The following is a 56,587-nucleotide window of genomic DNA, read 5'->3' as shown; positions in this document are numbered from 1 at the left end:
CTTGTTCGATTCAGGAGGGATTTTTATGCCTGTAAAAGGCCAGAAATTTACGAGTTACACAACCGAATTCAAGCTGAAAGCGGTAAACATGTACTTGGAAGAAGGAATGGGCTACAACCGGGTGACGAAAGAGCTGAATTTAATCAGTAGCTCTTATATCAGAAGATGGGTCAAAAATTACCGGGAGCATGGGATCGAGGGGCTCACAGAGCGCAGAGGAAAAGCAGCAAGGCTCTCCAATGAAAAACCTCACCCCGAAAGAAAGGGATGAGGTCTGGTTAAAGCCGATGGCGAAGAAGGGATTCTTCGCTTTTTTCTTGCCTAATTACACGCTGATATCAATCTGTTTCCCAAGTGTAGGGTGGGGAGCCTGTGTCGTTGCTTGGGCATTGGTAAAATCCTGGAGCATTACCATCGCGCCTGCTGCCTGGGTAGCTTGCGCCATTTTCAGCATGCTCAGGCCTACGGTTTGCTGGAGCTGGCTTACTTGCGCGCCCATAATGGAACTGATATCCATATCGAATTTCCTCCTCTCCTGCCATGTCCATTCTTTACATTTATCGGCAGAGCGAACCTCTGCTATAATAATGGAATTCAAATCAACCGATACACCAATAGAAAACCTCAACCCGCTTTACCAGGAAAGAACGTTAGGAAGGTGACACCATTGTCCACAAAACGCCGCTCACTCGCCTTGATCGGAGCCGTCGTCCTCATTTTCATACACGCCGTTTACATGAACGGCAACCTCGCCGATCTGCTGAACGTGACCGCCATCGAGCTGGTCGCGCTCGCTGTAGTGGTTTCCTACGCGATCAAGCGCAAGCACCTCGACCTGAAAAAAATGATCCGCCTGCTGATTCACGGGCGGGACAGCAACGTCGAGGAGACGATCAAGCGCTTCTACTACTACGCGCTCGTCCAGAAAGAACAGGGATATATCGCGCTTGAGCGCGAACTGCAGCAGGAGCGTGACTCATTCGTGCAGCGCGGCAGCCTGCTGGCGATCGAGGGCGTGCCTGAAGCCGAGCTGCGAATGATCCTGGAGAACGAGCTGAAAGGCGAGCAGTATCGCTACCAACAGGCAGCAGGCTTCTTTCGGCTCATCAGCTTGCTTGCGCCAGGGATGGGGCTGGTCGGGACGCTGCTCGGGATGACAGGGGTGCTCAAATCGCTGGAAGACATGGCACTCACAGGGCACAGCCTGAGCGCAGCCGTTGTCGCCACGCTCTACGGTGCGCTCCTTGCCAACTTGTTCGCGCTGCCCTGCTACTACCGGATGATGGATTTGTACGACCGGGAAATGTTTGAAAAACGGCTGTATATCGAGGGCTGCGTCGGTTTGCAGCGGATGGAGACGCCGCGCCTGCTGTTTGAAAAGCTCAACTCGTTTTTGCCAGGCGACCAGAAGCTGGTGCTCGTCAAAGAGCCTGGTAGCATGAAGGGCACGATTGAAAGGCAGGATCGCTATGCATGACGATCGGTTGTACGATGAGAAAGAGCTGGAGAAAAGCTGGCTCATCAGCTACAGCGACTTGATTACGCTGCTGTTCGTCATCGTCATTATCATCGCGGCGACGCAAATGACGAAGATTCAGACCCAGCGCGAAGCCGCCAAAAAGGAGCAAGCTGAACAGCAGGCCAATCTGAAGCAGGTGCATGAGAGCCTCGATCTGTTGAATTTGCAAAAGCTGGAGCTGGAACGCGAGATTCATCAACTGGAGGGGCAAAAAAAGGCGCTCACAGGCACCATGGATGAAAAAGGCACACAGGAGCAAGAGCAGGCGCAAAAGAGCGTGCCAAAGCCGCCTGTCGGCATGCCGGACACGGGTGAGCGCGATATGGAGACGGTGCACAACCAGCTCTCGTCCGCTTTGGCCGAGCTGAATCTGGACTACGAGGAGACCGAAGAGGGATTGCGCATCCGCCTTCCGGAGAAAATTTTGTTCGCCAGTGGCTCTGCTGATCTCCAGGAGCAGGGGAAAGAGGTCGTAGGCACTGTAGCACGTGTGTTGCAGCGCTACGAGTACAAAGTGAGGATCGAAGGCTACACAGACGACGTGCCGATCTCGCGCAGCGCATACAAGTCCAACTGGGAGCTGTCCTCTGCCCGCGCTATTGCGGTGATGCGGGAAATGGTTGATGCATATTCCTTGCCGGCGTCGCGCTTTACGGTGGCAGGATTGGGAGAATACAGGCCACTCGTGGACAATTCGAACGAAGAGAACCGCGCGCGCAACCGCCGGGTAGAGGTTATTATTTTGGCGGAAAAAGAATAATTCGTATTTTTCAGATAAATAGATCGTTTTCAGGCAGGATTTTTATATACAGGATAGAAGTATATCCGGTGTATACGAATCCTGCCTTTTTGCTGCTAATTCCAGTTCTATACCAAAACTCGACTCCGTAACCATAGTACCAGAGCCGCAGAACGCGCAGGAAAATAGTTATACACAGCTTGTGCACAACGTCATGTGGATAATGTGGATAACTTTGTGGAGAACGCAAAAAACACATGATTTCCATGTGGACAGTGCTGGGGAAAAGTAAGCATACACAGAGAGAAACAAGGGGGATTTTTAATGCGTATCGGGAAAAAGTGGTTCAAGTCTCTTGTGCTGGTCGTAGGCGTGGGGCTTTTGGTCTCAGCCTGTGGATCGGGTGGCCAGCAAAGCTCGGGAAGCGGAACTGGCGCGAGCGGCTCAGGGTCAGGCTCCGGCTCGGGTGAAAAAGTGTACGTGGTAGGAACAGATGCAGCTTATCCGCCGTTCCAGATGCTGGAGGCCGACAAAATCAGCGGCCATGACATTGACGTGATGAATGCGATCGCAGAAGCGGGAGGATTCAAGATCGAGTGGAAAAACACAGGCTGGGACCCGCTGTTCGACGGGCTGGACAAAGGGACGGTGGACATCGGGATTTCGTCGATCACGATCACGGACAAGCGGAAGGAAAAATACGACTTCTCGGAACCGTACTTTGAAGCCAATCAGCTCATTCTCGTAGCAGAAGACTCTCCAGTGACCAAGCTGGCCGATCTGAAAGGCATGAAGATCGGGGTACAGGCTGCAACCACAGGGGAAGAAGTGGTCAAAAAGGCGTTTGGCGACACGTATCAAGGCTTGATGGGCTATGACGACATGCCTTCGTCCGTGGACGATTTCTTCAACGGCCGTGTCGATGCCGTTGTTGGCGATAATGGCGTACTGCAATATTACGTGAAAAAAATCCAAGACAAGAAGTTCAAGCTGATTAAGGACGACTCGTTTGAAAAAGAATACTACGGCATCATGGTGAAAAAAGGCAACACAGACGCGTTGAACAAAGTCAACGAAGGCTTGAAGAAAATCAAGGAAAACGGCAAGCTCCAGGAAATTTACAACCAGTACTTTGGCACCAACTAGTCAATAGCCGGGTGCGTCGCGGGACGTACCCGGTGTTTATTACTCCAGTGCTGACATACACGAAGGGAGGACTTGCCATTGGACTGGAGCGTCATCTATGAATATCGCGAGCTGTTTATCCGAGGCATTATCAATACCATTTTACTAACGGCGGTTGCTACCGTTTGCGGGACCTTTTTGGGGTTGTTTATCAGTTTGGGCAAAATGTCGTCGAACCGCTTTTGGCGGTGGACATGCTCGATCTACGTGGAGCTTTTTCGGGGGACGCCGATGCTGGTGCAAATTTTGCTGATTCACTTCGCCGTCATCCCGTCTATCTGGGGACTGTTTTTTTCGGGAGAGAGCAGTCCGGAAGCGATCTACTCCGGATTCGTGGCGCTGTCGCTCAACGCAGCGGCCTACATCGCCGAGATTTTTCGCGCAGGGATTCAATCGATCGATCCGGGACAGATGGAAGCGGCACGCTCGCTCGGGATGACGAAGGGGCTGGCGATGCGGCTGATTATTTTGCCGCAGGCGTTTACCCGGATGCTTCCTGCCATCGGGAACGAATTTATCGCCCTTTTAAAAGACTCCTCCCTCTGCGCCGTTATTGCGACACCGGAGTTGAATTACGCCGCCATGAACGTGGCGAAGAGCACGTTTGAGCGCTACCCGCCGTATTTGACAGAGGCGGCTGTGTACCTGGTGCTCACGTTGTTCCTGTCGCGGGTAGTCGTAAGAGGATTGGAGAAAAAATATTCAACGAGATAGAAGAATGCAGCTTCTGATTTTGGAGAAACTAGAGGTGTACACACAAAGATTTGTAATCCAAATTTTTACAAGAGAAAGGGTTGTGCTGTTTCATGCAAGGCAAAGTAAAATGGTTTAACGCAGAAAAAGGTTTTGGTTTTATCGAGCGAGAAGGTGGCGACGACGTATTTGTCCACTTTTCCGCGATTCAGTCGGATGGTTTTCGGACATTGGAAGAAGGACAAGCTGTAGAATTTGATATTGTGGAAGGCGACCGCGGGCCGCAAGCAGCCAATGTCGTCAAACTGTAAATCATATCGCTGACAGCAAATCCCCCTGGCCAACATCAGGCTCGGGGGGATTTTTACGTCTAGCTAATCATTCGGGTGATGGTAAGCGCGCGATGCTCGCGCAAATCCAAAAACTCGTCTCCTCGGCGAACGAGTGGACGCATCGGTTCATCGGTATGAATCATAATGATTTCGACGTGGTCTCCATTGCTGAGCAACGCCTGAGAGCCGACGTAGAGCAAAATAATGTACTGGATAAAACGCGAAACGATCAAAGGGTTCAGTTGGCCTTGGCATGCCAGCTCCCACAATACGTTGGCAGCGTGAAAGGGAGAGGTACCGCGGCGGTAGACGCGGTCTGTGCAGATAGCGTCGAACACGTCAGCAACGCTGATGATCTGGCACTCCAGAGGGATGTCTTCCTTTTGGCAGCCATGAGGATAGCCGCTGCCATCCAGGCGCTCGTGATGCATGAGAGCGCACCTGGCGATCCACTCGTCAGCGTCCTCCATCGACAGGAGCAGCTCGCTGCCGTAGAGGGTGTGCAGCTTCATGATCTCGTACTCTTCATCGCTCAAGCGATCGGGTTTGGACAAAATCTCGTCGGGAATCATCATCTTCCCTACGTCATGCAAGAGACCGGCTTGTCCCAAGCGGTAGATTTCGTCCTGGGGTCGTCCTGCGATTTTACCGATCAGGGCAGCTACGATTCCGACATTGAGAGAATGGCGATAGGTGTAATTTTCCGTGCCTTCCTTGATGTAGAGGAACCGGAGGAAGCCCATTCGCTGGAGCACTTGGTCCAGCAGAGGATAAAATGTGCTGTTGAACTGATGCAGGGGAGGAACAGAACCTGTAGCGATCTGTTTGAAAAGGTGCTCGGTTTCTCTGACTGCTGCAATGTACTCGCGGGCAGCTTCTGCCTCGTTCCAATGCAGAATGGGCAAAGGCTGCTCGGGAGCTTCCGACGCAGAAGTGACGTGCACAGCTTGAATGTGGTGTGCCTCCAAAAGTCGAATGTCACTCAGGTGAAGGACTGCCCCGGCGGGCAAAAGAAGCAGGCCGTACTCATTGTAGACGTCTTGCGCGAGCGTAGTACCAATAATGGAATGAGAAGGTTTCACCTCTGCCATGAGGATTCCTCCAGTGCGATGACGACCGCGATATAGGATTGAGTGACTACCCTCTCTATTATAACATAGGGAAACTAGCGAGTATTGGTAAAATTCTGTCGATTATTGCCGGATTGTAAAAATTTCACTAAGATTTTTTTTAGCTTGGAGCAGGATTAATTACAGGGGTGCCGAATACCTATATATAGACGGAAGGAGGTTGGAACCATGAAATTTAATATTCGTGGAGAAAACATTCAAGTCACCGCAGCACTGAAAGAGTATGTGGAAAAGAAAGTCGGCCGTCTCGAAAAATATTTCGAAACTACACCTGCAGATGTACAAGTTACCATGCATGTACATCGTGGAGAAGGCACAATCGAGGTAACAATCCCGCTTGCCGGGGTGATTATCCGAGCAGAAGAAACACACGAGGATATGTATGCCGCTATTGACCTGGTGGCAGAAAAGCTGGAGCGTCAAGTTCGCAAGCATAAAACGAAACTGATGCGCAAGCTGCGGGTTGATTCCGCTGCGAAAGTCGGACAGCGCGATAGTCAGCCAGTAGCTGTGATGATACCAGATGTCGATGAGGAAGATGTTGACATTGATATTGTCAGAACGAAGCGTTTTGACCTGAAACCGATGGATGCGCAGGAAGCCGTCATGCAGATGGATATGCTGGGACACAGCTTCTTCGTTTTCCAAAACAGCGATACCAACGACGTCAGCGTGGTGTACCGCCGCAACGATGGACGCTATGGTTTGATTGAACCGAAATAACGAAACTTTACATTTCTTTACTCGTATAAGACTAGGGAGTTGCTTTTGGCAACTCCCTTTACTTGTGTATATGAGCTTCTATTTGTTAAAATAGCTTTTTAGAAAGTATTATTTTCGTAGAATCGGTATCCTTTTTTCTGGCGCGCCAGGTGGTGCGATATTTTTGTCCGGAAGCATATGGAAGGGGTGTCCTCATGTTAGGACTCGTTAAAAAGATATTTGGCGACAGCAATGAACGTGAAGTGAAAAAGATGTTTAAGCGCGTGGAAGCGATCAACGCGCTCGAACCAAGCATAGCAGCGCTTTCCGACGAGCAACTGCGGGAGAAGACCGCAGAGTTCAAAGCCCGGCTGGCCCAAGGGGAGCAGTTGGACAAAATTTTGAACGAAGCATTTGCCGTTGTGCGCGAAGCATCGAAGCGGGTTTTGGGCATGCGCCACTTCGATGTCCAGTTGATTGGCGGTATGGTGTTGCAGGAAGGCCGCATTGCCGAGATGAAAACCGGTGAGGGGAAAACCTTGGTGGCTACCTTGGCGACCTACCTCAACGCTCTACTTGGCAAAGGCGTTCACGTCGTAACAGTGAACGAATACTTGGCAGAGCGCGACTCGCGGATCATGGGCCAACTGTACAACTTCCTCGGTCTGACAGTCGGCCTGAACAAAAACGGACTGAGCCCGGAAGAAAAGCGGGCCGCTTATGCTTGTGACATTACGTATGGTACGAACAACGAGTTCGGCTTTGACTATTTGCGCGACAACATGGTTCTGTACAAGGAACAGATGGTGCAGCGCCCGCTCTTTTTCGCCATCATCGACGAGGTGGACAGCATCCTGATCGACGAGGCGCGGACGCCGCTGATTATTTCCGGATCGGCAAACAAATCGACAGAGCTCTACTACATCTGCTCGCACTTTGTGAAGCGGCTGGAGCCGGAAAAAGACTTTACGATTGACGAAAAGCTGAAGATCGTCAACCTGACAGACGAAGGTGTGGGCAAGGTCGAGAAAGCTTTCAACATCGACAACCTGTACGATACGGCACACATCACCTTGAACCACCACATTACAGCGGCATTGAAAGCCCAGGTCCTGTTCAAGCGCGACGTAGACTACGTGGTGCAAGAGGGCGAGGTTGTGATCGTCGACGAGTTCACGGGCCGTCTGATGGTGGGACGCCGGTACAGCGACGGTTTGCATCAGGCGATTGAAGCCAAGGAAGGTCTGCGCGTGCAGAGCGAGAGCATGACGCTCGCTACGATCACCTTGCAAAACTACTTCCGTATGTATGAAAAGCTTGCCGGTATGACCGGGACGGCGAAAACAGAGGAAGAAGAGTTCAAAAAGATTTACGGTCTGGACGTTGTCGTCATTCCAACGAACAAGCCGGTCATTCGCCAAGACTTGCCGGACCTGGTTTTCAAAACCGAAGCTGCCAAGTACCGTGCGGTTGTGAACGACATCGTCGAACGTCATAAAAAAGGCCAGCCGATTCTCGTCGGTACGATTTCCATTGAAAACTCGGAGCGGCTGTCGCACATGCTGAAGCAAAAAGGCGTTCCGCACAGCGTGTTGAATGCGAAGCATCACGAGCGCGAGGCGGAAATCGTCGCGCGCGCAGGTCAATACGGTGCGGTGACGATTGCTACCAACATGGCCGGTCGCGGTACGGACATCCAGTTGGGCGAAGGCGTAGCGGAATTGGGCGGCCTGCACATTATCGGTACAGAGCGTCACGAGAGCCGCCGGATCGACAACCAGTTGCGCGGTCGTGCCGGGCGTCAAGGGGACCCGGGTTCCTCCCAGTTCTTCCTGTCGATGCAGGATGAGCTGATGCGCCGCTTTGGTGCCGACAATATCATGAACATGATGGATCGTCTGGGCATGGAAGAAGACATGCCGATCGAGAGCCGTCTGGTTACCCGTGCGGTAGAATCTGCGCAAAAACGTGTCGAAGGAGCCAACTTCGATGCACGGAAAGGCGTACTCCAGTACGACGACGTGATGAACCAGCAGCGCCTCGTCGTTTACAAACAGCGCAAAGACATCCTGGAGCAAGAAAACCTCAGCGATGTTGCGCTCAACATGATTTACAGCGTGCTGGAGCGTGCTGTCGAGCAGCATTGCCCAAAAGAAGAGGTACCGGAGGATTGGGACCTGCAAGCATTGGCCGATGCGGCGAACAACGGCTTCCTGCACGATGAAACCATTACCGTCTCCATGCTGAAAGGCAAGGAAGCAGAGGAAATCGTCGAGTTGCTGAAAGCCGAAGTCGTCAAACAGTACAAAGAGCGCGAAGCTCAAATCGGCGAGATGATGCGCGAGTTCGAAAAAGTGGTCATTCTGCGCGCTGTCGACAGCAAATGGATGGATCACATCGACGCGATGGATCAACTGCGCCAAGGGATTCACCTGCGTGCTTACGCGCAAAACGATCCGCTGCGCGAGTACCAGTTCGAAGGCTACGAGATGTATCAAGCGATGCTGGCTTCCGTACAGGAAGAGGTGGCCATGTACATCATGAAGGCCGAAGTGAGCCAAAACCTGGAGCGCCAGGATGTCATCCGCGGCCAGGGCATCGACCCGAACCAACTGCAGACGTCAGGCCCATCCGACCGTCCGGACCCTGAGACGTCTGGCGATGCCGACCCGAAAAACCGCGCGCAGCGCCGTGCCCAGGAGCAGGAGCGCCGTCGCCAAAACAAAAAACAGTAAGGCATAGCCTACATTAGCCAGCAATCAAAGCATTCCTCTGCACAGCGGCCATTTCGCTGCGGGAGGGATGCTTTTTCTTTTCCAATCGACAGCAGATGCTCCGTTGCAGCGCGGTTGCGCCGTTTGTGTAGACCTGCCCAAGAGATTTTCTTACTGTTTCCTGACGCCTAGACAGTATTCGTCCCGATCTGTTCTTCCTCGTCTGTTATGGTCGGTCTATTTGTCTAACACTGGTAAAAGTCATCGAACGATTCAGGTGGAAATGTTCGGAAAAATCCATAGAATCATAAGTACAACACTTTTTACCAAATACACGGGGACGGGGGAATGAACAATGAAAGCGTCAGTCAACGTGATGGGCATACAAACCAAAAACATGATGGAGAGAATCGGGAAGACATTGAAAGCTGTACTGAAAGCGGCAGCGGAGCATAAAAAAGTAAAATGGATTACCAAAGAAGAAAGAGGGGAGGAGCCTAAAGTATTCACAGCCGAAGACCCTGTCTTCTATGAAGAACGACTGAAAACGGAGATACCGGAGCCGAACTGGACGCCAGGCGTGCTGATCTCGCCGAAAGGCATGCTGGATCAGCCGCAGCAAAGTCCGGCGGCTGCAGGGGAGCGGAGGCTCAGGCAAGCGCGAATGAAGCAAAACATCCGCAAGCGTGAGGCGCGGATTCGCCAGTCGCATCTGTCCGTGGTTGCGGCGCCGCAGACGGAGAGCAAACAACCACATGAAATCCGAGACTTGAGATCCTCGCCATCACCGCCAATGGCTACATAGGCGCTACATAGGCAGGACAGATGCCAGGCAAGCGGCGAATCACGCTTTTTACGCACGGCAGGTTGCCAGGTTTGCGGATCTGGCGAATTACGTTACAATAAACTTAGCTTACGTAAAGAGAAGGTGACTCGCAAAAATGGCATTGATCGATATTGCGGACGTCAAACAAGAGATGTCCAGTATGGCTAAACGTTTAGCGGATATCAGGGGGTCTCTTTGACCTCCCTGTAAAACAGGAGCGGATCGGCGAGCTGGAAGAGCGCATGCTGGCTCCGGACTTCTGGGATGACAACGAGGCTGCGCAGAAAACAATCAGCGAGCTGAACGCCATCAAAAGTCTCGTCGAAACGATGAGCAAGCTGGATTCCCAGTACGAAGACCTCCAGTTGATGCTGGAGCTGGTCATCGAAGAAGGTGACTCGTCGCTCATCCAGGACTTGTATGACAGTACCCAGGAGCTGAAAAAGTCGTTTGAACGCTTCGAGCTGGAGCTGCTTTTGAGCGATCAGTACGACAAAAACAATGCGATTCTTGAGCTGCATCCGGGAGCGGGTGGAACCGAATCACAGGACTGGGCTTCCATGCTCTTGCGAATGTACACACGATGGGGGGATGCCAAAGGCTTTAAAGTCGAGACCTTGGACTATTTGCCCGGGGATGAAGCAGGCGTAAAAAGCGTGACCCTCCTGATTAAAGGGTACAACGCCTACGGATATCTGAAATCGGAAAAAGGCGTGCACCGCCTCGTGCGCATTTCTCCATTCGACGCGTCCGGGCGCCGTCATACATCTTTTGTATCATGCAACGTTCTCCCCGAAATCGAGGACGACAATGCCGTAGACATCCGCACGGAAGACCTCAAGATCGACACCTACCGTTCCAGCGGTGCGGGTGGTCAGCATATCAACACGACCGACTCCGCTGTCCGGATTACCCACTTGCCGACGGGCATTGTGGTTACATGCCAAACCGAGCGCTCGCAAATTAAAAACCGGGAGCGAGCCATGAAAATGCTGACGGCTCGGCTGTTCGAGAAAAAGCGGGAGGAACAGGAAAAAACATTGGCTGCCATCCAGGGTGAACAAAAAGATATCGCCTGGGGAAGCCAAATCCGTTCCTACGTCTTCCACCCGTACAGTCTGGTGAAGGATCACCGGACCAACATGGAGGTAGGAAACGTTCAGGCAGTGATGGATGGCGAGATCGACGTCTTCATCGACGCGTATCTGCGCGCGCAGATCAAACGCTAGAGCTGTTTACAGCCCCTCTCTGCTGCAAGGCTTTTGCTTTTGCAAAGAAATGACGACCGTCGTGCCCTCGCCAAGCTCGCTCGTGATGTCGAGCGAGCCGCCGTGGTCGCGAATGATTTTGGTGCTAACCAATAGCCCCAGACCTGTTCCGGTTTCTTTTGTACTGTAAAATAGCTCTCCCAATCGCGGAAGCAGCTCCTCGGGTATCCCGTCGCCTTGATCGGATACCCGAATGAGGACGTTCTGATCGTTCTCGACTACCGCGATCGTGAGAATCTCACCTGACGGCATGGCTTCCATGCCGTTTTTTATGATGTTGATAAACACTTGCTTGATCTGGTATTCCTCGCAAGAAATAAGCGAAGTAGCCGTGGGAAATTCGTTCAATTTCGGAAAGCGTAATTTGCAAGTAATGACGGTTGGTAATCGGCTCGCTCTCCATGAGCTGGAGAAACCCTTTCAGCGAGGTGAGCGGATTGCGGATTGCGGATTTCATGCGCGATCCCTGCCGCCAGCTCGCCAAGGGCGGAGAGCTTGTCCGAGTAGCGCAGCAGCTCCTCGGAATGGCGCCGTTCTATAATGTCGCGGGCGACGATCACTGTATTTTTCACTTCGCCATCTGCTCCGATGTCGAGCGTTCCTTTGAACTCGAACAGAAGCATGCGGCCGTCCGGGTGAGGGTAGATGTATTCAGCGTCCAAAGGTGTTTTTTCCACAATCATCTGCAAAAAGTCACGTCTGGCAGCCTCTCTCTGCTCAGGCTGAATCAGGATGGAAAAATGCCGGAGCAAAATATGAGAGGCTGGCAAGCCGAGCACGGATTGGATCGAGGGCGAAGCGTATGTAATGTGGCCGTTCAGATCATGCGCAACAGCTCGGAAGCTGCATAGCCCAGTAATTGCTCGGCTGCGGCGTTGACGCCAGTAAGGTTGCCATGCATGTCGATAATGTAAACAGCATCGGGGTTATTCTGGAAGAGAGAAGTGTATAACTGCAACTGCGTACCCATACGTGACCACCTTTCTGTCGCTTCTTGCTTCATTTCAAACGTTCGCTGTAGATCGGAAAAATCCTACCTGTGCCAAAGTCCCGATTGGCAAATATGTTATACTGCAAACAAATACGCAAAATAAGGAGAGGACGCACACATGTTGTATGTCGCTTTGTTGCCGATTGTCGATCAGGAATTGAACGCGAAAATCAGACCGGCTCATTTAGAGTATATCAACGATTTGTACAAGCAAGATAAAGTGTTTATGGCAGGTCCGTTCACGGACAAGCAGGGAGGCATGGTCATCTACAAGGCCGCGTCCCTGGAGGAAGCGCGCAAACTGGCGGAAGGCGATCCGGTTGTGGTGGAAGGCGCACGGACACTGGAACTGCGGGAGTGGAATCCGCTTGAGCTGCCCTTGACCTAAAATTCGCAGGGCCACAGGAATGAATAGCCCGCTGCGGAGGCATACTGAGCGAAGAATTTCTACAACAAGGAGGGAACCGCTTTGAAACGCATCCCACTGTTTACGGTTGCGGCTGTACTCGCATTCTCGCTCAGCGCCTGTGGCGGCGGCAATCAGCAGACGCAGCCCCCTGCTGAAAAATCGGCTACGGAGACACCTTCGACAACCGCTCCATCTGGTAGCTATGACGCGGCTACGGCAGAGGCGTTGTTTAAAAACACCTGTGCAGGCTGTCATGGACAATCGCTGGAAGGTGCTGTCGGGCCGAATTTGCAAAAAATTGGCGGCCAACTGAGCAAGGAGCAGATTTTGGAAGTGCTGAATAACGGAAAAGGTTCGATGCCGCCTGGCCTGGTAAAAGGGACAGACGCGGAAAACATCGCTGCTTGGCTGGCCGACAAAAAATAAAGGTGAGTTGGACAAAAGACGCTCGGGTATGGAACCCGGCGTTTTTTTGTATAAAAGGGCCCCTTGCTAGCGACTTCCCGCTTTGCCAAATGAAGCAGAAACAGATTTGCTAGTTGTATTCCGTTTGAATTTTTATTATTATTCATGTATAAAAATACAAACGAATGATGGGAAGAAGGGGAGAGGTGCATGGTTCGGGTCGGAATCGTTGGGGCAACCGGGTACGGCGGTGCGGAGTTGATCCGTCTGCTGGCTGGCCACCCTCAGGTTGAAATAGCGAATGTTTATTCAAGTTCAGCAGATGGAGAGGGGCTGGAGAAAACCTTTCCTCACGTAGCGGGACTGGGACTGCCAAAGCTTTTGCCGATTGACGCTGACAGCATGAGCGCCGCAAATGATCTGATTTTTCTCGCGACGCCTGCTGGCGTAAGTGCCGGGTTGTCTCCGCAACTGGTAGCAAACGGCGTGAAGGTCATTGATCTGTCCGGCGATTTTCGCCTGGAAAAAGGCGAGGTGTACAAGGCGTGGTACAAAAAAGAGCCTGCGCCCGCCAACTTTGTCGAACAGGCGGTTTACGGCCTGACGGAATGGAATCAGGAGCAGGTGGCAGGCGCCAGCCTCATTGCCAATCCGGGCTGCTATCCGACAGCGACCTTGCTTGCCTTGATCCCTTTGCTGAAAAGCGGATGGGTGCAACCGAACAGTTGGATCGTCGACGCCAAGTCGGGCGTGTCCGGAGCGGGACGCGGCGTATCGCTTGGCGTGCATTACAGCGAAATCAATGAAAGCATTCACGCATACAAGGTGGGAAGCCATCAGCATACGCCAGAGATTGAGCAGGAGTTGCAAAAGCAGAGCGGCGTGGAGACGGTCGTCCAGTTTACGCCGCATCTGGTGCCGATGACGCGCGGGATTTTGGTCACTGCTTACGGACAGTTGTCCGCAGAGGTGACGCAGGCGCAAATTCAGGAGCTGTATGAAGCGACTTATGCCGACAAGCCGTTTGTCCGTGTGCGCCCAGCCGGAAGCCATCCGCATACAAAAGAGGTTTACGGTTCGAATTACTGCGACATTGCGATTCATGTGGATCAGCGCACTGGCCGCGTTGTTTTGCTGTCGGTGATCGACAACATGATGAAGGGCGCAGCAGGCCAAGCTGTGCAAAACATGAACGTCATGTACGGACTGCCGGAGAAAACGGGGCTGCCGCTCGTTCCGGTATATCCGTAGAGGAGGAGAAGCAATGCAGGGGATAGTAGTCATCAAGTGCGGCGGAAGCACGATGGATCAGTTGCCGGATTCTTTTTTTCAGGCGATCGCGAAGCTGCAGCAGGAAGGCAGGCAGATCGTCATCGTGCACGGAGGCGGACCGGCGATTAACGGCATGCTCGACCGCGTTCAGATTACTCCGCAGTTTGTCGACGGGCTGCGCGTGACTTGCGAGGATACGCTGCGCGTCGTGGAAATGGTTTTGTGCGGCAGCATCAACAAGGTGCTGGTGAGACGGCTGACGCAGGCAGGCGCCAAGGCATGGGGCGTGAGCGGAATTGACGGTCAGACGCTGATCGCGCAGAAAACGGCGAAGCCGCTTGGCTGGGTAGGGGAAATTACGAAAGCAAATACGGCGATACCGCAAGCGATTCTGGCGCAAGGCTACGTCCCGGTGATCGCGCCGCTTTCCGTAAGCGAGGATGGGGCGAATACGTACAACATCAATGCCGATGTGGCCGCAGGAGCGATTGCAGCGGCACTCGCGGCGGAAAAGCTCATCATGGTCACGGACGTTCCCGGCATTCTGCGCCCGCAAGCAGACGGCACGAAGGCAGTCGTTGCGCAAACGAGCGCAGAGGAGATTCAGGACATGATCCAGTCCGAGATCATCACGGGCGGAATGATTCCGAAGGTTCAGGCAGCGCTGGACGCGCTCGGCCAGGGAGTGGACCAGGTGGTCATTTGCCGGGGGACGGCCGAGGATCTGCTCGGCGTGTGCACAGGGGAAGCAGTCGGAACGACCGTCAGAATGAACGTGAATCACGCGAACTAAGGAGGGAATGGACATGAGTACAGTGACAGCGCCTGTGCATGTGATGAATAACTATGCGAGATGGCCGATCAGTCTGGTAAAAGGCCAAGGAAATCAGGTGTGGGACGACCAGGGGAAACAGTATCTCGATTTTACTTCAGGGATTGCGGTGACGTCTTTGGGGCATGTCCCGCCAAAAGTGACAGCCAAGCTGCACGAACAGCTCGATACGCTGTGGCACTGCTCCAACCTGGTGCACATTCCGCAGCAGGAGATTTTGGCGGAAAAGCTGAGCCGCTTGTCCGGGCTCGATCAGGCGTTCTTTTGCAACAGCGGGGCGGAAGCCAATGAGGGCCTGATTAAGCTGGCCCGACGCTACGCGCAAAAGGTGAAAGGAGAGGACCGCTTCGAAGTCATCACGTTCGAGCAGTCTTTTCACGGACGGACGCTGGCGACATTGACGGCGACCGGGCAGGAAAAGGTCAAGGATGGCTTCGCGCCGTTGCCGCCGGGCTTTGTCACCGTGCCGTACAACGATCTCGCAGCAGTCAAGTCGGCGATTACAGACAAGACGTGCGCGATCATGCTGGAGCTGGTTCAGGGCGAGGGAGGCGTGCATCCGGCAGAAGAAGCGTGGGTCAAAGCGCTGCGCGACTTGTGCGACGAGCACGGCTTGTTGCTTTTGGTGGACGAAATTCAGACAGGAATTGGCCGCACCGGCACGTGGTTCGCTTTTCAGCAATACGGGGTGAAGCCGGACGCGATCTCGCTGGCAAAAGGATTGGGCAGCGGGTTCCCGATTGGCGCTGTAGTCGCCACGAAGGAAGTGGCCGCAGCCTTTGCGCCAGGGACGCACGGAACGACGTTTGGCGGCAATCCTTTGGCAGCGACCGCGGGAATCGCTACCTTGGCGACAATGGAAGAGGAGCAGATTTTGCAGCAGGTCGCCCATATTCACGACGTGCTGATGCAGGAGCTGGAAAAGCTGCATGCTGAGCATCCCGACAAGGTCGTCGCGGTTCGGGGCAAAGGACTTCTTCTGGGCGTGGAGCTGACGATTCCGGCAGGCGACGTGGTTGCTTATGCACGGGAAAAAGGCGTGATTCTGCTCACGGCTGGTCCGCAAGTAGTGCGCCTGCTGCCATCCTTCGTCACGACGGATGAAGAAGTAAAGCAGGCAATGGCCGTGTTCGGCGAAGCGTTGGCCCAGGCGTAACGGCAAATATTCCATGATTTGTGAAAATGCAACGAGTCCGGAAAGTCAAAAAACTCGTTGCATTTTTATAATGTTGAATGTATATTAATACAAAGAGTTGCATAAATTCTCGGTATGAACGGCATGAACGTGAATGACTTATTCACCTAAACAGATGCGCCAAATGGCGTTGGCTCTTGCCTATTGGAGAGGAGTGGCTTCATAGATGGATAGAGATAAGCAATCGCTGGGAACGGGCTACCTCACGCTGGAGAGCGGGGAGGTATTTGCAGGGCAGCTTTACGGAGCGCCTATTAACGGTTTCGGCGAAGTGGTTTTTCATACAGGCATGACCGGCTATCAGGAAGTAATGACAGACCCTTCCTTTGCAGGTCAGATCGTGACTTTTACTTATCCGTTGATCGGGAACTACGGAATCAACGAAAACGACTACGAGGCGGCAAAGCCGGCTCTGACGGGGATGATCGTCAGCGAGCTGTGCACAGAGCCGAGTCACTACGAATCGACGAAAACATTGGCCCAGGCGGCGGAAGACTTTGGCTTCCCGATTTTGGCCGGAATCGACACCCGAACCATTACGAAGCGAGTTCGCCAAAATGGTCCGGTTTTCGGGGTGATTTCCGATCAGCCTATGCAGGCGGCGGAGGTTGCGTCACTGCGCTACAAGCACGCGAAAAAATCGCTGGTAGCGAATGTATCCACCCAACAGATCGAGCGTTACCCGGGAGCCGGGGAGCATGTCGTCCTGGTCGACCTCGGGATGAAAAAATCGATTCTGGATGCACTTTTGGAGCTGGGCTGCCGTGTGACCGTCGTGCCGTTCGACACTTCTTTTGCGCAAATTAACGCGCTCGCACCGGACGGCCTGCTGTTTTCCAACGGCCCTGGCGACCCGGAGCATCTGCTGGCGTATTGCAGCGAATGGCGAAAAGCGGTTGAGCAGTACCCGACTTTGGGCATCTGTCTGGGACATCAGGTGCTGGCGCTGATGTACGGCGGCAAAACAGAAAAGCTGGCGTACGGTCACCGCGGCAGCAATCACCCGGTGAAAGACCTGGTGACAGGCAAGGTGTACATGACCTCGCAAAACCACGGGTACGTCGTCAAGGAAGAGTCTTTGGACAAACGGCAGCTCGCCGTCTCGTACCGCAATGTAAACGACGGCTCTGTCGAAGGGCTGCGCCATGTGAGCCTGCCCGTTTTCAGCGTGCAGTACCACCCGGAGGCACATCCCGGACCGAGCGATACTTCCCATATATTCCACCAATTCTTGCAATCGATGCGTGTAGTAGGAGCGAAGAGATATGCCTAAATTGCCACACATTCATAAAGTTCTGGTGATCGGCTCCGGCCCGATCGTCATCGGCCAGGCGGCAGAATTTGACTACGCCGGAGCGCAGGCTTGCCTTTCGCTGAAGGAAGCGGGCGTGCAGGTCGTACTGGTGAACAACAACCCGGCGACGATCATGACAGATGAGCAGGTTGCAGACAAAGTTTATCTGGAGCCGCTCACGGTCGAATCCGTGACGGCGATTATCGCCAAAGAGCGTCCCGACGGACTTTTGCCCACGCTTGGCGGGCAGACGGGGCTGAATCTTGCGGTTGCTCTGGCAGAGGCAGGCGTGCTGGAAGCGTACAACGTTCAACTGCTGGGCACGCCGCTTGCTGCCATTCAAAACGGGGAAGACCGTGAGCTGTTCAAGCAGTTGATGCAGCAAATCGGCGAGCCTGTTCCCGAGAGCGATACCGTGGAATCAGTCGAGGCGGCTATCCAGTTCGCCAACACCATCGGCTATCCCGTCATCGTCCGTCCTGCTTACACGCTGGGCGGCGCAGGCGGCGGTATCGCTGAAGACGAGGCAGCCTTGCGCAAGGTCGCGGCAGGCGGAATTGCGGCCAGCCCCATCGGGCAAGTCCTGATCGAGCGCAGCGTAAAAGGCTGGAAAGAGATCGAATACGAAGTCATGCGGGATGCGAACGACACCTGCATCATCGTCTGCAATATGGAAAATCTCGATCCTGTAGGCATTCACACGGGAGACAGCATCGTCGTCGCGCCGTCGCAGACGCTGACAGACCGCCAGTATCAAATGCTGCGCAGCGCCTCGACAAAAGTGATTCGCTCGCTCGGTGTCGTCGGCGGCTGCAACATTCAGTTTGCGCTCGATCCGCACTCAGATCGCTACGTGCTGATCGAAGTCAATCCGCGGGTGAGCCGCTCCAGCGCGTTGGCTTCCAAGGCGACCGGCTATCCGATCGCGCGGATTGCGGCCAAGCTGGCATTGGGCTACGGGCTGGACGAGGTCATCAACCCGATTACAGGCTACACCTACGCCAGCTTTGAGCCGGCTCTGGACTATATCGTGGTGAAAATTCCACGCTTCCCGTTTGACAAATTCCCGCATGCCGATCGCAGGCTGGGCACGCAAATGAAGGCGACAGGCGAAGTCATGTCGATTGCCCGCAATCTGGAAGCGGGACTGTTGAAAGCCGTTCGCTCACTGGAGCAGGGCTGCACGCACCTGTCCCGTCCGGAGCTTGCTTCCTGGACGCGCGAGCAGCTTGCGCAGTCGTTGCAGGACGCTACCGACATCCGCCTGTTCGTTTTTGCCGAAGCGATCCGCAAAGGCTTCACAGAAGCAGAGCTGCACAGCCTGACAGGCGTCGATCCGTTTTTCCTGCGCAGCTTGCGCAAAATCGTCGATCTGGAAGCGGAGCTGTCCGCACACGACAGCAGCACGCTATCCAGAGAGCTGCTGCTTGCCGCAAAGCGCAGCGGCTTTGCGGATGAAACGATTGCTTCGCTGGTGGGAACCACTCCGCTTGCCATCAAAAAACAGCGCGAGCAAGCAGGCATCACGCCAACTTACAAAATTGTCGATACGTGCGCAGCCGAATTTGATGCGCAGACTCCATACTACTACTCGGATTGGCAAGGAGTAGACGAAGTAGAGACGCTGGCCGGGCGAAAAGTGCTCGTGCTCGGCTCCGGGCCAATCCGCATCGGGCAAGGAATCGAGTTTGACTACTGCTCCGTGCATGCCGCCAAAGCGCTGCAAGCAAGCGGAATCGCGGCCATCGTGGTGAACAACAACCCGGAAACGGTGAGTACGGACTACGAAACAGCCGACCACCTTTATTTTGAACCGCTGCATGTAGAAGACGTGCTGCATGTCGCCGAGCGCGAACAGGTAGAGGGCGTCATGGTCCAGTTTGGCGGACAGACGGCGATCAATCTGGCGGCAAAGCTGGAGCAGGCCGGACTGAAGGTCATGGGCACGACGCTGACCGCGATTGAGCGGGCAGAGGACCGCGAGCTGTTTTACGCGATGCTGCGCAAGCTGAACATCCCGCATATCCCGGGCAAAGGCGTATCGTCCCTGGAAGATGCGACAGCGATAGCGGAGGAAATCGGCTTCCCGGTTCTGATGCGGCCTTCCTACGTCATCGGCGGGCAAGGCATGGTAGTCGTACACAACATCGAGGAGCTGACAGCGACGATCAACGACTGGCTCCACCACCCGCAGAGCGAAGCGTTTTTCCCGCTTCTCGTGGACAAATACGTCCCGGGCCGGGAAGCAGAGGTCGATGCGGTCTGCGACGGGCAGTCTGTCATTATCCCGGGCATTTTCCAGCACGTGGAGAAAGCGGGCATTCACTCTGGCGACAGCGTGGCGCTGTTCCCGGCTCCGGCGCTGTCGGATGAGATCAAGCACAAAATTGCCAGCTACACAGAAGCGATCGCACGGGAAATGGAAGCGGTCGGCCTAATCAACATTCAGTTTGTCATCGACACCGATACCGTCTATGTGCTGGAGGTTAACCCGCGCGCATCGCGGACAGTGCCGATCACGAGCAAAGTGACGGGCATCCCGATGGTCCAGTTGGCTGTGCGCGCCCAGTTGGGGGAAAAGCTGGCGGACATGGGGTACGGAACCGGGCTGCTGCCTGAGATTCCTTTTGCAGTCGTCAAAGCTCCTGTCTTCTCGACCATCAAGCTGAACGGCGTCGACCCGGTACTCGGACCGGAAATGAAGTCGACCGGAGAAGTGCTCGGACTTGGACGGACGTTTGAGGAAGCGGCCGGAAAAGCGTTTGCCTTCAAAGACAACCTGTACGGCGACTGGAAAAACGGTCAGCTTGTCATGATCTCCCTGGCGGATGCGGACAAGAAGGAAGAGATCGGCCAACTGATCGGGCAGCTTCAGGCAGATGGTGCTACTCTCGCAGCGACGGCGGGCACGGCCAGTTGGTTGGCAGCAGCCGGCGTTGCGGTCAAGCATGTCGTGGAAGATGAAGCAGCCTGGAACCAATTGCTGCAAAAAGAGCGGGCAGCCTTTGCGCTGGTCACCGCAACAAAAGGAAATCAACAGGGCAGAAGAGGGTTTGCCTTGCGCAGCCGGATGGTGCAGCAAGGAATCCCGCTGTTCTGTGCAACGGATACATTCTCGTTATATGTGAAGTCCATTATGATGAAAAGAGGTGGCTCTCATGCAGCCAGTGAAGATATTGGAACACTTTCAAAACTTGCCCCTGCAAAAGCATAAAGGAAAAGATTTTCTGCGTGTCGACGAATTTAACGGCGACGAACTGATGGAGTTGCTCCATCTCGCCGCTCACATCAAGCAACTGCAAAAGCTGGGACAGCCGTTCCAGCCTTTGCAGGGCAAGACGCTGGGAATGATTTTTGACAAGGCGTCGACGCGCACGCGCGTCTCCTTCGAAGTAGGGATGCACCAGCTCGGCGGGCTTGGCATGTTCATGAGCGGAAAAGAGCTGCAACTGGGCCGCGGAGAGCCGATCAGCGACACGGCAAAGGTGTTGTCCCGCTACGTGGACGCGATCATGATCCGCACGTTCTCCCACTCTTATGTGGAAGAGCTGGCCGAGCACGCCTCCATCCCGATCATCAACGGCCTGACCGACCTGTACCATCCATGTCAGGCTTTGGCTGACATGCTGACCATCTGGGAGCACAAAGGCAAGCTCAAAGGCGTCAAGCTCGCCTACGTGGGCGACGGGAACAACGTAGCCAACTCGCTCGTTCTCGCTGCCGTTTTGCTCGGCCTGGAAGTGCGTGTGGCGACGCCTGTCGGCTATGAGATGGATGCTGCCATCGTGGCAAAAGCTGTCGAGTACGCGAAAAAGAGCGGCGGAAAAATGATGGTGACGCATGATCCAAAAGAAGCAGTCGCGGGGGCCGACGCTGTTTACACAGATGTTTGGACCAGCATGGGCTTCGAGGAGGAAAACGAAGTGCGCCTGAAAGCATTCGCGAATTACCAGGTAAACGAGCAACTGGTGGCACAGGCAGACCGCAACTACCTTTTCCTGCACTGCCTGCCGGCGCATCGCGGCGAGGAAGTGACCGCAGGCGTCATCGACGGACCAAGCTCCGTCATTTTCGATCAGGCTGAAAATCGCTTGCATGCCCAGAAGGCGATTCTGGCAGCGCTGGTATGAACAAGGTTCTAGTCAAATAGAACTAACCGGAATTAAATCCAATAGACTATGAAACTGTGATTGCCGAATTTTGTCACTTATGTGTAAAATATAGCTAGGAAAGTCGCAAAGAAGTACAGACTGTATCTGGTCGCTTGGTCTGTATGGAGCCAGTAGCGAATCCGCCCTTCTCGCAACCAGTGCGAAAGGAAAGACGGTGCAGAGGCTGTACCTGGTCGCTTGGCCTCTGATTGAAAACCAGTAGCGAAGCCAGCTTTCTCCACTATGCGCGTAAGGAGGGGAAATCGAGATGAAAAAATGGTTCGCAGCGATCTTGATGGTGGTAGCGATTGTTGCTGCTACTTCTGCAAACTTCCATGTCGGATAATAAATTTTTCGAGGAAACACCGCTTGCTTGAGTGGTGTTTTTTCTTAAATCTTTGGAGGCAAGCGGCATGCTTTTGGATGTAATTTGTTTATCTTTTATTGTTGCTTTAATACGAGGGGGGAGAATAAAGGAATTTCCCAAGTTTAAGAAAGTTGTTTTGCTCGTCATTACGATTGTTCTCCAAGTTTGCGCTGCATTTTTTCCTACAGTGGGAGGCATTTTCATTTCGATCGCGTATGTATTTATATTAGCGTTCCTGATATGTAACAGAGAGTTCGAAGACATGCGCATATTTTTGATCGGATGGTTTCTAAATGCTATTGCTATTTGGACAAACAATGGAAAAATGCCTATAGATTTGGAGCAAGCAAAAAAGTTACCATATGATTTAGAGCCTGTTATCAACGGAACGAATTTTAAGCACAGTGTATTGACGGAAAGTTCGAATTTGCCATTTTTAACCGACGTAATTTACATGCCCTTGATTATTCCAAGGGTAATCAGTATTGGGGATATCTTTATTATGTTAGGAGCCTTTTTGCTAGTTCAGCGTTTGATGAATAAACCTATCTCGCTATTACAGCTTCATGAAGGTAAAAGATATGCGACAAAAAATTAATCTCTCTAATCTGATAAAGGGCATTGTAGTGCAGTTTGGCTTTGTTATAGCTGCAATCTGTATTTTTTACAGCTCAATATCGGAATGGGAGCCCAGAGAACATTGGGGAGTATTGTTTACCTATACTCTCCTCACTATCTTTTCCTGTTTTTCGCCTGTGCGAATTTCCAACACTATTTTGACAGTAAATAATGCTGTCATTTTTTCGGGGATCTTGTTATACGGTGTTTGGGTAGGGGTATGGACTGCGTTAATTGAATCGATTATCATTGCTTTTCTGGGAAGGATTCATCCTTTAAAAGCAGCTTTTAACATTGGGCAGCTACTAATGACGATTTGGGTAGTAGCTACTTTGAATGAGTGGATTAACAGTTTCGGTACAATCTCTCCCATCATATCGGATATATTTTTGGCAGTAGTTTACTGGTTTGTAAACCTTATGTTATGTGGATTAGGGATATCTTACTTCTATCAAAACAGTTGGATCCAAACAGTCAAGGCGATGGCCAAGGGGTTCACCTCTACTTATTTATTGCTTATGATTTTAGCAGGCGTAGGTGCCAGGCTGGTAGAGACTTACGGACCACTGACATTGATTCCGATGATGATTGCATTTTATACAATTAGCCATGTCTTTCATCATTACTACGAGAATCTTCAAAGGCTTCAACAAAAGGTTGAAGAGGTCAAATCTTTTAACCACAATTTTCTTACAGCCATGGCAGCCTCCATCGACGCCCGCGATCACTATACCAGCGGACATTCTCAACGGGTTGCTCACTGGGGAAAAGAAATTGCCAAAGAAATCGGATTGCCTGCGGATAAAGTGGAGGAAGTGTATGTTGGAGGCATCCTGCACGATATCGGCAAGATTGGCATCGCAGATGAGATTCTCAATAAAAAAGGAAAATTAACACCTGAGGAATACGATACGATTAAACAGCATACGGTGATAGGATACGAAATTATTTTGCAGGCAGGTATGTTTCATGAGCTTCTGCCTGCGATACGATCACACCATGAACGAATGGACGGCAGAGGATACCCTGATGGTTTGATGGGGGATGAGATCCCGCTCATTGCGAGAATTTTGGCCATATCCGATTCGTTCGATGCGATGGTGGCAGATCGGCCTTATCGAAAAGGGTTGCCGGTCGAGGAAGCCCTTCAGGAAATACGCAGAGGAGCAGGAACGCAGTTCGATCCGGAGCTGGCCAGCCATTTCGTTGCGATAGTGGAAAGACTGCCGCGAGAGGAACTGCAGTGCATTATTGGACAAGAATTAAATCCAAAAAAACAGTTACAGGAGGCAAACAGCTAGCTGCCTCTTGTAACTGTTTTTTGTTTGGACGCTTGCAAAGCAACGGCCAGATTTGGATAGCGGCCATTCAATTTTTGCATAAAAACGTTTCTATGCATGGGACGAGGTACTGGATTGCGCGTTCAATCAATGAAAACCCACTATGATCCTTCCGGGAAAAAGGCTTGCATAAAGGACAATACAGACGGAGAATCAACAGAATTTTGGCTGGCAAACAACGACGCGGAAGCGGTATTGCAAGATCAGCTAAGCCTTGCTACACGCCAAAACCAGCCCCCTTGCAATCAACACGACAACTCGGAAAAGCAAAAGCGCCAGAAGGGATACCGTCCTTTCCTCAGGAAAGCGCTTCCTGATTTTGTCTGTGAAAATATCGCGAATAAACAAGAAAAGTGGTTGTATTTTTATTAACTCGTTTGTATAATTACTCACATGAGAGATACTTCGAAACGGGGAGAGAGAATGATGGCAAAAGATAAAATTGTGTTGGCCTATTCTGGCGGTTTAGATACATCGGTAGCAATTAAATGGTTGCAAGACACCTACAATTTCGACGTAATCGCAGTTGCGCTCGATGTAGGCGAAGGGAAAGACCTGGATTTCGTCCAGAAAAAAGCGTTGCAAGTAGGCGCGCTCAAATCGATCGTCGTCGATGCCAAGGAAGCTTTTGCAGAAGAATTCGTTCTGCCAGCCCTGAAAGCAAACGCGATGTACGAAGGCAAATACCCGCTCGTATCGGCTTTGTCGCGTTACCTGATTTCCCGCGTGCTGGTTGAGATCGCGGAAAAAGAAGGCGCGGTAGCGGTAGCGCACGGTTGCACAGGAAAAGGAAACGACCAGGTGCGCTTCGACGTATCCTTCACAGCGCTCAATCCGAACCTGAAAATCGTGGCGCCTGTTCGCGAATGGGGCTGGACTCGCGACGAAGAGATCGAGTATGCGAAAAAGAACAATATCCCGATCCCGATTGATCTGGACAACCCATACAGCATTGACCAAAACCTGTGGGGCAGAAGCTGCGAGTGCGGCGTTCTGGAAGATCCGTGGGCAGCGCCGCCAGAAGGCGCGTACGATCTGACGAAGTCGATTGCAGATGCGCCGGACGAAGCAGAAGAAATCGAAATCACGTTTGTCCAAGGCAAGCCGACTGCCCTGAACGGCGAAGAGCTGCCTTTGTCCGAGCTGATTTTGAAGCTGAACAAAATCGCTGGAAACCACGGCGTAGGCCGCATCGACCACGTGGAAAACCGCCTGGTGGGGATCAAATCCCGTGAAGTGTACGAGACGCCCGCTGCCACAACCCTGATTCTGGCGCACCGCGAGCTGGAATTTTTGACACAGCCTCGTGAGGTAGCTCAGTTCAAGCCGATCATCGAGCAAAAAATGTCCCAGGTGATCTACGAAGGCCTGTGGTACTCGCCAATTCGCAACGCGATTCAGGCGTTCATCGAAGAAACGCAAAAACACGTGACTGGCGTTGTACGCGTGAAGCTGCACAAAGGCCATGCAATTGTAGTGGGCCGCAAGTCTGCCTCTTCGCTCTACAGCCATGAGCTGGCGACTTACAACGCTGGCGACCAGTTCGACCATAAAGCAGCGCTCGGCTTCATCAAGCTGTGGGGCTTGCCAACAAAAGTGTACGCAGAAGTGAACGAAGGCGTACTGCATGAGAACAAAAACACCGCGATCAAGATTTTGGATGAAAAGGATGCGATCACGCAATGAAACTGTGGGGAGGACGCTTCACGAAGCCGACGAATCAGCTCGTAGAAGAATATACAGCTTCTATCTCTTTTGACCAGAAGATGTGGCGGCAGGACATCGTCGGCAGCCTGGCTCATGTTGCCATGCTGGGCAAGTGCGGCATCCTGCCGATGGAGGAAGTACGTCAAATCATCGCGGGCTTGAAAAAAGTCAAAGACAAAATCGAGCGCGGGCAAGCGGAGTTTTTGGTTGCTCACGAAGATGTTCATATGAATATCGAAAAAATGCTGATTGAAGAGATCGGTCCGGTGGGGGGCAAGCTTCACACCGGACGGAGCCGCAACGACCAGGTCGCACTCGATATGCACCTGTACTTGAGAGAAAAGCTGATGGAGATCATCCAGTTGGCCATGTATTTGCAGGAAGCGCTGCTTGAGCAGGCCAGTCAGCATCTCGATACGGTTATGCCTGGCTATACGCATCTGCAGCGTGCGCAGCCGGTTTTGTTCGGCTACCACCTGATGGCGTATGTCTCCATGCTTCAGCGCGATATCGAGCGGATGACAGAAACGTGGAAACGGGTGAATGTGCTGCCGCTTGGCGCTGGTGCGCTGGCGGGCACGACCTTCCCGATCGACCGGACGTTTGTCGCGGAGATGCTGCAATTCGACGGCATTTATCAAAACAGCATGGACGCGGTGAGCGATCGCGATTTCATCGTGGAGTTTTTGGCGGACGCTTCCTTGCTGATGACGCATTTGTCCCGTCTGTGTGAGGAACTGGTCATCTGGAGCAGCCAGGAGTTTTCTTTTGTAGAACTGGACGATGCGTTCTGCACAGGCTCCAGCATCATGCCGCAAAAGAAAAATCCGGACGTCGCCGAGCTGGTGCGCGGAAAAACGGGCCGTGTCTACGGCAACCTGTTCGGTCTTTTGACAGTGCTCAAAGGCTTGCCGCTCGCGTACAACAAGGACATGCAGGAAGACAAGGAAGGCATGTTCGATACGGTGGCGACGATCCACGGCGCTCTCGCTTTGCTGACGCCGATGATTAAGACGATGCAGGTGCGGACGGAGCGCATGCGCCAGGCTGTCACCAACGATTTTTCCAATGCGACCGATTTGGCGGACTACCTGGTGCGCAAAAACATGCCGTTCCGCCAGGCTCACGAGGTCGTCGGCAGAACTGTTCTGTACTGCATTGAGCAGCAAAAATATTTGCTGGATTTGACGCTGGAGGAGTTCCAAAGCTTCTCGGGAGTCATCGGGGCAGATGTGTACGACGCGCTGGCAGTGGAAACCGTCGTGAACGCCCGCAACGTGCTGGGCGGAACCGCGCGCAATCAGGTCGAAGCCCAAATTGCCTGGTATCAGGAAAAATGGAAAGAGACACAAGTCTGGGTCGATAAAAACAGCCAGAAAGTGATGATCGAGTCGCTGATTGATGTAGGATCGCCAGCGTAACCGATTAGACGGCAGAAAATGAGTACGGATAGGCATACCAGCCTGTCCGTTTTTTTTGTGCAAAAATTTTTTGGCGTGGCACGAGAGGCTTTCTTGGCGTTTAGCTCGGTTGGTCTGGGGCAATAATTGTGAAAAGGTCATAGGGTCGAAAGCGGGCAAAAAACACCATGCTAGAGAATTACAAAATCAGTCCCCGACAATTTATGATGCTGGTTACCCTTGTCACGATTGGCGATTCCGTGCTCGTCCTGCCCGCCATTGCGGCGGAGCTCGCCAAACAGGACGCCTGGATTTCGGTGACGGTCGGGCTGCTGATCGGACTGGGCAATGTTCTTTTGATGATCGCAGTAGGCAAGTGCTATCCGAATGAAAGCTTCTTTTCTTTTATAGATAACATGTTTGGGCGAGTGTTGGGCACGGTGATTACACTTTCCTTTGTTTGGTACACATTTTTTTCGGCTGCGGCACACGTCCTGGAGACGGGCGATTTTGTCGGGACGTATTTGTTGAATGACACGCCGAGCATAGCCATTCAACTGCTGCTCGTCAGTCTCATCATGTTCGGAGTGCGCCTGGGGCTGCAAACTGTCGCTGATTCCGCGCAAATTTACTTTTACGGGTTCTTTTGCTTTTTCGTGTTGCTGATGCTTTGTCTGATTCCCCAGGCAGACGTAGCCAGACTGCAGCCGGTGCTGGAAAATGGCTGGAAGCCTGTTTTGGCAGGCGCGATTCCTTCCATTGCTTTTCCGTTTTCGGAGCTGGTTATTTTTTTGGCGATCTTGCCGTACGTATCCCCGATTCAGAGGCGAATGCGGTATTTTTTGAAAGGCGCATTTTTAGGCGGGCTTGTGCTCGTACTCGTCATTTTAATGTGCATTCTCGTCCTGGGGGCAGACATGACAGCAAGACACGGGTACCCTTCGTATGTGCTCGCCAAGCAAATGAAGATCGGGCTGTTCATCCAACGGCTGGAAGCGATTTTGGCCGTAGTCTGGTTCATCGCTGTCAACGTCAAGATCATGATTTACAGCGTGTTTTTTCAACTGGGGCTGCGGCATGTGTTTCGGATTCGGGAAATGTCTGTACTGACCTTGCCGTACATGGTGATGCTGCTGGTGATGGCGAACATTTTCACGCCGAACATGGTCGTGTACGTGCACATCATCTCGCAGTACTGGCCGTTTTACGATTTTACCTACTCGATTGCCCTGTTGCTTTTGCTCCTGATCGTTCACAAGTTGAGAAGCAAGTATGGTGATCGGAAAAGAAGCCCATCCTAAAAAACGCCGCGACTCTCATGGGAAGAGTGCGGCGTTTTTGCTTTTACAACTTTTACAAAGCCATGCGCAAAATTTCGAGGACGTCTTCTTTGGTCAATGTTTTGAACTGACCAATCGGGCCAAACGGCGTCGCTTTTTCCGCCATCAGCTCCAAATGCTCGTCTGTAATTTCGTAGTCCGCCAAACGGGTCGGCGCTCCGATGCGGGCAAAGAACGCTTCTGTTGCCGCAATTCCTTCTAACGCCACTTCCTCGTCTGTTTTGCCGGCGGGATCGACATTCCACACCTCCACGGCGAAGCGGACGAAGCGGGCGACGTTTTCGCGATAGACGTAGCGCATCCATTTCGGGAAGATGATCGCCAGGCCGCCGCCGTGCGGAATGTCGTACACGGCGCTGACGGCGTGCTCGATGGAGTGGGTAGCCCAGTCAGTTGTCACGCCGACAGGCAGCGTGCCGTTGAGCGCCATCGTTCCGCAGTACAGGATGTTGGCGCGGGCATCGTAGTCGTGCGGGTTTTCCAGGACGCGCTCGGCGTTTTCAATGACGGTTTTCATGATCGACTCGGCGAAGCGCGTCTGGAGCGGAATCTCGGTTGTATGCGTGAAATACTGTTCGAAAACGTGCGACAAAATATCGCTGATTCCGTAGATCGTCTGATCGCGCGGGACGCTGAACGTATTTTCCGGATCGAGGATGGAGAAGGTCGGGAAGGTGGTGCCAGCCCCGTGCTTTTCTTTTGTTTCCCAGTTCGTAACGACGCTGCCTCTGTTCATTTCCGAGCCTGTTGCGGCCAGCGTCAGAACGGTGCCGAGCGGCAAGGCTTTTTCGGCCACTGCTTTGCGCGAGTAAAAATCCCACACATCCCCTTCGTAGGGGACGCCGACAGCTACTGCCTTGGCCGCGTCAATCACGCTTCCGCCGCCAACGGCGAGAATCCAGTCGACCCCTTCTGTCCGGCACAGATCAATCCCTTTTTTCACCGTGCTAAGACGAGGGTTCGGCTCGACGCCAGGCAACTCCAATACGCGGCAGCCCGCAGCTTGCAGAAGCGCTGTGACCTTGTCGTAAAGACCGGAGCGCTTGATGCTGCCGCCGCCGTACACAAGCAATACCGTGTTGCCGAGCTGCTTGGCTTTTTCCTCCAGTTGGGCCAACTGTCCCCGGCCGAAAATAAGTTGTGTCGGGTTGTAGTACACGAAGTTTTCCATCTTGCCAGCTCCTCTCATACTCATGCATACATTCATTGTAGCGGACTGCCCTGACCCGTGCCAGCGAGCGATGTGCTGCTGTAATTTTTTGGACATTTCATGTCGGATGGAAGAGAAACGAGGCGGTTTCGACAAGAAATGAGAGATTTAGTGGATACCATCCGCGAAACAGGGTGGTATAATAAATAAGATGGGTAACCTCGCTGTTTTTCAACAAGGTATGGCAACGGTTGCCCGAGGGAAGAGGGGTTTTGTCGATTTTGCCTGAAAAAGCAGCATTTCGGCGGAAAAACAAAAAATCAGGATCAAGAGAATATAGAAGGATCTGACAATGTAGGATGTGATTTGCTTGATCGAGATGTTTGATGTTTGGAAAACGTACCCGAATGGCACGAATGCTTTGAAGGGTATCAACATTCGGATTGAAAAAGGCGAATTTGTGTATGTGGTTGGGCCGAGCGGAGCGGGAAAATCCACGTTCATCAAGCTCATGTACCGCGAAGAGAAGCCGACCAAGGGCCAAATTTTTCTCGGCGGATTCAATGTCAGCCGGATCAAGGAACGGCAAATTCCGCTCGTTCGCCGCAGCATCGGGGTTGTCTTCCAGGATTTCAAACTGTTGCCGACACTCACTGTATTCGAAAATGTCGCATTTGCGATGGAGGTAATCGAGAGCAACCCGAAGCAGATCAAGCCGCGCGTCATGGACGTGCTGGGATTGGTCAAATTGAAGCACAAGGCGAAAATGCTGCCAAGCGAGCTGTCTGGTGGCGAGCAGCAACGGGTGGCACTCGCGCGGGCGCTGGTGAACAACCCGGGCATTATTATCGCGGACGAGCCGACGGGTAACCTCGACCCGGAGACGTCCTGGGAGATCATGAAGCTGTTTGAGGAAATCAACCAGCGCGGCACGACGGTCGTCATGGCGACGCACAACCGGGAGATTGTCAACACGATGAGAAAGCGGGTCATTGCCATCGAGGCAGGACAGATCGCCCGTGATGAGCAGAGAGGGGATTACGGTTATGAAGATTAGAACGCTGGGACGCCATGTCCGTGAAGGGGTCAAAAACCTCGGCCGGAACGGCTGGATGTCGTTCGCGTCGGTCAGTGCCGTTACGATCACCCTTTTCATTTTGGGCGTGTTCCTCATCTTGGCAATGAACGTCAACTACTTTGCCAAATCAGTCGAAAAACAAGTGGAAATCAGAGTCTTCATGGCGGACCTTACCCCCAAGGAAGACTTGCAAAAATTCGAACAGAGCGTGCGCAACATGCCGACGGTGGAGTCCGTCGAGTTCATTTCCAAGGACGAAGGCTTGAAGCAGTTCAAGGAAAGCATGGGCGACAAGGCGTACCTTTTTGACGGCTTGGAAAAGGGAAATCCGCTTCCCGATTCTTTTGTGGTCAAGACGAAGCTGCCGCAAGATACGCCGGCAGTCGCCAATCAAATCAAGCAAATGAAATCGGTCAGAAGCTTGAACTACGGGGAGGGGACGGTTGAAAAGCTGTTCGCTGCCACTGACACTGTGCGAAACGTCGGGATCGGCTTCATCGTCGGCCTGGGCTTTACCGCCATGTTTTTGATTGCCAACACGATCAAGCTGACGATTGTCGCGAGACGCCGAGAGATCGAGATCATGAAGCTGGTTGGCGCGACAAACTGGTTTATCCGCTGGCCGTTTTTTGTAGAAGGACTGCTGATGGGAGTGTCCGGGGCGCTGATCCCGATCATCATGCTGACAGTTGGCTACTACTACCTGCTGGATGCTATCAATACCAGCTTCGAAGCTTCCCAACTGTTCAAACTGTTGCCATTGTACCCATTGGTATATCAGGTAGCCCTCGCTTTGCTGGCGATTGGCGCGTTTATCGGAATCTGGGGAAGCTTGGTGTCTGTGCGCCGCTTCTTGCGAGTTTAACATTGGAAAACGTGGGAGGAGTATCATGAGAAAGAGGATCCTATACACACTCTTAATCACCGGCCTCTTGGCTGGTTCTGCGATCCCGACTAACGTGAGCTGGGCAGCCAGCAAAGCATCTTTGGACAAGATCAATCGCGAGTTGAAGGAAATACAGCAAAAGAAGAAACAACAGCAGCAACAATTGAAGCAAACCGAGCAGCAGATCAGTGTCGTGCAAAAGGAACAGCAAGATTTGCAGACGCAACTGATGACGATCGACCTGCGCCGCAACGAGGCGCAAAACAAGCTGGACAAGCTCGAAAAGCAAATGAATGAAACAAAGGAAAAAGCTGCCGAGGCGCAAGATCAACTGGACGAGGCGAAGGATCGGGTAGCGAAGCGGGAAACGCTGCTGAAAACCCGGGTAAAATCCATGTATGAACGGGGAAATGTCTCGTACCTGGACGTGCTGCTCGGATCGTCCGACTTTGGCGATTTTCTGACCCGCATGGAGGGTTTGCAGTTGATCCTTGAGCAGGATACGCGTATCCTAGAAGACAATATTCGCGACAAAGAAACGATCGAGACGAAGAAGAAAGAAATCGAGCATCAACTGACCGTTTACGCGGGAATGCTCGACGAGGCGGAAGCGCTCAAGGCTGAACTGGACAAGCAGTACAAGCAAAGTCTCGTGGTCAAGGCCGAACTGAAGAAAAAAGAGGCCGCACTGGAAGAAGACCTGGAGCAGTACGGACAGCAACTGATCGAAATCACACGTCAGGAAGCCGCCAAATATGCGGAGCGTGTGCGCGCGATGAGCGCGTCCAGCACAGGGTACAAGGGCGGCAAGCTCGGTTTGCCGATCGCGGACGGACAGTTTCGCTTCAGTTCAGGCTTCGGGATGCGGTCAGACCCGTTTACAGGCCGTTCTGCTGGGCATAATGGTGTAGACATGGCAGCACACAAAGGAACGCCGATCTTGGCTGCGGCTGACGGGGTCGTCATTTTCGCAGGGTATTCCAACGGCTTCGGGAATACGGTAATGATTAAACACAGTGCGGAGATCACCACGCTCTACGGACACATTCGCGAGGGTGGCATCAAGGTTTCTGTGGGACAATCCGTATCGAGAGGCCAAAAAATCGCCGAAGTAGGCTCTACTGGCCGCTCTACCGGAAATCACCTTCATTTTACCGTCTACAAAAACGACGTTGCCGTCAACCCTATGCCGTACCTGAAATAGTCAAGCAACGGGCAGCCAGACAAATATTGCTAACGGCAAATGCATACACTAGCAGCATATCTTTTTGCCGGTAGCACAAAGGATGGTGACGTGAGTAGTGAGATGGAAAGGACGTACCGTATTAGCGCTTGTGCTCATCTCGATGGTGGCCAGCAGCTTTTTGACCATAGCGATGATGAAGACATCAGCCAGCGCGAACGCAACTCAGAATGGGGCGCTGACTGCGTCCACAGGCGCGGTGTTTTCGGGAGGCTCGGAATATCCCCAGGAGTTCAAGAAGCTGTATGAAGCGTTTACAGCGATTAAAAAAGACTACATTCAAACGGTTACGAATGAACAGTTGGTAGAAGGCGCAATCGGCGGGATGGTCGGAGCTTTGGAAGATCCGTACAGCGATTACATGGACCCGAAATCAGCCGAAGAGTTTACCTCGACGCTGCATTCGACTTTCCAGGGAATCGGTACAGAGGTCACGATGCAAAACGGACGGGTCACCGTCGTCTCGCCGTTCAAAGGTTCTCCGGCCGAGCGTGCGGGTCTTAGACCGAACGACCAGATTTTGAGCGTCAACGGAGAATCGCTGGAAGGCTTGGATCTGCATCAGGCCGTGACCAAAATTCGCGGGCCAAAAGGAACGAAAGCCGTTCTGAAGGTCGTGCGCGCAGGAGTGGCAGAGCCGCTCAACATCGTGTGCATTCGTGACGATATTCCAATCGAAACGGTGAATAGCCAAATTATCGAGAAAAACGGCGTAAAGGTCGGCGTGATCGGCATTACCCAGTTCTCGACGGAAACAGCCAAGCACTTCAAGGAGCAGCTTGCTTCCCTGGAGAAAACGGGAATCGGCGGCCTCGTCATCGACGTGCGCGGCAATCCGGGCGGCTATTTGCTGGCTGTCAAAGAAATCGGAGAAGTGCTCGTGCCGAAAAAAGGCGTCATCGTCGCCATTGAGTACGGTGCTGGCGGGCAGCAAAAAGAAGAGTACCGCTCGACAACGGATGCTGCCAAACCGTATCCGATTGCGGTCCTGATTAACGGCGGAAGTGCCAGTGCCTCGGAAATTTTGGCCGGGGCGATGCGCGACAGCGGCAACTACAAGCTGGTCGGCGAAAAGAGCTTCGGAAAAGGCACTGTCCAAAGCACGATGGAAATGACGGACAAGAGCCAGCTCAAGCTGACCATCGCCAAATGGGTCACCCCAAGCGGCGAATGGATTCACAAAAAAGGAATCGAGCCGGACTTCAAGGTCGCGCAGCCTGATTATTTCAATGCGACGCAGTTGCCAGCCGACAAGGAGCTGGTCCGCGACATGGCAGGCGCTGACGTGAAGAACCTGCAACTGATCCTGACCGGACTGAAATTGTCGCCAGGCCGCGATGACGGCTACTTTGACGAAAAGACCGAACAGGCGATCAAGCAGTTCCAGACGGCGAAAAAGCTGCCTGTAACCGGAAAAGTGGACGCGGCGACCCGCAGTCAGCTCGAAGAAAGCTTGCGCGAAACGATGCGCAAGCCGGAGAACGATCTGCAATTGCAGAAGGCGCTGGATGTCGTTACCGGCAAATAGGAAAAATAATCAAGAACAGGGAAGCAGGGAAATTCCGCTTTTCCGTAGAAATGATAACCACGGCAAATCACATGTCGTGGTTTTCTTTTTTTCCATTTGAGGTGAGGCAATTGGCGATTCAGGCAGATATGCTTTCCATTGCATATGGCTTTGCCGCATTTTTTCTCAATCCCGTTTTTTACCTCTTTCTCGGCTTCATTTACTTGCACTATCGCAGACAGATGAAGCTGGAAAGGCAGCTCTTTGCCGCACGCATGCAGTCTCCGCTCCTTTCGACAATCCGCGCAGCAGGGATGGGCGTGGCAGGGGGATTGTGCATCTCTCTTCTCGCCGCAGGACTGGGAGTCGTCGTGCAGGCGCAGGATTTGTGGATTTTATGGGCATTGGCCCTTCTTTTGGCGCTGGTTCGCTTGCGTTTTCTCTGCTTTGCTTATGCGGCGGGTCTGCTGACGGTTTTCCATGTAATTGCCCAACTGTTTCCGGGCTTGCAGGACGTTCCTGGTCTGGGCAGTGTGTGGACAATGCTGCTGCAGGCGAAGCCGATTCCGCTCCTTGCTCTGGTAGCCATCATGCACTTGATCGAAGCGATGCTCGTCCGCTGGAACGGGGGCAGGGACGCTTCTCCGCTGTTTGTCGAAGGACAGCGCGGACGAATCGTCGGGGCTTACTTGTTGCATTCTTTTTGGCTGACTCCGCTTGCCCTGTTCGTCCAGGTGGAGCCGGGGACGATCAGTGGCGCGCTTTATCCGGGCTGGCCGTTTTTTTCAGGCGAGCTTGCTTCCTTCGGACTGATGCTGCTGCCGACGGTTACGGGTTTTTCGGATATGACCCAGACGATGACACCATTGGAAAAGGTCAAGCAAATTTCCAAAAACCTTACCTGGTACGCAGTCGGGCTTTTGGCGCTTTGCGCTCTGTCCGTCTTGTTTGCCCCGCTCGTTTTGCTCGCTGCCCTGTTTGCGTTGTTCGGGCATGAAGCGTTGTTTTTCTGGAGCCAGTGGAAAGAAAGGAAGCGTTCTCCTTACTACATCCAGTCTTCACGCGGCATCAAGGTCATGGGAGTCATCCCGGGCACGCGGGCAGAGGAGATCGGGATTGCGACAGGAGAAATCATCGTGAAGGTCAACGGCATTCCGGTGCGGGACAAGGAAGACTTGTACCCGGCGTTGCAGGCCAATCCGGCTTTTTGCAAAATGGAAGTGCTCACGCGCGAAGGCGAGATGAAGTTTGTGCAGTGCGCTGTCTACGCGGGCAATCACCATCAGTTGGGAATCATCGTGGTGCCGGACGCAACGACTCGCGTATTTGTCGATTTGAAACGATCCAGCGTCGTCGAGCTTATCAAGCAGAAGCTGGAAAAACTGAATGTCGGAGCTTGATGTATCGAACGAGAGAAGGAGAGAAGGTATGCGCCAACGGTTGCGTGCCTTCTTTTTTTGGATGGACAGGTTCGATAAAAATTTTCTGAAAAGCCTGTCTGTTCGTAAAACTTACGCCTGGCTGGCGCGTCTACCTTTACGAGGAAATGAAGGGAGTGAGTCATTTGTCCGATCTGAAAAAAACGGTCTTGTGCGTTCTGACTGGGGCGTTAACGGCGACAAGCATAATGGTTGCGCCATTTGCCGGAGCAAGCGCAGAAAAATCGGCCAGTTCTGTACTCGCAGCGAATGCCGAGAGCGCAGTCCCTGCACCTGTTGCCAAAGGGGTGCAAAAATTGGTTCGGCTGTTACCGGAACTGTCTTCGCGCAAGGTCGTTTACGGTGGCGATGTGGATGGACCAGGTGTCAGCGGCGTAAAAGTGTCTTTTGTGCGGGCGGCCACCGGAACAGCTCAGGGGGAGGACAGCGCGATTTTTGACCGAGCCACAGGGAATTTGCTCCAGTTGGACCTCGTTCCCGCCAAAATGGCAAAGCCAGCATTTCCGACTGACCAGCAAGCGAAAACGCGAGCGCAGACTTTCCTGACAGGCTTGCTTGCTGGAAATACGTATCAGGCGAGAGAAGTGAAGAAGGAAGAAGGCAAGCTGACGGTCAGAATGGTTCGCAAAGTGAACAATGTGGTGTTCGACGATGCGTATGACAGCTTTGTCAGCTTCGACGCCGCGGGGCGGCTTGTCGGGTTGCGGATGTTTGACGGGCGATTGTATGAAACCGTGAATCTGGCGGTACTCCCTTCGCCGCAGCGCGTCATTTCCGCAGCGCAAGCAGTGGGCAAGTGGAAGGGACAACGCCCGCTGGAGCTGGTGTACTTGCTGCCGGAGCAGGAGCAAAACAATCAGACGGCAGCGCGTCTCGCCTATATTGTCAAGGATGGAGTCATTTCGCAGGAGCATACCGGCAGTGCCTTGGACGCGTTCAGCGGAAAAAGGCTGGCAGCACCAGTCCAGCAGGCACAAATTTTGAACGTGACCGGGACAGGGGAAAAGTGGAGCGCGCAGACCGAGAACGAGGCCCGCAATTTGCTGCGCATCCTGTTCAAACTCGAATCAGCCAATTTGCCGCTTGCCGTATTGGACGAGAAGTACGATGACGGCCAGGAGCGCCGTTTCTTTATTTGGGGTTACTTCCCGGAGAGTGTCGCCGATGCGGACAAGAAATACCACATCGGAAGTTTTCCGGTAGGGATCAGCCAGGCCCAAAAGCACCATATTATGCTCGAAACCGATGCCAAGACAGGGCGGCTGATTCGTTTTGTCTACAAGCAGGCAGATGAGCAGTGGTCCACCGCCAAAACAGACAAGAGCCGGGATCGCAAAGGGGCGGAAGCGTTGTTGCGAAGACTCGTGCCTTCCGGAAGCAACCAGTTGAGGCTTGCCGATGTCGGCACCGACAAATATACGACGCTGGTGGCCGACCCGCTTGTCGGCGGCGTTCCTGTCTACCGGATCGGGCAGATGAAAGAAGAAGGGATGTACACGATTACCGCAAATGCGTGGACGGGCAAGGTCGAGGAAGTTATCGTGAAGCGCCCGGACAACATGGTCTTCCCCGCTCGCGCCAAGGCGATCAATGAACAGGGAGCGATGGAGCGATTGCTGCAAGCCATGCCGCTTGAGCTGACCTACATTCACCAAAAGGATCGGCAAACAGGCGCGATGAGCTGGAAGCTTGGCTATGACCTGTCCTTCCGCCAGACCCGCTCGCACTGTTTTTGCGGGGGCGATGTGAAGATAGATACGACGTTGTATGTCGATGCGCTTACGGGACAGACGGTCGTAAAAGAATAGGGACAAGTAAAAAGAAAAAGCCGCACGCTCCAGAGAGAGCAAGTGCGGCTTTTTCGCATAGAAAGGACTAGGCGCTCGCTTCAAACCCGGTGATTTGATTCAGCGCAATTTTTTTGTCATCAGTCAAGACGAACTCCACGACGCCGTTTTTCATGCTGACGGCTTTAATGACACCGTTCAGGCTGTTGTCTATGGTCGAGCCGTCTGTATTGGTTTGCTTTTCCGTATAGGTGATGTTGAAGCCGATCATTTGGGCGTACTGCAGCGAATTGCTCATGACGCTGCTGTCCGGCCTGACGCTCATGCCCACGACCTGATCGAGCTTGACCGTCATGCCGTTATCGAGCGTAAACTGTGTGGCGCCGTCTTTCATGGAGAAGCCTGTGACGACCGCGTTGGCGATTTCATCTACTTTGGTGATGTCGTCTGTGGTCGCCGGATTGCCGTCTTTGTCTACTTCCTTGGTCGTCTTGTACGAGATTTCCTTGCCGATCATGTTCATGAACTTCACGCTGCTATCCAGCGCATTTCCGGTCATGCCCTGCGATTCCAGACCTTTGATGTCCGCGAGCGGAATCGGGGTAGACTCTCCGGCGATGCGGAAGTAGATTTTGCCGCTGTCCATGTAAACGGCGTCGAGCACGCCTTCCTTCGTCTCCGTCGAGGTTTCACCCGTCACCTCGTCTTTGGTCGTGAGGGAGTAGGTGGCGGTGCGGCCGATCAGCGACTCGTACTTTTCCAGTGTCAGCATGCTGTTGTTCGATTGCTCCATCAGCGTCGCCATTTTGGTGATTTTTTCCACCATGGTCATCATGCTCGTCTGCTGGATGAACTGGGAGTTGTCCATCGGGGACATCGGGTCCTGATGCTTCAACTGTTCCAGCAGCAGCTTCATGAAGGCGTTGTTGTCAAGCTCTGTGGTGAACTCCTTTTTGCCTTGATAGCTCATATGTGGTTGAATATAAGGATTATTTTTAACGGTGGTTCCGATATCTGACATGTCGATCCTCCCTGAAGGTGGCGAGTCTAACCGTACGTGCTTGTACACTACTACTTATTATCGGTATAATGTGTCGAAGGATGAAGACAAACATTTGTTCGAATTTCGGCTTATCATAGCCGGAATTGTGTTATAATGGAAATAGAAACAGTTATGCAACGAGGAGATGAACGAGGGAATGGACCGTTTTGAATTGGTATCGGAGTATCAACCGTCCGGTGACCAGCCGACCGCGATCGCCGAACTGGTAGCGGGGCTCCAGGCAGGCAAGCGGCACCAGACGTTGCTCGGGGCCACTGGTACGGGAAAAACCTATACGGCCGCCCAGGTGATTGCCCAGGTGAACAAGCCGACACTGGTGATGGCGCACAACAAGACATTGGCTGCCCAGCTATGCGCAGAGTTCAAGGAGTTTTTCCCGAATAACGCGGTGGAATACTTCGTCAGCTACTACGACTACTACCAGCCGGAAGCGTACATTCCCCAATCGGATACGTTTATTGAAAAAGACTCCAGCATCAACGACGAGATCGACAAGCTGCGTCACTCGGCGACCAGTGCCCTGTTTGAGCGGCGCGACGTCATTATTGTGGCGTCGGTATCGTGCATCTACGGCTTGGGTTCGCCGGAAGAATACAAGGAGCTGCTGCTGTCGCTGCGCGTCGGCATGGAAAAAGGACGAGACGAGATTTTGCATCGGCTGGTCGACATCCAGTACACGCGCAACGACATCAACTTTACGCGGGGGACCTTCCGGGTGCGCGGAGACGTCGTGGAGATTTTTCCGGCGTCACAGAGCGAGCAGGCGATTCGCGTGGAGTTTTTCGGAGACGAAATTGAGCGGATCACCTCCATTGACGTGCTGACCGGAGAGATTTTAGGGCAGCGCGACCACGTAGCGATTTTCCCTGCGTCCCACTATGTCACCCGCGAAGAAAAAATGAAGCTGGCCGTCCAAAGCATCGAGGCGGAGCTGGAAGAGCGGCTGGCAGAGCTGCGCGCAGCCGGGAAGCTGCTGGAAGCGCAGCGGCTGGAGCAGCGGACGCGCTACGATATTGAGATGATGCTGGAGATGGGCTTTTGCTCCGGGATCGAAAACTACTCGCGCCATCTGACGGGGCTTCCGGCAGGGCACGCTCCGTACACGCTGATGGATTACTTTCCAGAGGACTACCTGCTGTTGATTGACGAGTCGCACATGACCTTGCCGCAGGTGCGGGGGATGTACAACGGCGACCAGGCGCGCAAGAACGTACTGGTCGAGCATGGATTCCGCCTGCCGTCTGCGAAGGATAACCGCCCGCTGCGATTCGAGGAGTTTGAGCAAAAAATCAACCAGGCGATATACATCTCGGCAACGCCCGGCCCGTATGAGCTGGAGCACTGCCCGGAACTGGTGCAGCAGGTCATTCGCCCGACAGGACTGGTCGACCCGACGATCTCGGTGCGCCCGATCAAAGGGCAAATTGACGATCTCATCGGGGAAATCCAGGCTACGATTGCCAAAAACGAACGCGTCCTCGTCACGACATTGACGAAAAAAATGTCGGAGGACCTGACCGATTACTTGAAAGAAATCGGGATCAAGGTCCGCTACTTGCACTCCGACATCAAGACGATCGAACGGATGCAGATTTTGCGTTCCTTGCGATTGGGCGAATTTGACGTGCTGATCGGGATCAACCTGTTGCGGGAAGGTCTGGACTTGCCCGAGGTTTCGCTTGTCGCTATTTTGGACGCCGACAAGGAAGGCTTCCTGCGCAACGAGCGCTCCCTGATCCAGACGATCGGGCGGGCAGCCCGGAACGCCGAAGGGCGCGTGATTATGTACGCGGACAAGATGACGGACTCGATGAACTCGGCGATTCGCGAGACGGAGCGCCGCCGCGCCATCCAGCTCGCCTACAACGAGAAGCACGGCATCACCCCGCAGACGGTGAAAAAAGCTGTGCGCGAAGTGATTGAGGCGACAAAGGTGGCCGAGGAAAAAGCGGACTATTTGCCACACGCCGATTTCAAGAAGATGCCGAAGAAAGATCGACTGGCTGTCATCGAACGCATGGAAGAAGAAATGAAGGAAGCGGCGCGCAACCTCATGTTCGAGCGTGCGGCCGAACTGCGTGATTTGATTCTGGAGCTGAAGGCGGAACTCTAAGGAGAGGTTTTTTCATGCCATTGGAACATATTGTCGTCAAGGGCGCGCGTGCCCACAATCTGAAAAACATTGATGTAGTGATTCCGAGGGACAAATTCGTCGTATTGACGGGTTTGTCCGGCTCGGGAAAGTCTTCCCTTGCTTTTGACACGATTTACGCAGAGGGACAGCGGCGCTACGTGGAGTCTCTCTCTGCCTATGCCCGCCAGTTCCTCGGGCAGATGGACAAGCCGGATGTGGATTCGATTGAAGGGCTGTCGCCCGCTATTTCCATCGACCAGAAGACGACGAGCCGCAACCCGCGCTCCACAGTCGGTACGGTGACGGAAATCTACGACTATTTGCGTCTTTTGTATGCGCGTGTGGGCAGAGCGATCTGTCCCGAGCACGGCATCGAAATTCAGTCCCAGACGATCGAGCAGATGGTAGATCGCCTGATGGAGTACCCGGAGCGCACGAGAATGCAAATCCTCGCGCCCATGGTACAGGGGCGCAAGGGAGAGCACGTCAAGCTGCTGGAGGACATTCGCAAGCAGGGCTTCGTGCGCGTGCGTGTGAACGGCGAAATTACCGATTTGTCCGAGGACATCAAGCTGGAAAAAAACAAAAAGCACAACATCGAAGTCGTGGTGGACCGCGTCGTCGTGAAGCCGGATGTGCAGTCGCGCCTCGCGGACTCTTTGGAGACGGCTTTGCGCCTCGCGGACGGCAAGGTGATCGTCGACGTGATGGAGCAGGAGGAGCTGTTGTTCAGCGAGAAGCACGCCTGCCCGATTTGCGGATTTTCCATCGGCGAGCTGGAGCCGCGAATTTTCTCTTTCAACAGTCCGTTTGGCGCGTGCCCGGAGTGCGACGGTTTGGGCGTAAAGCTGGAGGTAGACCCGGACATGGTCGTTCCGGATGCGACCAAGACGTTGCATGACGGCGCGATTGGCGCCTGGGAGCCGAAGTCGTCGACTTACTATCAGCAGTTGCTGGAATCGGCTTGCCGCCACTTTAACATTCGCATGGACATTCCATACGAGGAGCTGCCCCCGGAGCAAGTGCAGATTTTGATGTACGGCAGCGAAGGGGAGAAAATCCAGTTCCGCTATGAAAATGAGTTCGGGCAAGTCAGGGAAGCGGTTGTGCCGTTTGAAGGCGTCATTCCGAATCTGCAACGCCGTCATCTGGAAACCAGCTCGGACTACATTCGCGAGCAAATCGAAGGCTTCATGAGCCAAAAACCTTGCCCTGTCTGCAAAGGGCACCGTTTGCGTCAGGAGAGCCTCGCTGTGAAGGTTGGAGAGCGCAGCATTTCCGAGCTGACGACGCTGTCGATTCTCGATGCACACCAGTTCATTAATGAACTGGAGTTGACCGAGCGGGAAGCGAAGATTGCCAACCTGATCGTGAAGGAAATCAAGGCACGGCTCAACTTTTTGATCGACGTCGGGCTGGATTACTTGACTCTGAGCCGGGCGGCCGGGACATTGTCCGGGGGCGAGGCGCAGCGGATCAGGCTGGCTACCCAGATCGGCTCCAGCCTGATGGGCGTCCTCTACATCCTCGACGAGCCGAGCATCGGTCTGCACCAGCGGGATAACGCCCGCCTGATTAAGACCCTGGAGCATATGACCAAGCTGGGGAACACGCTGATCGTCGTCGAGCATGACGAAGATACGATGATGGCTTGCGACTACATTATCGACATCGGGCCTGGTGCGGGTATTCACGGTGGCCAGGTAGTGTCTGCGGGCACGCCGGAAGAAGTGATGAAGGATGAAAACTCGCTCACAGGCGCCTATTTGAGCGGTCGCAAGTTCATTCCGGTCCCGCTGGAGCGCAGAAAGCCTACAGACAAATGGATCAAAATCGAGGGCGCGAAGGAAAACAACCTGAAAAACGTCACAGCGAAAATTCCGCTGGGATTGTTCGTCGCTGTGACAGGTGTATCAGGCTCCGGGAAAAGTACGCTCATCAACGAGATTTTGCAAAAGGCGCTGTCGCGCGATCTGAACGGCGCCAAAGTAAAGCCGGGCGAACACCGCCGCATCGTGGGACTGGAGCATCTGGACAAAGTCATTGATATCGACCAATCCCCAATTGGCCGGACGCCGCGCTCCAATCCGGCGACGTACACAGGCGTCTTTGACGACATTCGCGATCTGTTTGCCTCGACGAACGAAGCGAAGGTGCGCGGTTACAAAAAAGGCCGCTTCAGCTTCAACGTCAAAGGCGGGCGCTGTGAGGCGTGCAGCGGCGACGGGATTATCAAAATCGAGATGCACTTTTTGCCGGACGTGTACGTGCCTTGCGAGGTGTGCCACGGCAAGCGCTACAACCGGGAGACGCTCGATGTAAAATACAAGGGCAAGAGCATCGCTGACGTGCTGGAAATGACGATTGAGGATGCGGTGGAGTTTTTCCGCAATCTGCCGAAGATCGAGCGCAAGCTGCAAACGATTGTGGACGTCGGCCTTGGCTACATGAAGCTGGGACAGCCTGCAACGACTCTCTCCGGCGGGGAAGCGCAGCGCGTCAAGCTGGCCTCCGAGCTGTATCGCCGCAGCACAGGGCGCACGCTGTACATTTTGGATGAGCCGACAACAGGCTTGCATACGGATGACATCGACCGTCTGCTCAAGGTGTTGCAGCGCCTGGTGGAAAACGGCGACACAGTACTCGTCATCGAGCACAATCTGGATGTCATCAAAACGGTCGATTACATCGTCGATTTGGGGCCAGAAGGCGGTACCCGCGGCGGACAGATTGTCGGCACAGGTACGCCGGAAGAAGTGGCGCAATTGGAAGGCTCGTACACGGGAACGTACTTGAAGCCGATTTTGGAAAGAGATAGAGCGAGAACCATGGCCAAGCTGGAACAGTTGGTATCGAAGTAAACAAAGATGGCCTCCCTGGCAAAAGCAGGGGGGCGTCTTTTTCTGTACAAAACAAGCCGGGCAAGAAAAAGGGAACCGCTAAAAGCGTGGCGAGGCTGCGCCATGCCATGCTCATGCTGGCAAGAGACGGGGGAGAAGAACATGGAATACGTGGCAAAAGCGCTGGCGGCCCTCCCAGCCGATCTGGTGGAGGAAGCGAAAAAATGCTTTGACGGTCAAGACCCTGCACACGATTGGCAGCATAATTTGCGCGTGCTGGCGATGTGCGAGCGGATCGGCGGCGAGGAAGGGGCGGACATGCAGGTGCTGCGCCTCGCTGCTTTGCTGCACGATGTCGGGAGAGCGGAGGAGCGGCAGACCGGGGAGTGTCACGCGGAAATCAGCGCGCGAATGGCAGGAAAATGGCTGCGGGAGCGCGGCATGGAAGAAGAACGGATCGCGCGGGTACAGTCCGTGATCCTCGCCCATCGCTTTCGCAAGGAGCGTCCGCCTGTAACCCTGGAAGAAAAAATCTTGTTCGATGCGGACAAGCTCGATTCAATTGGCGCTATTGGAGTTGCCAGAGTTTTTGCTTATACTGGGGTTATTGGAGGGCCTATCCAATCCGACGACCCGCAGCAGCATACTCCGCTCAAGGAGTATGACTGGAAGCTGCAGCGCATCAAAGACAGGCTGTTCACCAAAACGGCCCAAGCGATTGCGCAGGAACGGCACGCGTTCATGGTCCGCTTTTTTGCGCAGTGGGAGCGGGAAGTGAAAGGACTCCAGTAGACGCTGGGGAAACTGGCGGAAGGAGGAATGAGGATGATCCGCTGGATAATCAAAATGCTCCTGAACGGAGCTGCCTTGCTTTTCATTAGCAAATGGTTTGCGTCCATTTATGTTGCGAATTTCACCGTGGCATTGTGGGCCATTCTGATTTTGGGTGTCGTGAACACGTTGATTCGTCCGGTGCTGATGTTTTTTACTTTGCCGCTGACGATCCTGACGTTGGGGCTTTTCTGGTTTGTCATCAACGCTGTGACGTTTGCCCTGACAGCCTACTTCATTGACGGATTCGAAGTGGGACCGTGGCCGGACAATATCGGCATCGTCATCGTGGCTGCCGCGCTGATGAGTATTTTTGGCTGGTTGATCGAAATGGTTGTCGGCATGAAAAAAGAGAAAAGGTAGAAAGCATCAAAAAAAACCCGCGGACTCTTTCGGGAGAGTTCGCGGGTTTGCTATTGTGGCGGGATTATGCTTGATTGTTAGATTTCTCTTCGTTTCGCATGTGAGGCGGGAGTGGTTCGTACAAGAAACCGACTTTCATAACACCTGCGACGCTCAAAACAGACAGGGCGCCAAAGAAACTGCAAACAGTGGAAAGCACTTTCTTCATGGGTATCATCCTCTCGAAAATGTTTTTTCTAGGAAAGATACAAAGCGAAACGAAACAGGCATGAGAAGCAGAGACTGATAGATAATTGCTAGTATGTAAGTCATAGGTAGCTTATAGGAATATCTTACCAAGAAAAGTGAGAGAATGCAACCAATAACTATCAGTAGAATAGCGATTTTTCGATGCTTTTTCTGGACAGTTGGGTTGTCTGGCATGTATGTATGTTTAGCTGGAGCGTATGTATAATTGATAAATGTTCCTGCCCCTGCAACGAGAAGGATGAGGAGCGGCATGACAGCAACAGAAGCCAGAGAAACATACTTGATAATAGCACCGCCAATAAGTAAGAGCAGGAGTGTCGCTACTAGACAGGACCATGGATTTTTAAAATGAACGCCGCCCGTGAAAAAACGGAGTAGAAAAAAGAAACAAAGGAGAGGGAAGACTTCTCCTAATAAGTTGAATACCGCAGAAACGAGTACGATGAAGAAAAGATTGATGACATTTAGCAAAAAGAGTTCAATTCCATGCGCCAATTGTCCCACGGTGTATGGCGAATCTTCTGTCTTAATCGACCGGGCAATTTTTCCTGACAATTTTTCTGTCCAGGTCATTCGGTTGCCTCCCTGCTAGCGGTTTGCAAAAGAAATGAAAAAACTGGTGATACCATCGGCAGATTTGACTTGAATGTTGCCGTTGTAGCGTTCCGCCACGTTTTTGACGATGGCTAGTCCAAGTCCGCCTTCTCCATTTTTCTTCGTGGTATAGCCCATTTGGAAGATTTCCTGAAGTTGACATTCCGGGATTGTCGGACCGCTATTTTCGATATACAGGAAGTGCTCGTTTTCTGTTTGTCCCCATTCAAGGCGTATGTAGCGATTTTCCTCCAGTTCGTAAGAGGTTGCACGTATGGCGTTGTCCAGCAGATTGCCCAAGATTTTGATTAAATCATATGTTTTGTAGTGCGAGAACTGGCTGATCTCCTTGATTTCCAACGTGAGCGAGATACGCTCAGCCAGACAAACTACCATTTTGGATTGCAGCAAGGAAGCAACGGCAGGATTTTTGATACGCTCCAATACTTGCGAACTGGAATCAGCGGATCTTTCAATCAGGACCGTTTCCTTTAACAGTTGCTCTACGTATTCTTTGGCGTGGCTATGCAGTTCTTTTTTCAAGAATCCATTGATTGCTGTGTAATGGTTCAAAGAATCGTGCTTGATGGAGCGAACGGCGGTAAAGAGATCCTGAATGGTGTTCAAATAAGGCGTTCCGGTTTCTTCTTCTACACGATTGATCGTCAAATTAAGATAAATCCGGAACAAAACCACAATCACGATGAACAAAGCCAAAATGGCTAACTGAAAGAACATTTGAAACTGCGGAGTATACAGCGCAAGAATGGCCGAGTTGTTCTCTCTCAGAAAAAACGACGTGTTCATAAATAGAATGAGCAAAAACTCGACGCTTCCCAGAAGAATTAACAGGAACAAGTAACGATTTAAACGGTTGTGCTGAAATAGCTGATGAATGTCAAATTTGGTTGTTCGCAATACGATAGCGATGGTTAGAAATACGCCTAGATAAAATAAACGGGCAAACACTGCTAGCATCGTAGTAGACAATATTTCTTCCAGGAATAACTGCTGACTGTTAAAAATGGCGAGAATAATTGATTCGGCAAGAATCATGACGACCAGTGCGATCGTTCCCATAAATACCGATTTGAGAATGTTAAACCGATATAACAGGATCAGGTACGCAGTCATGCATAAAAACATCAATATCACTTTCGGTTGATAAAGCACTTCCAGCAAAGTTAGCAGCTCGCCTGTTAGTGCAAATAGCAGGCTAAATAGAATGGCTTGTTTCTTCTGTTCGAACACCGACAGGTTGAATAAAGCCAAACTAATCGTCAGTAGCAAGAAGGCTTCGGGTATGTCTACGAGTAAGAAGCGAAGTAAAAAATCCAAGGTGTTGCCTCCTCTTTTTGTCCGACATTCGGAGTAAAGCAGTCTATATTTGCACTTTAACCAGATTTCGCCTGATACCAACCTCATTTTATATCTTATGAAATAACGCGAAAAATGTAAATGATACGACAAATTGCAAGCTTAGGCAAGTTGGGGGGCGAGAGGCAAAGGTTGTCGGAGGCAAGACGGTTTCGATACAATAGAGGCACACAACCGGGGACGGATATCCCAGATAAGGGGGAAGCTTTCATGCGCAAGACAAATGTGAGCCACCTTGTGGATCATTTCAATATGACGATTTTAAGCGGAGAAGAGGGGCTGGGGCGCGAGATTACGGTGACGGATTTGAGCCGTCCGGGCTTGCAGCTTGCAGGCTACTACTCCTACTACGCCGAGGAACGGATTCAACTGTTTGGCTTGACGGAAATCAACTTTTTCCAGACGCTGAACAGGGATGAGCGATTGGAGCGCATGAATTTTTTGATGCAGGGGCAGACGCCGTGTTTTTGTGTGACGCGCAACCAGCCTGTCCCGGAGGAAATGATCGAGGCCTCGAACAACTGGGGCGTGCCTGTGCTGCAATCGCCTTTGGCGACGACGACCTTGGTGGGCAAAATGACCAACTTCCTGGAGAACCGCCTGGCGCCTACTACCACGATTCATGGCGTACTGACGGATATTTACGGGGTCGGCGTCCTGATTATGGGATCGAGCGGAATCGGGAAAAGCGAAGCCGCTTTGGAACTGGTCAAACGCGGGCATCGGCTGGTGGCGGATGATGCTGTCGAAATTCGCCAGACGCAGGCAGGCCAGCTAAGCGGCAGCGCACCTGAGCTGATCCAGCATTTGCTGGAGATTCGCGGCGTGGGGATCATCAATGTCATGACCATGTTCGGAGCAGGGGCTGTCCGCAACGTGAAAAATATTGAGATGGTCGTGCAACTGGAGCTGTGGGAACCGCACAAAATGTATGAGCGGCTTGGACTGGACGAAGAGACGCTGAAAATCATGGACACGGACATCCCGATCATTACCGTACCCGTGCGACCAGGGCGAAATCTGGCCGTCATCATCGAAGTGGCAGCGATGAACTTCCGCCTGAAGCGGATGGGCTACAATGCGGCGATGCATTTCTCGCGCAAGCAGTCGAACGCCATTCTGGAAGATGCCGATTCAGACTTGTAGGACGGAGAGTGGCGCATGAGGAAGACAACACGTTATCCGGTCCAGGGGCCAAACCCGCTCTGGCAAATGTACCGCACGGTCAGCTTCTGGAAAGTCATGAAAAACTTCATCGTCATCCAGCTTGCCCGCTACACGCCTTTTCCGTCATGGAAAAACTGGATGTACCGCACCTTTTTGCGGATGGAGGTCGGGCAGGAAACGGCAGTGGCGCTGATGGTCATGATGGACACGATGTTTCCGGAGTTGATAAAAATCGGCAAAAACAGTGTAATTGGCTACAATACGACCATTCTCGCCCACGAGTATCTCGTGGAGGAATACCGGCTGGGAGAAGTGCGCATTGGTGACAGGGTGCTGATTGGAGCCAACTCGACGATTTTGCCGGGGGTGACGATTGGGGACGGGGCGATCGTGGCTGCGGGAACGGTGGTCCACAAGGACGTGGCGCCCGGGTCTTTTGTCGGCGGCAACCCGATGCAAGTGATTCGGCCGGGAGGGCTTGAGGAAAAATAGGCTCGCGCGCCGCTGGTCAGGCTTTTGCGGGAGAAAGAAAGAATAAAGGAACGGAGTCCGTTTTGGCGGGCTCTTTTTTATTGGCTTGCAGAGGCGGGGCTGCTGATGAAGCCATTGTAAATGAGAGGTGCTTGCAAGCGTTGTTCGGGGCGCCTATAACCTATAATCAAGAATTTTTCGACTATTCTTATCTCCGTTGACCGTGAGCGGTCTTCGTGGTAATCTTCATCATAACACTTTAGTTTGTTACCATATTAGCAGAGTAAAGCGAAACGGAACAATGGAGGGAATGACGATGGCGAAGCCGTTGGGATTTGAAAAACCGCTGGGGATGCGGGACATATTACCGGAATCACTGGCGAAGCAACGGCATTTGGAGCGGGCGCTGCGGCATTGTATCGAACGGTGGGGGTACGAGGAAATTTCCACACCGTCGCTGGAGTATTACGATACCGTGGGAATGGCGAGCGCAACGCTGACAGATCGAATGTTTCGCCTGTTGGATAAACAGGGGCATACCGTTGTGCTGCGGCCGGACATGACGACGCCAATCGCTCGCGTTGTTTCTTCTTTATATAAAGATGTACCGCTGCCGATCCGCCTGTTTTATCAGGCCAACGTGTTTCGCGCCCAGGAGAAGGAAGCTGGCCGAAATGCGGAGTTTTTCCAGACGGGGATCGAGCTGATTGGCGACGGCTCTGTGGATGCGGATGCGGAGGCGATCGCGCTGGCAGTTTTTTGTTTGCGGGCGGCAGGCGTGGAGACGTTCCGAATCGCGATCGGGCACGTCGATTTTGTAGACGGGCTGCTGGAGGACGTGGTCGCCGAAGCGGATGTGCGCCAGCAATTCCGCCAGTATTTGCACGAGCGCGATTTTGTCGGCTTCCGCCAATTGCTGGAGACGGTTGCGATTGGCTCTGCGGGGAAAAAACGGCTGGACGCCTTGCTTCGTTTGCGCGGCGGAAAAAGCAAAATCGCGGAGGCGCGGGAGCTTGCGGGTGACGGAAAAGCAGGGCGGGCGGTAGAAACGATTGCTTCCTTGTGGGAATCGCTGGAGGCATACGGGGTTACCGAGGATTTGCTGTTGGACTTCAATCTGATTATCAATCTGAACTACTATACAGGCGTTGTCTTTGAAGGCTACGCCGCCGATCTCGGCTCTCCGCTGTTGGGCGGCGGGCGTTACGATCAGCTTTTGGCCCAGTTCGGGCGCTCTGCACCTGCCACCGGGTTTGCGATCAAAATGGATCGGCTGCTGACGGTCACGCCGTCGCTGCGAGGTCAAGCGCCAGAACGCATTTTGCTGCTTTATACAGAAGATCGGCGGCCGGAAGCATTGGCAAAGGCGCAGCAGTTGCGCGCGGACTTCCAGGTGGTCGTGACCCGGCTCGTAACGGGAAAAGCGGAGATAGCGGCAGAGAGCGGGCAAGGCTACAGCAAGGTGATCTGCATGACGGAACAGGAGGAGTAGGAGATGGCGTTTTTCGCAAATGAGCAAAAGCTGACGATTGCCATGCCCAAAGGGCGAATTTTTGAAGAGGCTGTGCACTTTTTGCAGCAGGCGGGTCTGGAGGTAACGGCTGAACTGCAGGATTCACGCAAGCTGGTCATCCCGGTGGAAAATGCCAGGCTCGAATTTATTTTGGCAAAGCCTACCGATGTCCCGACTTATGTGGAATACGGAGTTGCAGACGTAGGCGTGGTCGGCAAGGACGTTTTGCTCGAAGAAGAACGGGATGTCTACGAGCTGTTGGACCTGCAGATCGGCTACTGCCGGATGATGGTCGCCGGATTGCCGGACTGGAAGCCGACAGAAGCGCCGAGAGTGGCGACCAAATATCCGAAGATCGCTTCCCGCTATTTTCGCGAGCAGGGGCAGCAGGTGGAGGTCATCAAGCTGAACGGCTCGGTGGAGCTGGCGCCGATGATCGGGCTTGCGGACAGGATTGTGGATATCGTCTCTACCGGCCGGACGTTAAAAGAAAATGGCCTGGTGGAGCTGGAACATATTTGCGAGATTACGACGCGGCTGATTGCCAACCGCGCGAGCTACCGGATGAAAAGCGAAGCGGTCGATGATATTGCCGGAAAGTTTCTGGAGGTTATTCCAGGCAGAAAATAGAGAGAAGGAGGGGGAGAAGGACCATGCGGATTATGGAAGCGAGTCAGTTTGACGGAAAGCGGTCGGTGGAGTCGGGGACGAGAGAGCAGCAGGAAGCCGTCAGGGCCATTCTCGCCGCTGTTCGGGAGCGAAAAGACGAAGCTTTGCGGGAATATACAGAGAGGTTTGACCGGGTGCGGCTGGAGACGTTTCGGGTGAGCGCAGCGGAGTTTGCCGAAGCGAGCGAGCAAGTCTCTCCGCAGGTCAAAGCGGCTTTACAGGAGGCGGCGGAAAACATACGCGATTACCATAGCCGCCAGGTGCGCCAGTCGTGGTTTGTGACGAAGGAGAGCGGCACGATGCTGGGACAGTTGATTCGCCCTTTGCAGCGCGCGGGACTGTATGTGCCAGGGGGCACGGCCGCCTATCCTTCCAGCGTCCTGATGAACGCGATCCCGGCCAAAATCGCAGGCGTCCCCGAGGTGGTCATCACTACCCCGCCGGGAGCGGACGGCAAGGTCAATCCGGCGATTCTCGTAGCGGCGCAGATCGCGGGGGTGACGGAGATTTACAAAGTGGGCGGAGCGCAAGCCATCGCGGCGCTCACCTATGGCACGGAACAGATCAAGGCGGTAGACAAGATCGTCGGGCCGGGCAATATTTTTGTCGCATTGGCAAAGCGCGAGGTGTTCGGGCTGGTCAGCATTGACATGGTAGCCGGGCCAAGCGAAATTGCCGTGCTGGCTGATGACACCGCCAATGCGCGTTATGTCGCTGCCGATTTGCTGTCGCAGGCGGAGCATGATCCGATGTCGGCCGCGATTTTGGTCACGCCTTCGCGGGAGTTGGCCGAGCAGGTGGCGCTGGAGGTAGAGCGGCAGCTTGCCGAACTGCCGCGCCAGTCGATTGCTGCAGCGGCGATTCGGGATTACGGGGCGATTTTGCTCGTGGAAAATTTGGACGAAGGGTTCGCCGTCATCAACCGGATCGCTCCCGAGCATTTGGAGATCATGATTGCAGAGCCTTTCGCACAGTTGGGCAAGGTGCAAAACGCCGGGGCGATTTTCCTCGGGCCGTACAGCTCAGAGCCTGTCGGCGATTATTTTGCCGGAACCAACCATGTGATTCCGACTAACGGCACGGCGCGTTTTTCCTCGCCGCTGTCGGTGGATGACTTTATCAAAAAATCCAGTGTCATCTCTTACAGCAAGGATGACCTGGTGAAAAACGGGCCAAAAATCGTGACCCTGGCCGAGCAGGAAGGGCTGGCGGGGCATGGACGCGCCATAACCGAGAGACTGCGCGACTTTGATCGCGAGAAGCAGGAGTGTGACCAGTGATGAGTGATCGTACAATCCGCACAGCAGCTATTGAGCGCAATACAAATGAGACGCAGATCGCCCTTTCTTTTGGCGTAGATGGAGCAGGCGAAAGCAAGCAGGAGTCGGGAGTGCCTTTTTTGGACCACATGCTTGACTTGTTCACCCGGCACGGGCATTTTGATCTGACGGTAAAAGCAAAAGGAGACATCGAAATCGACTACCACCACACGGTAGAGGACATCGGCATCTGTCTCGGGCATTGCATCCGCGAGGCACTGGGCGACAAAAAAGGAATCAAGCGCTACGGAAACGCCTTTGTTCCGATGGATGACGCGCTGGCGCAGGTTGTGATCGACATTAGCAACCGGCCGCATCTGGAGTATCGGGCCGCTTATCCTACGAACATGGTCGGCCAGTTTCCGACTGAGCTTGTGCATGAATTTCTGTGGAAGCTGGCGCTCGAAGCGCGGATCAATCTGCATGTGATCTTGCACTACGGCCACAATACGCACCACATGATCGAGGCTATTTTCAAAGCGCTGGGCCGTGCTCTGGACGAAGCGACGACGATCGATCCGCGTGTAAAAGGGGTCCCGTCTACCAAAGGGGTTTTGTAGGATGATAGGCATCATTGATTACGGCATGGGCAATTTGTACAGCTTGAGCAAGGCTTTGGAGCGGCTCGGCTATTCGTATGAGTTCGTTTCTGCGCCTGATCGGCTGCAGGAGTACAGCGGGCTGATTTTGCCGGGGGTAGGCGCTTTTGGCGACGCGATTGCAAACATCAGGGAGCTGGGCCTGGATCGGGCGATTGACGCATACGTCGCTTCCGAACGGCCGATCTTGGGCATTTGCCTGGGGATGCAGCTTTTGTTTGACAAAAGCGAGGAGCACGGGGAAAACACCGGACTCGGCCTGATTCGCGGTGAAGCGGTCCGTTTTTGCGGCGACTACAAAGTGCCGCACATGGGCTGGAACCAGTTGCGTCTCCGGCGGGAGCATCCGCTTCTGGAGGGAGTGCGCGAAGGCGAGTACGTTTATTTTGTTCACTCTTACCATGTGCTGTGCAAGCCGGATGTGCTGCTGGCGACGAGCGACTATCATCAGGAGGTCACGGCGATTGTCGGACGTGGCCAGGTGTACGGGATGCAGTTCCATCCGGAAAAGAGCGGAGAGACGGGAATGCGGCTGCTGCGCAATTTTGCCGTTCAATGCGAGGGGGTTTTGGCGTGAGTTTTATCATTTATCCAGCTATTGATATTCGCGGCGGAAAATGTGTGCGGCTGTTTCAAGGGGATTACGCCCAAGAGACGGTGTATGCGGATTCGCCTGTTGCCATGGCAAAGCGTTGGGTAGAGCAGGGGGCCGAGTGGGTGCACCTCGTTGATCTGGACGGGGCCAAGGAAGGAAAGCCGGCCAATGCGTCCATCATCAAGGAAATCGCCCGCACAGTGTCCGTCCCCGTGCAGGTTGGCGGCGGCATTCGGACGGAAGCGCAGATCAAGGACTATTTGGATGCAGGCGTGGCGCGGGTGATTGTCGGCACCGCCGCGATTGAAGACGAGCCTTTTACGAAACGCATTTTGCAGGCGTACGGCGACAAAATCGCGATTGGACTCGACTGCCGCAATGGCCTGGTCGCTACGCGCGGCTGGCTGGAGACAACGGACGTCGCGGCGACAGAGCTGGCAAAGCGGCTGGTGGCATACGGCGCGGAAACGTTTATTTATACCGATATTGCCCGCGACGGCACGATGACAGGGCCGAATGTCGAGGAAATCGCAGCACTCGCGATAGCGACAGGCAAGTCGGTCATTGCCTCTGGAGGCGTGAGTCGGCTTGATGACCTGCTCGTTTTGGCAGGGCATGCAGCAGACGGAGTGTCCGGCGCGATTGTCGGAAAAGCTCTTTACACGGACGCTTTCACGCTGGAAGAAGCGCTGACTCGCATGGAGGGACGTGAGCAGGATGTTGGCTAAAAGAATCATCCCGTGTCTCGATGTCAAAGACGGGCGGGTTGTAAAAGGAGTCCAGTTTGTGGGGCTGCGCGACGCCGGAGATCCGGTCGAGCTGGCGAAGAAGTACAGTGAAGAGCGTGCGGACGAGCTGGTGTTCCTGGATATTTCCGCCTCCCACGAAGGGCGCAAGACGATGGTGGATGTCATCGAGCGGACGGCGGCCAACATTACGATTCCGTTTACCGTTGGCGGCGGCATCAACAGCGTGGAGGACATGAAGCGGATTTTGCGCGCCGGAGCGGACAAAATTTCGCTGAACACAGCCGCTGTGCTTCGTCCCGAGCTTGTTCGCGAGGGGGCGAATGTGTTCGGCTCCCAGTGCATCGTAGTCGCGATTGACGCCAGGTCGGTAGGGGAAGGGCGCTGGGAAGTGTACACGCACGGCGGACGCAACGCTGCCGGCAAAGATGTCGTTAGCTGGGCGCAAGAAGTGGAAGCGCTGGGAGCAGGCGAAATTCTTTTGACCAGCATGGATGATGACGGCGAGAAAAAGGGCTTTGGGATCGAATTGACCAGACGCGTCTCGGAAGCGGTAAACATTCCGGTGATTGCTTCTGGTGGGGCAGGCTCGAAGGAAGACTTTTACGACGTGCTGACAGCGGGGCGGGCAGATGCCGCTCTGGCAGCTTCTATTTTCCATTACGATGAGACGTCCATTCACTCGGTGAAAGAGTATCTCCAGACCAAAGGAGTTGTCGTGCGGCCATGACAGTAGAGCTTCTTACAGCAGAAAACGTGCGCTTTGACGAAAAAGGACTGATTCCTGTCATTGTACAGGATGCGGTGAGCAAGGCTGTTTTGACGCTTGCCTATATGAACGAGGAGTCGTTGCAGCGTTCGCTTGAGACGAAAGAAACGTGGTTTTGGAGCCGCTCGAGACAGGAGCTGTGGCACAAAGGGGCGACGTCCGGGAATACACAGCGGATTGTTTCCATTCAGGTGGATTGCGACGGGGATGCGCTCGTCGTGCAAGTCGTGCCGAATGGACCAGCCTGCCATACAGGTGCCTATAGCTGTTTTGCCGGGGAGCTTTTGGCAGGGGGACAGGAGCGGGAGACAGCAGAGGGCAGCGAGAAAGCCGTCACAGCCGTGACGAGCGCGACAGTCGACCGATTTGCGATTCTGGGCGAACTGGAAGCGTTGATCGCTGCTCGCGAGGCCGAGCGCCCGGAAGGCTCGTACACGACCTATTTGTTCGAGAAAGGCGTCGACAAGATTTTGAAAAAAGTCGGGGAAGAGGCCGCCGAGGTGATTATCGCCGCGAAAAATCGCAGCCACGAAGAACTGCGCTACGAGGCTTCCGACTTGATTTTCCACCTGCTTGTCCTGCTGCGGGAGCAGAAGCTGCCGCTGGATGATGTGCTGACTGAGTTGCAAAGGCGGCGGTGAGGCGCTGGTGTTGCTTGCGAGAAAACCACTCTGTGTACAGTAGAGTGGTTTTTTGTTATGATTCCAGTATCTGTCTTTTGAAAGGTGTGGTGTCCATGAAAAAAGGAATCATGAAACTCGACAAAACCGATGATCGATTGGCCAATCACCAATGGAAAGGCAGGAAACAAATTGCTCAAAGGAACGGTAGTGGAACTGTGCCCTGTTGTGGCGGAGGATATGGAGAGGCTGTATCTGTGGCGTAATGACGAAGAAGCGGCGACCTTGGCTGCTGGCTCATCAATGGTCGTGTACAGCAATATTTCGCTTGATTCCCTTCGCACGATGTATGAGGAAAACGTGCGGACGGCTCGATTGGATGACAAGTACAACCGTGCTGTTTTCTCGATCTATACGCTTGATGGCGTGCATATTGGCAATTGCGACTATCGGGATGTGAATCCGGTTACGCGTACGGCGACCATTGGCATCGCGATTTTGGCTAAAGAGTACTGGAGCAAAGGATATGGCACGGACACGCTGAAAGTTTTGCTGCGCTTTCTTTTTCTACGCTTGAATCTGAAGCGGGTGCAGTTGGATACATGGAGCGGCAACACGCGGGCGATTCGCGCTTATGAGAAATGCGGATTTGTCGTCGAAGGGCGGCTCCGCCAAAACGAGTACGTGAACGGGCAGTATTACGATACGATTGTAATGGGGCTTTTGCGTGAAGAGTTTGCTTTGGCCGATTAAGTGAAAAGGAGCCGTTCCCCGCTGTTTTCAGGGGAGCGGCTCCTTTGTTTACCTTCGGGGCAGCGCTGATGGAGTCGACAGCAGAGGTGTCAAAATTCGACTGGAAGATAAAACTTTTAAAATTAGCTATTGATTTCGTATTTTAAATGTGATAGATTATTCCTTGTCGCCAAGAACGACGACAAAACACGAGAAAAGATAACAACTTTCGATAAAAAAGTTCTTGACTCGTAAACAACGAACGTGATAAGATGTAAAACGTTCGACAAAAAATGCTCTTTGAAAACTGAACAGCGAAAGCGTTGATGAGTCTATCATTAAATGATTTGCCAGCTTTGAACCAGTAACAAACTTTATTGGAGAGTTTGATCCTGGCTCAGGACGAACGCTGGCGGC

General features: G+C 53.3%; 57 protein-coding genes. 45 read left to right on the top strand and 12 right to left on the bottom strand.

Features of this window, described 5'->3' with window-relative positions:
- Positions 1–25: 25 nt before the first annotated feature.
- Positions 26–271: a helix-turn-helix domain-containing protein gene (locus AC3WQH_RS17390; RefSeq protein ID WP_005829832.1), complete on the top strand. Its 246-nt coding sequence runs from the start codon at positions 26–28 to the stop codon at positions 269–271.
- 54 nt (positions 272–325) lie between these two features.
- On the opposite strand, the gene AC3WQH_RS17385 is transcribed toward AC3WQH_RS17390, so the two are convergent.
- A complete protein-coding gene (locus AC3WQH_RS17385) occupies positions 326–517 on the bottom strand; it encodes a putative motility protein (RefSeq protein ID WP_005829834.1) in 192 nt (63 codons plus the stop codon).
- Positions 518–667: 150 nt separating this feature from the next.
- Between AC3WQH_RS17385 and AC3WQH_RS17380 the strand changes: the two genes are divergently transcribed.
- The 5 genes from AC3WQH_RS17380 to AC3WQH_RS17360 all read left to right on the top strand — a co-directional run bounded on the left by AC3WQH_RS17380 (position 668) and on the right by AC3WQH_RS17360 (position 4,447).
- Positions 668–1,477, top strand: a complete 810-nt coding sequence (locus tag AC3WQH_RS17380; protein WP_492332175.1) for a motility protein A — start codon at positions 668–670, stop codon at positions 1,475–1,477.
- Positions 1,470–2,279, top strand: a complete 810-nt coding sequence (locus AC3WQH_RS17375; RefSeq protein ID WP_007778016.1) for an OmpA family protein — start codon at positions 1,470–1,472, stop codon at positions 2,277–2,279. The genes AC3WQH_RS17380 and AC3WQH_RS17375 overlap by 8 nt, the downstream gene beginning before the upstream one ends.
- A 303-nt stretch (positions 2,280–2,582) precedes the next feature.
- Complete coding sequence (locus AC3WQH_RS17370) at positions 2,583–3,404, top strand: basic amino acid ABC transporter substrate-binding protein (RefSeq protein WP_310670354.1); 822 nt, start codon at positions 2,583–2,585, stop codon at positions 3,402–3,404.
- 78 nt (positions 3,405–3,482) lie between these two features.
- The gene (locus AC3WQH_RS17365) at positions 3,483–4,157 is read left to right on the top strand and encodes an amino acid ABC transporter permease (protein WP_007778010.1); all 675 of its coding nucleotides are present in this window, start codon (positions 3,483–3,485) and stop codon (positions 4,155–4,157) included.
- Positions 4,158–4,249: 92 nt separating this feature from the next.
- Complete coding sequence (locus tag AC3WQH_RS17360; RefSeq protein WP_005829843.1) at positions 4,250–4,447, top strand: cold shock domain-containing protein; 198 nt, start codon at positions 4,250–4,252, stop codon at positions 4,445–4,447.
- 59 nt (positions 4,448–4,506) lie between these two features.
- On the opposite strand, the gene AC3WQH_RS17355 is transcribed toward AC3WQH_RS17360, so the two are convergent.
- Positions 4,507–5,559 carry an HD-GYP domain-containing protein gene (locus AC3WQH_RS17355; RefSeq protein ID WP_007778004.1) on the bottom strand — a complete coding sequence of 351 codons (1,053 nt, stop codon included), beginning with the start codon at positions 5,557–5,559 and terminating at the stop codon, positions 4,507–4,509.
- Between the two features lie 207 nt (positions 5,560–5,766).
- On the opposite strand from AC3WQH_RS17355, the gene hpf reads away from it, so the two are divergent.
- The 4 genes from hpf (at position 5,767) to prfB (ending at position 11,069) form a co-directional block, all read left to right on the top strand.
- Positions 5,767–6,321, top strand: a complete 555-nt coding sequence (gene hpf, locus AC3WQH_RS17350; RefSeq protein WP_005829846.1) for a ribosome hibernation-promoting factor, HPF/YfiA family — start codon at positions 5,767–5,769, stop codon at positions 6,319–6,321.
- Between the two features lie 194 nt (positions 6,322–6,515).
- On the top strand, positions 6,516–9,035 hold the full coding sequence (secA, locus tag AC3WQH_RS17345; RefSeq protein WP_005829848.1) for a preprotein translocase subunit SecA: 2,520 nt from the start codon (positions 6,516–6,518) through the stop codon (positions 9,033–9,035).
- Between the two features lie 334 nt (positions 9,036–9,369).
- Positions 9,370–9,819, top strand: a complete 450-nt coding sequence (locus AC3WQH_RS17340) for a hypothetical protein (protein WP_005829851.1) — start codon at positions 9,370–9,372, stop codon at positions 9,817–9,819.
- A 136-nt stretch (positions 9,820–9,955) separates the two neighbouring features.
- A protein-coding gene (gene prfB, locus AC3WQH_RS17335) for a peptide chain release factor 2 (RefSeq protein WP_100228543.1) occupies positions 9,956–11,069 on the top strand; the annotation gives its coding sequence in 2 pieces (ribosomal slippage) (positions 9,956–10,036 and positions 10,038–11,069; 1,113 coding nt in all).
- Between the two features lie 6 nt (positions 11,070–11,075).
- On the opposite strand, the gene AC3WQH_RS17330 is transcribed toward prfB, so the two are convergent.
- The 4 genes from AC3WQH_RS17330 to AC3WQH_RS17315 are packed head-to-tail and all read right to left on the bottom strand — an operon-like array spanning position 11,076 to position 12,078.
- Positions 11,076–11,360, bottom strand: a complete 285-nt coding sequence (locus tag AC3WQH_RS17330; protein WP_369750383.1) for an ATP-binding protein — start codon at positions 11,358–11,360, stop codon at positions 11,076–11,078.
- Entirely contained in the window at positions 11,347–11,511 is a 165-nt protein-coding gene (locus AC3WQH_RS17325) for a hypothetical protein (protein ID WP_369750382.1), read from the bottom strand. Before AC3WQH_RS17325 ends, AC3WQH_RS17330 begins: the two co-directional genes overlap by 14 nt.
- On the bottom strand, positions 11,453–11,887 hold the full coding sequence (locus AC3WQH_RS17320) for a PAS domain S-box protein (RefSeq protein ID WP_007777997.1): 435 nt from the start codon (positions 11,885–11,887) through the stop codon (positions 11,453–11,455). The genes AC3WQH_RS17325 and AC3WQH_RS17320 overlap by 59 nt, the downstream gene beginning before the upstream one ends.
- Before the next feature lie 38 nt (positions 11,888–11,925).
- The gene (locus tag AC3WQH_RS17315) at positions 11,926–12,078 is read right to left on the bottom strand and encodes a PAS domain S-box protein (RefSeq protein ID WP_235694635.1); all 153 of its coding nucleotides are present in this window, start codon (positions 12,076–12,078) and stop codon (positions 11,926–11,928) included.
- A 139-nt stretch (positions 12,079–12,217) separates the two neighbouring features.
- On the opposite strand from AC3WQH_RS17315, the gene AC3WQH_RS17310 reads away from it, so the two are divergent.
- The 8 genes from AC3WQH_RS17310 (at position 12,218) to argF (ending at position 21,636) form a co-directional block, all read left to right on the top strand.
- Positions 12,218–12,487 (top strand): YciI family protein, encoded by a 270-nt coding sequence (locus AC3WQH_RS17310; RefSeq protein ID WP_005829860.1) that lies wholly within the window; start codon positions 12,218–12,220, stop codon positions 12,485–12,487.
- 81 nt (positions 12,488–12,568) lie between these two features.
- On the top strand, positions 12,569–12,934 hold the full coding sequence (gene cccB / locus AC3WQH_RS17305) for a cytochrome c551 (RefSeq protein WP_025844275.1): 366 nt from the start codon (positions 12,569–12,571) through the stop codon (positions 12,932–12,934).
- 189 nt (positions 12,935–13,123) lie between these two features.
- Entirely contained in the window at positions 13,124–14,164 is a 1,041-nt protein-coding gene (argC, locus tag AC3WQH_RS17300) for an N-acetyl-gamma-glutamyl-phosphate reductase (protein ID WP_007777988.1), read from the top strand.
- 13 nt (positions 14,165–14,177) lie between these two features.
- The gene (gene argB / locus AC3WQH_RS17295) at positions 14,178–14,978 is read left to right on the top strand and encodes an acetylglutamate kinase (RefSeq protein ID WP_005829867.1); all 801 of its coding nucleotides are present in this window, start codon (positions 14,178–14,180) and stop codon (positions 14,976–14,978) included.
- 13 nt (positions 14,979–14,991) lie between these two features.
- Entirely contained in the window at positions 14,992–16,173 is a 1,182-nt protein-coding gene (locus AC3WQH_RS17290) for an aspartate aminotransferase family protein (RefSeq protein WP_005829869.1), read from the top strand.
- 205 nt (positions 16,174–16,378) lie between these two features.
- A complete protein-coding gene (locus AC3WQH_RS17285) occupies positions 16,379–17,485 on the top strand; it encodes a carbamoyl phosphate synthase small subunit (RefSeq protein ID WP_005829871.1) in 1,107 nt (368 codons plus the stop codon).
- A complete protein-coding gene (carB, locus tag AC3WQH_RS17280) occupies positions 17,478–20,720 on the top strand; it encodes a carbamoyl-phosphate synthase (glutamine-hydrolyzing) large subunit (protein ID WP_007777977.1) in 3,243 nt (1,080 codons plus the stop codon). Before AC3WQH_RS17285 ends, carB begins: the two co-directional genes overlap by 8 nt.
- Entirely contained in the window at positions 20,665–21,636 is a 972-nt protein-coding gene (gene argF / locus AC3WQH_RS17275) for an ornithine carbamoyltransferase (protein WP_005829874.1), read from the top strand. Before carB ends, argF begins: the two co-directional genes overlap by 56 nt.
- Before the next feature lie 262 nt (positions 21,637–21,898).
- Here the strand turns inward: argF and AC3WQH_RS17270 are convergent, their stop codons facing one another.
- Positions 21,899–22,171, bottom strand: a complete 273-nt coding sequence (locus AC3WQH_RS17270; RefSeq protein WP_327991080.1) for a hypothetical protein — start codon at positions 22,169–22,171, stop codon at positions 21,899–21,901.
- Between AC3WQH_RS17270 and AC3WQH_RS17265 the strand changes: the two genes are divergently transcribed.
- The 6 genes from AC3WQH_RS17265 (at position 22,071) to AC3WQH_RS17240 (ending at position 28,390) form a co-directional block, all read left to right on the top strand.
- Positions 22,071–22,622 (top strand): DUF5317 domain-containing protein, encoded by a 552-nt coding sequence (locus AC3WQH_RS17265; protein ID WP_122906193.1) that lies wholly within the window; start codon positions 22,071–22,073, stop codon positions 22,620–22,622. The genes AC3WQH_RS17270 and AC3WQH_RS17265 overlap by 101 nt on opposite strands.
- On the top strand, positions 22,606–23,943 hold the full coding sequence (locus AC3WQH_RS17260) for an HD-GYP domain-containing protein (protein ID WP_007777973.1): 1,338 nt from the start codon (positions 22,606–22,608) through the stop codon (positions 23,941–23,943). Before AC3WQH_RS17265 ends, AC3WQH_RS17260 begins: the two co-directional genes overlap by 17 nt.
- Positions 23,944–24,057: 114 nt before the next feature.
- Positions 24,058–24,354, top strand: a complete 297-nt coding sequence (locus tag AC3WQH_RS17255; protein ID WP_141333637.1) for a hypothetical protein — start codon at positions 24,058–24,060, stop codon at positions 24,352–24,354.
- A 54-nt stretch (positions 24,355–24,408) separates the two neighbouring features.
- A complete protein-coding gene (locus AC3WQH_RS17250; RefSeq protein WP_005829883.1) occupies positions 24,409–25,668 on the top strand; it encodes an argininosuccinate synthase in 1,260 nt (419 codons plus the stop codon).
- Positions 25,665–27,110 carry an argininosuccinate lyase gene (gene argH / locus AC3WQH_RS17245; protein WP_005829884.1) on the top strand — a complete coding sequence of 482 codons (1,446 nt, stop codon included), beginning with the start codon at positions 25,665–25,667 and terminating at the stop codon, positions 27,108–27,110. Before AC3WQH_RS17250 ends, argH begins: the two co-directional genes overlap by 4 nt.
- 167 nt (positions 27,111–27,277) lie before the next feature.
- Positions 27,278–28,390 (top strand): GerAB/ArcD/ProY family transporter, encoded by a 1,113-nt coding sequence (locus AC3WQH_RS17240; protein ID WP_005829885.1) that lies wholly within the window; start codon positions 27,278–27,280, stop codon positions 28,388–28,390.
- A 52-nt stretch (positions 28,391–28,442) separates the two neighbouring features.
- On the opposite strand, the gene AC3WQH_RS17235 is transcribed toward AC3WQH_RS17240, so the two are convergent.
- Positions 28,443–29,600 carry an iron-containing alcohol dehydrogenase gene (locus AC3WQH_RS17235; RefSeq protein ID WP_025844301.1) on the bottom strand — a complete coding sequence of 386 codons (1,158 nt, stop codon included), beginning with the start codon at positions 29,598–29,600 and terminating at the stop codon, positions 28,443–28,445.
- 349 nt (positions 29,601–29,949) lie between these two features.
- Between AC3WQH_RS17235 and ftsE the strand changes: the two genes are divergently transcribed.
- The 6 genes from ftsE to AC3WQH_RS17205 all read left to right on the top strand — a co-directional run bounded on the left by ftsE (position 29,950) and on the right by AC3WQH_RS17205 (position 37,540).
- Entirely contained in the window at positions 29,950–30,636 is a 687-nt protein-coding gene (ftsE, locus tag AC3WQH_RS17230; RefSeq protein WP_122952588.1) for a cell division ATP-binding protein FtsE, read from the top strand.
- A complete protein-coding gene (gene ftsX, locus AC3WQH_RS17225) occupies positions 30,626–31,522 on the top strand; it encodes a permease-like cell division protein FtsX (RefSeq protein WP_025844303.1) in 897 nt (298 codons plus the stop codon). Before ftsE ends, ftsX begins: the two co-directional genes overlap by 11 nt.
- A gap of 25 nt (positions 31,523–31,547) precedes the next feature.
- A complete protein-coding gene (locus AC3WQH_RS17220) occupies positions 31,548–32,747 on the top strand; it encodes a murein hydrolase activator EnvC family protein (protein WP_025844305.1) in 1,200 nt (399 codons plus the stop codon).
- A 97-nt stretch (positions 32,748–32,844) separates the two neighbouring features.
- Positions 32,845–34,314, top strand: a complete 1,470-nt coding sequence (locus tag AC3WQH_RS17215) for a S41 family peptidase (protein WP_310670358.1) — start codon at positions 32,845–32,847, stop codon at positions 34,312–34,314.
- Between the two features lie 110 nt (positions 34,315–34,424).
- Complete coding sequence (locus tag AC3WQH_RS17210) at positions 34,425–35,693, top strand: PDZ domain-containing protein (RefSeq protein ID WP_197187466.1); 1,269 nt, start codon at positions 34,425–34,427, stop codon at positions 35,691–35,693.
- Between the two features lie 146 nt (positions 35,694–35,839).
- Positions 35,840–37,540, top strand: coding sequence for a hypothetical protein (locus AC3WQH_RS17205; protein WP_492332174.1), 1,701 nt, complete (start codon positions 35,840–35,842; stop codon positions 37,538–37,540).
- Between the two features lie 67 nt (positions 37,541–37,607).
- Here AC3WQH_RS17205 and AC3WQH_RS17200 read toward each other — a convergent pair whose 3' ends face one another.
- Positions 37,608–38,540: a flagellar hook assembly protein FlgD gene (locus AC3WQH_RS17200; protein ID WP_025844311.1), complete on the bottom strand. Its 933-nt coding sequence runs from the start codon at positions 38,538–38,540 to the stop codon at positions 37,608–37,610.
- Between the two features lie 178 nt (positions 38,541–38,718).
- Between AC3WQH_RS17200 and uvrB the strand changes: the two genes are divergently transcribed.
- The 4 genes from uvrB (at position 38,719) to AC3WQH_RS17180 (ending at position 44,750) form a co-directional block, all read left to right on the top strand.
- Entirely contained in the window at positions 38,719–40,695 is a 1,977-nt protein-coding gene (uvrB, locus tag AC3WQH_RS17195) for an excinuclease ABC subunit UvrB (RefSeq protein WP_005829898.1), read from the top strand.
- Positions 40,696–40,709: 14 nt separating this feature from the next.
- Entirely contained in the window at positions 40,710–43,577 is a 2,868-nt protein-coding gene (gene uvrA / locus AC3WQH_RS17190; RefSeq protein WP_122952591.1) for an excinuclease ABC subunit UvrA, read from the top strand.
- 141 nt (positions 43,578–43,718) lie between these two features.
- Entirely contained in the window at positions 43,719–44,348 is a 630-nt protein-coding gene (locus AC3WQH_RS17185; RefSeq protein ID WP_492332173.1) for an HD domain-containing protein, read from the top strand.
- A gap of 33 nt (positions 44,349–44,381) precedes the next feature.
- Positions 44,382–44,750, top strand: a complete 369-nt coding sequence (locus tag AC3WQH_RS17180) for a phage holin family protein (protein WP_005829904.1) — start codon at positions 44,382–44,384, stop codon at positions 44,748–44,750.
- Positions 44,751–44,963: 213 nt separating this feature from the next.
- Here the strand turns inward: AC3WQH_RS17180 and AC3WQH_RS17175 are convergent, their stop codons facing one another.
- Positions 44,964–45,572 (bottom strand): accessory gene regulator ArgB-like protein, encoded by a 609-nt coding sequence (locus AC3WQH_RS17175; protein WP_005829905.1) that lies wholly within the window; start codon positions 45,570–45,572, stop codon positions 44,964–44,966.
- Positions 45,573–45,587: 15 nt separating this feature from the next.
- On the bottom strand, positions 45,588–46,931 hold the full coding sequence (locus AC3WQH_RS17170) for a sensor histidine kinase (protein ID WP_492332172.1): 1,344 nt from the start codon (positions 46,929–46,931) through the stop codon (positions 45,588–45,590).
- Between the two features lie 249 nt (positions 46,932–47,180).
- Here AC3WQH_RS17170 and hprK point away from each other — a divergent pair, with 249 nt between their 5' ends.
- From hprK to AC3WQH_RS17115, 11 genes are all read left to right on the top strand, one after another.
- On the top strand, positions 47,181–48,116 hold the full coding sequence (gene hprK, locus AC3WQH_RS17165; protein ID WP_005829909.1) for an HPr(Ser) kinase/phosphatase: 936 nt from the start codon (positions 47,181–47,183) through the stop codon (positions 48,114–48,116).
- A gap of 15 nt (positions 48,117–48,131) precedes the next feature.
- Entirely contained in the window at positions 48,132–48,629 is a 498-nt protein-coding gene (locus AC3WQH_RS17160) for an acyltransferase (protein WP_007777925.1), read from the top strand.
- A gap of 295 nt (positions 48,630–48,924) precedes the next feature.
- Entirely contained in the window at positions 48,925–50,100 is a 1,176-nt protein-coding gene (locus AC3WQH_RS17155; protein ID WP_492332171.1) for an ATP phosphoribosyltransferase regulatory subunit, read from the top strand.
- A gap of 3 nt (positions 50,101–50,103) precedes the next feature.
- Complete coding sequence (hisG, locus tag AC3WQH_RS17150; RefSeq protein ID WP_005829913.1) at positions 50,104–50,751, top strand: ATP phosphoribosyltransferase; 648 nt, start codon at positions 50,104–50,106, stop codon at positions 50,749–50,751.
- Positions 50,752–50,774: 23 nt separating this feature from the next.
- Complete coding sequence (gene hisD, locus AC3WQH_RS17145; protein ID WP_005829915.1) at positions 50,775–52,070, top strand: histidinol dehydrogenase; 1,296 nt, start codon at positions 50,775–50,777, stop codon at positions 52,068–52,070.
- Complete coding sequence (hisB, locus tag AC3WQH_RS17140) at positions 52,070–52,669, top strand: imidazoleglycerol-phosphate dehydratase HisB (protein ID WP_007777917.1); 600 nt, start codon at positions 52,070–52,072, stop codon at positions 52,667–52,669. Before hisD ends, hisB begins: the two co-directional genes overlap by 1 nt.
- Before the next feature lies 1 nt (position 52,670).
- Positions 52,671–53,285, top strand: a complete 615-nt coding sequence (gene hisH, locus AC3WQH_RS17135) for an imidazole glycerol phosphate synthase subunit HisH (RefSeq protein ID WP_005829917.1) — start codon at positions 52,671–52,673, stop codon at positions 53,283–53,285.
- Positions 53,282–54,031 (top strand): 1-(5-phosphoribosyl)-5-[(5-phosphoribosylamino)methylideneamino]imidazole-4-carboxamide isomerase, encoded by a 750-nt coding sequence (hisA, locus tag AC3WQH_RS17130; protein ID WP_005829919.1) that lies wholly within the window; start codon positions 53,282–53,284, stop codon positions 54,029–54,031. The genes hisH and hisA overlap by 4 nt, the downstream gene beginning before the upstream one ends.
- On the top strand, positions 54,021–54,779 hold the full coding sequence (gene hisF, locus AC3WQH_RS17125; protein ID WP_007777911.1) for an imidazole glycerol phosphate synthase subunit HisF: 759 nt from the start codon (positions 54,021–54,023) through the stop codon (positions 54,777–54,779). The genes hisA and hisF overlap by 11 nt, the downstream gene beginning before the upstream one ends.
- Positions 54,776–55,459, top strand: coding sequence for a bifunctional phosphoribosyl-AMP cyclohydrolase/phosphoribosyl-ATP diphosphatase HisIE (gene hisIE / locus AC3WQH_RS17120; protein WP_005829923.1), 684 nt, complete (start codon positions 54,776–54,778; stop codon positions 55,457–55,459). Before hisF ends, hisIE begins: the two co-directional genes overlap by 4 nt.
- A 129-nt stretch (positions 55,460–55,588) precedes the next feature.
- Positions 55,589–56,191 (top strand): GNAT family N-acetyltransferase, encoded by a 603-nt coding sequence (locus tag AC3WQH_RS17115; protein WP_005829925.1) that lies wholly within the window; start codon positions 55,589–55,591, stop codon positions 56,189–56,191.
- Between the two features lie 156 nt (positions 56,192–56,347).
- Here the strand turns inward: AC3WQH_RS17115 and AC3WQH_RS17110 are convergent.
- On the bottom strand, positions 56,348–56,587 hold a 240-nt coding region (locus tag AC3WQH_RS17110), incomplete at its 5' end, for a hypothetical protein (protein WP_492332170.1).

It is taken from the genome of Brevibacillus sp. FW301-21C12A (assembly GCF_058788915.1).
This window is presented reverse-complemented; position numbering and strand designations above follow the sequence as displayed.

Bases quoted from the DNA above. Each gene is read 5' to 3' on its own strand.
- AC3WQH_RS17390 (WP_005829832.1), top strand. From the start codon at position 26: ATGCCTGTAAAAGGCCAGAAATTTACGAGTTACACAACCGAATTCAAG.
- AC3WQH_RS17385 (WP_005829834.1), bottom strand. From the start codon at position 517: ATGGATATCAGTTCCATTATGGGCGCGCAAGTAAGCCAGCTCCAGCAA.
- AC3WQH_RS17375 (WP_007778016.1), top strand. From the start codon at position 1,470: ATGCATGACGATCGGTTGTACGATGAGAAAGAGCTGGAGAAAAGCTGG.
- AC3WQH_RS17370 (WP_310670354.1), top strand. From the start codon at position 2,583: ATGCGTATCGGGAAAAAGTGGTTCAAGTCTCTTGTGCTGGTCGTAGGC.
- AC3WQH_RS17360 (WP_005829843.1), top strand. From the start codon at position 4,250: ATGCAAGGCAAAGTAAAATGGTTTAACGCAGAAAAAGGTTTTGGTTTT.
- AC3WQH_RS17355 (WP_007778004.1), bottom strand. From the start codon at position 5,559: ATGGCAGAGGTGAAACCTTCTCATTCCATTATTGGTACTACGCTCGCG.
- hpf (WP_005829846.1), top strand. From the start codon at position 5,767: ATGAAATTTAATATTCGTGGAGAAAACATTCAAGTCACCGCAGCACTG.
- secA (WP_005829848.1), top strand. From the start codon at position 6,516: ATGTTAGGACTCGTTAAAAAGATATTTGGCGACAGCAATGAACGTGAA.
- AC3WQH_RS17340 (WP_005829851.1), top strand. From the start codon at position 9,370: ATGAAAGCGTCAGTCAACGTGATGGGCATACAAACCAAAAACATGATG.
- AC3WQH_RS17330 (WP_369750383.1), bottom strand. From the start codon at position 11,360: ATGCCGTCAGGTGAGATTCTCACGATCGCGGTAGTCGAGAACGATCAG.
- AC3WQH_RS17325 (WP_369750382.1), bottom strand. From the start codon at position 11,511: ATGGAGAGCGAGCCGATTACCAACCGTCATTACTTGCAAATTACGCTT.
- AC3WQH_RS17315 (WP_235694635.1), bottom strand. From the start codon at position 12,078: ATGGGTACGCAGTTGCAGTTATACACTTCTCTCTTCCAGAATAACCCC.
- AC3WQH_RS17310 (WP_005829860.1), top strand. From the start codon at position 12,218: ATGTTGTATGTCGCTTTGTTGCCGATTGTCGATCAGGAATTGAACGCG.
- argC (WP_007777988.1), top strand. From the start codon at position 13,124: ATGGTTCGGGTCGGAATCGTTGGGGCAACCGGGTACGGCGGTGCGGAG.
- argB (WP_005829867.1), top strand. From the start codon at position 14,178: ATGCAGGGGATAGTAGTCATCAAGTGCGGCGGAAGCACGATGGATCAG.
- AC3WQH_RS17290 (WP_005829869.1), top strand. From the start codon at position 14,992: ATGAGTACAGTGACAGCGCCTGTGCATGTGATGAATAACTATGCGAGA.
- AC3WQH_RS17285 (WP_005829871.1), top strand. From the start codon at position 16,379: ATGGATAGAGATAAGCAATCGCTGGGAACGGGCTACCTCACGCTGGAG.
- carB (WP_007777977.1), top strand. From the start codon at position 17,478: ATGCCTAAATTGCCACACATTCATAAAGTTCTGGTGATCGGCTCCGGC.
- argF (WP_005829874.1), top strand. From the start codon at position 20,665: ATGCAGCCAGTGAAGATATTGGAACACTTTCAAAACTTGCCCCTGCAA.
- AC3WQH_RS17265 (WP_122906193.1), top strand. From the start codon at position 22,071: ATGCTTTTGGATGTAATTTGTTTATCTTTTATTGTTGCTTTAATACGA.
- AC3WQH_RS17270 (WP_327991080.1), bottom strand. From the start codon at position 22,171: ATGACGAGCAAAACAACTTTCTTAAACTTGGGAAATTCCTTTATTCTC.
- AC3WQH_RS17260 (WP_007777973.1), top strand. From the start codon at position 22,606: ATGCGACAAAAAATTAATCTCTCTAATCTGATAAAGGGCATTGTAGTG.
- AC3WQH_RS17250 (WP_005829883.1), top strand. From the start codon at position 24,409: ATGGCAAAAGATAAAATTGTGTTGGCCTATTCTGGCGGTTTAGATACA.
- argH (WP_005829884.1), top strand. From the start codon at position 25,665: ATGAAACTGTGGGGAGGACGCTTCACGAAGCCGACGAATCAGCTCGTA.
- AC3WQH_RS17240 (WP_005829885.1), top strand. From the start codon at position 27,278: ATGCTAGAGAATTACAAAATCAGTCCCCGACAATTTATGATGCTGGTT.
- AC3WQH_RS17235 (WP_025844301.1), bottom strand. From the start codon at position 29,600: ATGGAAAACTTCGTGTACTACAACCCGACACAACTTATTTTCGGCCGG.
- ftsX (WP_025844303.1), top strand. From the start codon at position 30,626: ATGAAGATTAGAACGCTGGGACGCCATGTCCGTGAAGGGGTCAAAAAC.
- AC3WQH_RS17220 (WP_025844305.1), top strand. From the start codon at position 31,548: ATGAGAAAGAGGATCCTATACACACTCTTAATCACCGGCCTCTTGGCT.
- AC3WQH_RS17205 (WP_492332174.1), top strand. From the start codon at position 35,840: ATGAAGGGAGTGAGTCATTTGTCCGATCTGAAAAAAACGGTCTTGTGC.
- AC3WQH_RS17200 (WP_025844311.1), bottom strand. From the start codon at position 38,540: ATGTCAGATATCGGAACCACCGTTAAAAATAATCCTTATATTCAACCA.
- uvrB (WP_005829898.1), top strand. From the start codon at position 38,719: ATGGACCGTTTTGAATTGGTATCGGAGTATCAACCGTCCGGTGACCAG.
- uvrA (WP_122952591.1), top strand. From the start codon at position 40,710: ATGCCATTGGAACATATTGTCGTCAAGGGCGCGCGTGCCCACAATCTG.
- AC3WQH_RS17185 (WP_492332173.1), top strand. From the start codon at position 43,719: ATGGAATACGTGGCAAAAGCGCTGGCGGCCCTCCCAGCCGATCTGGTG.
- AC3WQH_RS17180 (WP_005829904.1), top strand. From the start codon at position 44,382: ATGATCCGCTGGATAATCAAAATGCTCCTGAACGGAGCTGCCTTGCTT.
- AC3WQH_RS17175 (WP_005829905.1), bottom strand. From the start codon at position 45,572: ATGACCTGGACAGAAAAATTGTCAGGAAAAATTGCCCGGTCGATTAAG.
- hprK (WP_005829909.1), top strand. From the start codon at position 47,181: ATGCGCAAGACAAATGTGAGCCACCTTGTGGATCATTTCAATATGACG.
- AC3WQH_RS17160 (WP_007777925.1), top strand. From the start codon at position 48,132: ATGAGGAAGACAACACGTTATCCGGTCCAGGGGCCAAACCCGCTCTGG.
- AC3WQH_RS17155 (WP_492332171.1), top strand. From the start codon at position 48,925: ATGGCGAAGCCGTTGGGATTTGAAAAACCGCTGGGGATGCGGGACATA.
- hisG (WP_005829913.1), top strand. From the start codon at position 50,104: ATGGCGTTTTTCGCAAATGAGCAAAAGCTGACGATTGCCATGCCCAAA.
- hisD (WP_005829915.1), top strand. From the start codon at position 50,775: ATGCGGATTATGGAAGCGAGTCAGTTTGACGGAAAGCGGTCGGTGGAG.
- hisB (WP_007777917.1), top strand. From the start codon at position 52,070: ATGAGTGATCGTACAATCCGCACAGCAGCTATTGAGCGCAATACAAAT.
- hisH (WP_005829917.1), top strand. From the start codon at position 52,671: ATGATAGGCATCATTGATTACGGCATGGGCAATTTGTACAGCTTGAGC.
- hisF (WP_007777911.1), top strand. From the start codon at position 54,021: ATGTTGGCTAAAAGAATCATCCCGTGTCTCGATGTCAAAGACGGGCGG.
- hisIE (WP_005829923.1), top strand. From the start codon at position 54,776: ATGACAGTAGAGCTTCTTACAGCAGAAAACGTGCGCTTTGACGAAAAA.
- AC3WQH_RS17115 (WP_005829925.1), top strand. From the start codon at position 55,589: ATGATCGATTGGCCAATCACCAATGGAAAGGCAGGAAACAAATTGCTC.